General features: G+C 68.8%; 29 protein-coding genes and 1 tRNA gene (1 of these 30 running past the window's edge). 20 read left to right on the top strand and 10 right to left on the bottom strand.

Features of this window, described 5'->3' with window-relative positions:
* The 3 genes from MED15_RS13850 to MED15_RS34210 all read right to left on the bottom strand — a co-directional run.
* Nucleotides 1–109: the 5' portion of an AAA family ATPase gene (locus MED15_RS13850; protein WP_112583044.1), read on the bottom strand. The gene continues 887 nt to the left of window position 1, outside the view; the window shows 109 of its 996 coding nt (coding positions 1–109); it begins with the start codon at nt 107–109; its stop codon lies off the left edge, out of view.
* Between the two features lie 28 nt (nt 110–137).
* The gene (locus MED15_RS13845; RefSeq protein WP_244220457.1) at nt 138–2,762 is read right to left on the bottom strand and encodes a fibronectin type III domain-containing protein; all 2,625 of its coding nucleotides are present in this window, start codon (nt 2,760–2,762) and stop codon (nt 138–140) included.
* Between the two features lie 171 nt (nt 2,763–2,933).
* Nucleotides 2,934–5,843, bottom strand: a complete 2,910-nt coding sequence (locus MED15_RS34210; protein WP_244220456.1) for a tetratricopeptide repeat protein — start codon at nt 5,841–5,843, stop codon at nt 2,934–2,936.
* A 232-nt stretch (nt 5,844–6,075) separates the two neighbouring features.
* Between MED15_RS34210 and MED15_RS13830 the strand changes: the two genes are divergently transcribed.
* From MED15_RS13830 to MED15_RS13775, 12 genes are all read left to right on the top strand, one after another.
* Nucleotides 6,076–6,162 (top strand) — tRNA-Leu (locus MED15_RS13830).
* A gap of 137 nt (nt 6,163–6,299) precedes the next feature.
* On the top strand, nt 6,300–6,779 hold the full coding sequence (locus MED15_RS13825; RefSeq protein ID WP_112735847.1) for a hypothetical protein: 480 nt from the start codon (nt 6,300–6,302) through the stop codon (nt 6,777–6,779).
* Nucleotides 6,776–7,867: a tyrosine-type recombinase/integrase gene (locus MED15_RS13820; protein ID WP_112735845.1), complete on the top strand. Its 1,092-nt coding sequence runs from the start codon at nt 6,776–6,778 to the stop codon at nt 7,865–7,867. Before MED15_RS13825 ends, MED15_RS13820 begins: the two co-directional genes overlap by 4 nt.
* 382 nt (nt 7,868–8,249) lie before the next feature.
* Nucleotides 8,250–11,486, top strand: coding sequence for a class I SAM-dependent DNA methyltransferase (locus MED15_RS13815; protein ID WP_112735843.1), 3,237 nt, complete (start codon nt 8,250–8,252; stop codon nt 11,484–11,486).
* Nucleotides 11,487–11,604: 118 nt separating this feature from the next.
* Nucleotides 11,605–12,120, top strand: coding sequence for a DUF4365 domain-containing protein (locus tag MED15_RS13810; RefSeq protein ID WP_112735841.1), 516 nt, complete (start codon nt 11,605–11,607; stop codon nt 12,118–12,120).
* Between the two features lie 224 nt (nt 12,121–12,344).
* Complete coding sequence (locus MED15_RS13805) at nt 12,345–13,241, top strand: hypothetical protein (protein WP_244220455.1); 897 nt, start codon at nt 12,345–12,347, stop codon at nt 13,239–13,241.
* Between the two features lie 144 nt (nt 13,242–13,385).
* Nucleotides 13,386–16,250, top strand: coding sequence for an SNF2-related protein (locus MED15_RS13800; protein ID WP_112735839.1), 2,865 nt, complete (start codon nt 13,386–13,388; stop codon nt 16,248–16,250).
* Nucleotides 16,247–20,971 (top strand): Eco57I restriction-modification methylase domain-containing protein, encoded by a 4,725-nt coding sequence (locus MED15_RS13795; protein ID WP_112735837.1) that lies wholly within the window; start codon nt 16,247–16,249, stop codon nt 20,969–20,971. Before MED15_RS13800 ends, MED15_RS13795 begins: the two co-directional genes overlap by 4 nt.
* Nucleotides 20,968–27,348, top strand: coding sequence for a DEAD/DEAH box helicase (locus MED15_RS13790; RefSeq protein WP_112735835.1), 6,381 nt, complete (start codon nt 20,968–20,970; stop codon nt 27,346–27,348). Before MED15_RS13795 ends, MED15_RS13790 begins: the two co-directional genes overlap by 4 nt.
* The gene (locus MED15_RS13785; RefSeq protein ID WP_112735833.1) at nt 27,348–29,501 is read left to right on the top strand and encodes a UvrD-helicase domain-containing protein; all 2,154 of its coding nucleotides are present in this window, start codon (nt 27,348–27,350) and stop codon (nt 29,499–29,501) included. Before MED15_RS13790 ends, MED15_RS13785 begins: the two co-directional genes overlap by 1 nt.
* A gap of 441 nt (nt 29,502–29,942) precedes the next feature.
* On the top strand, nt 29,943–30,245 hold the full coding sequence (locus MED15_RS13780; RefSeq protein WP_112735831.1) for an AbrB/MazE/SpoVT family DNA-binding domain-containing protein: 303 nt from the start codon (nt 29,943–29,945) through the stop codon (nt 30,243–30,245).
* A complete protein-coding gene (locus MED15_RS13775; RefSeq protein WP_112735829.1) occupies nt 30,235–31,305 on the top strand; it encodes a tyrosine-type recombinase/integrase in 1,071 nt (356 codons plus the stop codon). Before MED15_RS13780 ends, MED15_RS13775 begins: the two co-directional genes overlap by 11 nt.
* A 126-nt stretch (nt 31,306–31,431) precedes the next feature.
* On the opposite strand, the gene MED15_RS13770 is transcribed toward MED15_RS13775, so the two are convergent.
* The 3 genes from MED15_RS13770 to MED15_RS13760 form a co-directional block, all read right to left on the bottom strand.
* A complete protein-coding gene (locus tag MED15_RS13770; RefSeq protein ID WP_112735827.1) occupies nt 31,432–31,845 on the bottom strand; it encodes an Imm1 family immunity protein in 414 nt (137 codons plus the stop codon).
* Nucleotides 31,842–32,198, bottom strand: coding sequence for a DddA-like double-stranded DNA deaminase toxin (locus MED15_RS13765; protein ID WP_112735825.1), 357 nt, complete (start codon nt 32,196–32,198; stop codon nt 31,842–31,844). Before MED15_RS13765 ends, MED15_RS13770 begins: the two co-directional genes overlap by 4 nt.
* 187 nt (nt 32,199–32,385) lie before the next feature.
* Nucleotides 32,386–37,503 carry a hypothetical protein gene (locus MED15_RS13760; protein ID WP_146766716.1) on the bottom strand — a complete coding sequence of 1,706 codons (5,118 nt, stop codon included), beginning with the start codon at nt 37,501–37,503 and terminating at the stop codon, nt 32,386–32,388.
* A gap of 667 nt (nt 37,504–38,170) precedes the next feature.
* Here MED15_RS13760 and MED15_RS13750 point away from each other — a divergent pair.
* On the top strand, nt 38,171–41,881 hold the full coding sequence (locus MED15_RS13750) for a hypothetical protein (RefSeq protein ID WP_146766715.1): 3,711 nt from the start codon (nt 38,171–38,173) through the stop codon (nt 41,879–41,881).
* A 295-nt stretch (nt 41,882–42,176) separates the two neighbouring features.
* On the opposite strand, the gene MED15_RS13745 is transcribed toward MED15_RS13750, so the two are convergent.
* Both MED15_RS13745 and MED15_RS13740 read right to left on the bottom strand, forming a co-directional pair.
* Nucleotides 42,177–42,722, bottom strand: coding sequence for a hypothetical protein (locus MED15_RS13745; RefSeq protein WP_112735817.1), 546 nt, complete (start codon nt 42,720–42,722; stop codon nt 42,177–42,179).
* 202 nt (nt 42,723–42,924) lie between these two features.
* Entirely contained in the window at nt 42,925–43,692 is a 768-nt protein-coding gene (locus tag MED15_RS13740; protein ID WP_146766714.1) for an abortive infection system antitoxin AbiGi family protein, read from the bottom strand.
* Nucleotides 43,693–43,899: 207 nt separating this feature from the next.
* Here MED15_RS13740 and MED15_RS13735 point away from each other — a divergent pair, with 207 nt between their 5' ends.
* From MED15_RS13735 to MED15_RS13715, 3 genes are all read left to right on the top strand, one after another.
* The gene (locus MED15_RS13735; protein ID WP_112735813.1) at nt 43,900–44,310 is read left to right on the top strand and encodes a hypothetical protein; all 411 of its coding nucleotides are present in this window, start codon (nt 43,900–43,902) and stop codon (nt 44,308–44,310) included.
* Between the two features lie 725 nt (nt 44,311–45,035).
* Entirely contained in the window at nt 45,036–46,655 is a 1,620-nt protein-coding gene (locus tag MED15_RS13730) for a pentapeptide repeat-containing protein (RefSeq protein WP_112735811.1), read from the top strand.
* Nucleotides 46,656–47,622: 967 nt separating this feature from the next.
* Complete coding sequence (locus MED15_RS13715; protein WP_112735805.1) at nt 47,623–47,919, top strand: hypothetical protein; 297 nt, start codon at nt 47,623–47,625, stop codon at nt 47,917–47,919.
* Between the two features lie 635 nt (nt 47,920–48,554).
* Here the strand turns inward: MED15_RS13715 and MED15_RS13710 are convergent.
* The gene (locus MED15_RS13710) at nt 48,555–50,036 is read right to left on the bottom strand and encodes a recombinase family protein (protein WP_208646649.1); all 1,482 of its coding nucleotides are present in this window, start codon (nt 50,034–50,036) and stop codon (nt 48,555–48,557) included.
* Nucleotides 50,037–50,729: 693 nt separating this feature from the next.
* Nucleotides 50,730–51,956: an MFS transporter gene (locus MED15_RS13705; protein ID WP_112735801.1), complete on the bottom strand. Its 1,227-nt coding sequence runs from the start codon at nt 51,954–51,956 to the stop codon at nt 50,730–50,732.
* Between the two features lie 61 nt (nt 51,957–52,017).
* Here MED15_RS13705 and MED15_RS13700 point away from each other — a divergent pair, with 61 nt between their 5' ends.
* The 4 genes from MED15_RS13700 to MED15_RS13685 all read left to right on the top strand — a co-directional run bounded on the left by MED15_RS13700 (nt 52,018) and on the right by MED15_RS13685 (nt 57,332).
* Nucleotides 52,018–52,776 carry a DeoR/GlpR family DNA-binding transcription regulator gene (locus tag MED15_RS13700; RefSeq protein WP_112583047.1) on the top strand — a complete coding sequence of 253 codons (759 nt, stop codon included), beginning with the start codon at nt 52,018–52,020 and terminating at the stop codon, nt 52,774–52,776.
* A 4-nt stretch (nt 52,777–52,780) separates the two neighbouring features.
* The gene (locus tag MED15_RS13695) at nt 52,781–53,398 is read left to right on the top strand and encodes an HAD family hydrolase (RefSeq protein WP_112735799.1); all 618 of its coding nucleotides are present in this window, start codon (nt 52,781–52,783) and stop codon (nt 53,396–53,398) included.
* A 2,466-nt stretch (nt 53,399–55,864) separates the two neighbouring features.
* Nucleotides 55,865–56,299, top strand: coding sequence for a hypothetical protein (locus MED15_RS13690; RefSeq protein ID WP_112698971.1), 435 nt, complete (start codon nt 55,865–55,867; stop codon nt 56,297–56,299).
* A 58-nt stretch (nt 56,300–56,357) separates the two neighbouring features.
* On the top strand, nt 56,358–57,332 hold the full coding sequence (locus tag MED15_RS13685; RefSeq protein WP_112735797.1) for a hypothetical protein: 975 nt from the start codon (nt 56,358–56,360) through the stop codon (nt 57,330–57,332).
* Nucleotides 57,333–57,671: the final 339 nt, after the last annotated feature.

The following is a 57,671-nucleotide window of genomic DNA, read 5'->3' as shown; positions in this document are numbered from 1 at the left end:
CCACCTGCGGCTTGCCGAGCACCACCGCGTTGACGTTCTCGGCCAGCCGGGCGGCCAGGGCGGCGAAGCCCTGCACCTCCGGCTGGGTGAGCGGCTCGTGGGTGTTCACGGTCGGTGGTGCTCCTCGCCTGGTGTCCTCAGCAGGTGGGCAGGACGTTGATGTTGTCGCCGCCCTCCAGGTTGAGCCAGGCCCACGGGATGTAGTTCTTTCCCTTGAACTCGACCTGCACCCACCAGTTGCTCTGCTTCTGGTTGTTGTAGATCCACGAGTCGACGTTCTCGCCCGACTTCTTGCAGTACGCCTTGAGCCGGGTGCCGGGCTTGGCCCAGCCGGCCTGCTGGTCGTTGTCCTGCCGGGTGACCTTGAAGACCTCGTTGCCGTTGCGGCCGTCGACTTCCTTGTTGCAGTAGGTCCGCTGGTCACCGTCGGGCCCGTTGTTGCAGGTCGCGATCCCGAACATCGGCTGGGTTGCCTGCGCCTTCTTCGCGGTGCCCTTGCCGGCGGCGTTGCTCGCCGTCACCGTGAACGTGTAGTTGGTGCCCGGCGTCAGGCCCGTCATCGTGATGCTGGAGCACGCTCCGGCCTTCGCCGGCTCGCCCGTCGTGGTGAGTGTGCAGGTGGCCTGACCGCCACCGGCGTCCACTGTGAACGTGACAGTCGCCCCGGTGGCCGTCGACGACGAGCCGGTCACCGTGACCCGTGGCTCGGCCACCGTGCGGGCGGTGGCGGTGGCCTCCGGGCCGGGCCCCGCCTCGTTGACCGCCTTCACCTTCACCGTGACGTTCTGGCCGTTGCCCAGCCCGGTGACGGTCGTGCGGGTGTCGGTCACCTCGCTGACCCGCCCGCCGACGTCCACCAGATACTTCGTCACCGGCCGACCGTTGGCTTCGGCCGGCGCCCACTGCACCGTCACCGCGCCCGGCTGGTTGGCGACGGTGCCGGCGCGCAGGTTGAGCGGCCGACCGGGCGCCGCGAAGGGCACCACAGTGTTGCTGACCGGGGAGGCTGCCGACCCCGCGCCCTTGCTGTTGACCGCCACCACCGTGAACGCGTACTGGGTGCCGAACTCCAACTCACCGGCGGGCACCACCAGCTCCGTCCTGGTCGACTCACCGGCCGGCGCGTTCGTCCCCGCCGAACTTGCCGTCACCGCGTACCTCGCGATGGTGTTGCCCTGCCCGTTCGCCGCCGGCCACTTGACGAGGACCGTGCCGTCCGGCCGTTCCTGCGCGGTGACGCTCGCCGGTGGGTCGGGCACCGCGGCGGTCGGGGTCACCGGGTTGCTGTTGCGCGGTGGGCCGTCGCCCTTGGCGTTGACGGCGTGCACCGCGAACCGGTACGTCTCGCCGTTGGTCAGACCCTTGACCTCCACCGCACGCTGGTTGGCGCCCACCTCCAGGCGCTGCCCGGCGCCCTGCACCACGTACTTGATGATCTCGGCGCCGTTGGCGGCGGCCGGGCGCCAACTCACCCGCGCCTGGGCGTTGCCGGCGGCGGCGGTGACGCTGCGCGGCGCGCTCGGCTTGCCCACCCGCGGCTTCTTCGGCGGAGGCGGCGGCGGGGGAACCGGCGGCGGGTCACCGCCGAGCACGTCGTTGGCGTACTTGTTGACCTCGCGCACCTGGTGCTTGTCGTCCACCACCCGCGCGGTCGCCGAGTCGGGGGAGTTGATGAACAGGTGGTTCTCCCGGACCTCCAGCTCCAGCGGCCCGTTGGCCCGCCCGCGGATGGTCTCGACCAGCTGACCCGCCGCGTCGAAGGAGTAGATGGTGCCGGTGGCCTCGTCGGCGCAGTAGAACCGGTTCGCCCAGGCCACCGCCGGGCTGAGCCGGTCCCCCTCACCCGGCACGGTGAACCCGCTCTCCTGCCCACCGTCACCCACCAGTAGCACCCGCCGGTCGGCGGTCACCGTGACCGGCACCCGTGGGCCGCTGGTGCGCGCGGGCAGCGCCGCCGGGCCGGACAGCGTCAGCACCGTCGGGTGCACCTCGCCGCGCTGCACCCGCACCAGCTTCCCGGCCGTCCGGTCGAGCACCGCCACCCCGTCGTCCAGGGTGGAGACGACCAGCTCGTGGCTGGCGTCGGCGACGTCGTACGACTCGACCCGCTGCGGGCTGAGCCCGGCACCCGCGGGCGCGGCCGACGCCGGCGCGGACGGCAGCTTGGCGGCGGTGATCGCCGAGACGGTGCCCTGGCTGGGCACCGCGATCCAGAGTCGACCCTTACCGTCGAAGGTGCCGCCGGTGATGCCCGGCGGATAGCGCACCGGCTCGCCGACCGGGGTGAGCGATCGCGGGTCGAGCTGCCGGACGATGCCCTGCACGGCGTCGACGACGAACGCCGCGTCCTCGTGCAGGGCGACACTCACGCCCAGGCCGGGGGTGGTCCGGGTGGTCGCGCTGAGCTGGAGGGTGGCCAGATCCAGGGAGCTGACCTGCCCGGTCTGCAGGTCCCGCAGGATCAGCAGCCGGTCGGTCTGGGTGATCTGCATCGGATGCTGCCGGGCACCGGGGATCTCGGTGCGGGTGTCCACCCGGGCGGTGACCCCGTTGACCCGGGCCAGCTCGCTGCGCGCCGCGCTCCACAGCCAGGAACTCGCGTCGTAGTTGGCCACCGCGTTGTCCGCCGCGCCCAACCCGAGGACGGTCAGCCCCATGGCGGCCAACAGCGCGGCCACCGTGCCGACGGTCACCAGCCCGCCGCGCAGCCGGGACCGGGAGCGGGGGGCCTCGGTCTGTACGGCGTCGTCGATGCTGGCCACAGCCGGCTGCCTCCCTGAGTCGTGGCAGGTGGCGCGCCTTCCGGCGACCCCTCCCCTGAGCCGGGTGCCATCATATGGCGCTGGTGGTGGCGGGGGAACCCGCACCGTCACCCCTGTGGATACCGAGAGTGTGCGTTGTGGACGTCCAGCTCAGCCCGGTTTCCGCTCGACTCAGCGCGGCGACGGTTGGCCGGAGGGCTCCCTGCTCGACGTGGCTTCGCGTTCCCGCGCGGTGCAAACCTGCCCGGAAGTCGCAAAGCTGTCAGTGGAGTAGACCGCCAACACGGTGAAGCAGTGATCCACTCGGGAGTTCAACCCGTTGACCGTGTAGCTGGTCCGGCCCGGGTCCACGGTGGCGATCACGCCCAGGGCCTGTCCGGCCCGCCCGGCGGCGACCATGAACGGCACCGCGCCGCCGGTCGGGTCCGTCCAGGTCAACGTGATCGTTGTCGAATCGTCCCGCAGCTTCAGGTCGCCCGGCGGAAGCCCGGCCGCCGTCGGTGCCGCCGCCGTCGGCGGGGTCCCGGCCGGCGGCGGATCGTCGCGGGTCAGCAGCACCGCACCCAGGCCCACCACCGCCACGACGGCCACCCCGGCCGCCACGACCGCGCCGATCAGCGCCCCCCGGTTGCGGCCCGTCGACCCACCCTCATCGGCGTACGCCGGCCGGTACGCGTCCGGTGCCGGGTGGTACTGCTGACCCGGGTACGGCGCCTGGTGCTGGCCCTGGGTCGGGTATGGCGCCTGGGGCGGCTGGTGGTGGTACTGCTGGACCGGTGGCGGCGCGGCCGGCGGCGCCAGCGCCGGGTCGGTGCCCGGTGACCAGGCCGGTTGCGCAACGGGGCTCGGCTGCGCGGCGATGGGGCTTGCCTGAGCGAGGCTCGGGTTTGTCTCGGCGGCGGTGAAGTGCGCCTGGGCGGCACCGGGGCTCGCCTGCGCGGGGGCACGGTTCGCCGGGGCGGGCTGGGCGGCGGTGGGCCAGCCCGGACCGGCCTCAACCCCGGCCGGGCCGCCGTGCGCCGGAACGGACGGCAACACCACGGTCTGGTCGGACAGCGCGCTACGGGCCCGCTGAGTCGGCACCACCGGGGCGTCGAGGATGCCCAGCCCGGAGTCGCCGTCCGCACCGGTGCCGCCCGCGTCGGTCATGCTCTGCCCGGCGGGCGTGGTCTGCCCGGCGGCGACGGCCTGCGCAGCCGCCGTGGTCTGCGGAGGTGTCGTGGTGGGGGCGGGGGAGTCGGCACCTGGATTTGGCAGGGGCTGCGGTGGGGCGCTGCTGCTCCAGGGCGGTGCGGTCAACCCCCAGGGCGGCACGGGTGGTGCGCTCACCGGAGGGGCGGAGATGGGTGGTCCGTAGGGCGGCCCCGAGACAGGCGGCCCGAAACCGGGCGGCGCGGACACCGGGTAGGTGTGCCCGGGTGGTCCGGACACGGGGTGGCCGTGGCTGGGTGGTGCGGATACGGGGTGGCCGTAGCCGGGTGGCACGGGATGGCCGTAGCCGGGCGGCGCGGAAACAGGTGGGCCCCAGCCGGGCGGTCCGGAGACGGGTGGGCCGTAGCCGGGTGGTGCGGAGACCGGGTATGGCTGGGCCGGTGGGCCGGATACCGGGTAGGGCTGGCTGGGTGGTGCGGAGATCGGATGCGGGGTCACCGGCGGTGCGCTGGTGGGTTGGGCCGGTGGGCCGCTCACCGGGTACGCCGGTCCCGGGTGGTCAACGCTCGGGGAGGGCCTGCCCGGTGATGTCGCCTCGGCGCCGGACACGTTGTGCGATTCGGTCGGCGCGGTCGGCGCGGTCGGCGCGGTCGGCGCGGTCGGCGCGGTTGGCCGGGCGGCGGCTCGGGCGGCCTCCTCGGCGAGCAGCGGCTCGATCTGGCGTACCCGGATCGTGGGGTTGTCCCAGCGAGGTGCCGGCACCGCCGGGGTCGCCGGCGGGACGGTCGACGCCGGGGCGGTCGGGGCCGCCGGCTGGGGGACCACCGGCGGGGTCGCCTGGTCGCCGACCCGCTGACGTGGTGCCACGGCCGGCCCGGACGGCGGTCGGTCTGGTGACCGCTGCCCGGCCGGCGTCGTCGGCGGGCCTTCAGCCTTCGGCCGGGGCATCGGGCCGACCGGTGGCCGGGACGGTCCGGGCGGTTGCTCATCGGGGTGTTCACCGGGTGGCATCGCACGCTCGGGTGGTTGCTCATCGGTGCGCCGAAGCGGTGGTTGCGCGTCCGTGGGGGGTTGCCCGCTGACGCCCGAGCCGAGCGACATCGCATTCGCCGGCGGTGGCGCGTCGGCGCGCGGGCGGGGCGGCGTCACGGGTCTGGGTGGGGCCGTCGGCGGGCCGGGCTGCGCTGGCGCGATAGAGGGGGCTGCCGGCTGAACGGGCGTCGCCCGAGGGGCTGGAACGGATGCCGGGGTGGCGTGGCCGGGCGACGTGGGTGTGGCTGGTGCGCGTACCGGTGGAGGGGTTTGTTGGGGTGTGGCCGGCGGTTGCGGCGCCCACTGTGAGACGGCGGACGGCGGGCCACCGGCGGAGGGCCGCATGGCGGCGAGGGTCGCCAGCGACAGGGTCGGGCCGGAGAGCGCCGACCGGGCACCGGGCTCGGTCACCGGGGCGGCCGGGGCCGGACCGGACGTCGGCGCGGGGTACTGCTCGCCCGGTGTCGGCGGGGGTGGGCCGAGGTAGTCGCGGGCTGCGCGTACCGCCGGGTGGTTCTCCCCGAGCGCGGCGGGACCGGCGGTGGCGACGCGGGTGTAGTTGCGGCGGGCCTCGTGCCGGTTGCCGAGCTCCTCCGCCACCTCAGCGAGCTCGAAGGCGAGGGCGAGCATCAGCGGGTCGGAGTGCTCCCAGCGGCGCTCGCCCGCCGCGAACGCCTCCTCCAGCACCCGGCGGGCGGCGAGGGGGTCGTCCCCCTCCCGGTGCAGCCGTGCCAGCAGGTGCGTGGTGTGCAGCACCTCGGGATGGTCGTCACCGTACGGCGGGGGAGCGGATTCGACGGCCTCCGCGAGCAGTTGCCGGGCGGCGCTGAGGTCGCCCGCGGCGCGCAGGGCGAGGGCTCGGTGCTGGGCGGCCGCCAGGGGGGAGGGATGGGACACGTGGCAATGCTGCCGTCAGAGGGCCGCCGGACGCTACCCGGACACGCCTCGGCGGTGTGTCGGTGCGGCCGTTTTGAGGAGGCTTGAGCAGCGGCGGGATCGCCGGGGGAGAGGCGCCGGAAGGCGATGTGCATGATCCACGAGCGGCGTGTACAGTAACTCCCCGTGCGGCCCGCTGTGCTGACTGCCGGATGGAAGATCATCTGGTCGGCGAGGTAGGCTGAACGTGTAGGTCCGGGTGGCGGAATGGCAGACGCGCTAGCTTGAGGTGCTAGTACCCGTATAGGGTGTGGGGGTTCAAGTCCCCCCTCGGACACCACTTCTCGTGGAGATCCACGCGAGATCAACTCCCCTCGCGTGGGGACGAGAACCGGTACGTGGCATACGTGTACCGAAACGCCGGGAGTGGTTTCTCCCTGCGCTGACACCGCTGTGTCCGCCCTGGCGGGGTCCTAGGTGAGTCCCGGCCGCCCGCGTCCCCGCCAGCCCGACGAGCAGCTCGTCGAGGCCCTCGTGCCAACCCCGCTGCCCGTCGCGGTACCGGATCCGGCACCGCTGCCGACATTGCCCACGTCCGCCGCCCCCAGTGGCGATGGCCGCCTGCTGTTCGACGTGGCGCGCCCCGACGCCGCCGGCCGCGTCACCGCTCGTGGGCTGCTGCGGGCGTTGGGCTGGACACCGGGCCTCACCCTGCATGTCGACGTCGTGACCGGCGCAATCCTGATCACCCCGGCCGCCGAAGGCGCGCACGCCGTGGGGACCCGCGAGGAACTGCCACTACCGGCCGCCGCCCGACACCTGTGCGGCATCGCTCCCGGCGAACCCGTGCTTCTGGCTGCCCTGCCCCGCCAGAACCGCATTGTCGCGCACCCCTCAAACACCATCGCGGCGGTCCTGGCCGACCTGCACGCCCGCATCCTCGGGGAGCCCTCGTGACCACGGATCCCGATCGTGTCGCCACCGCCCGGGCCCTGCTCAAGCACCTGGGCGTTACTGCCGCCGATCTCACCGACAGTAACCGGCCCGCCGTGCCGACAGTCGCCGAGTACCTTCCTACTGTTGTCGCGGCCGCGAGCCCGGCCACCCGACGCACCTACGGCAGCTCTTGGCGACGAATGGCCGCCGCCTACGGCGATCGGCGCATCGACGCAGTACGGGCCAGCGACATCGAAGCCCTCATGCGACAGGCCGCCGCCAGCGCCCGCCCTCGCCGAAACTCGCGCCATGGTCGGCACGCCGGTGAGCATCTCATCGCCGCCGCCCGCGCCTTCTACAACCGGGCCATCGCCGACGGCTACCTGACCATCGTGGACAGCCCCGCCGACAAGGTCCCCAAACCCCGCCGACTGCCCAACACCCGCCGCGCCCTCACCCCCGACGAACTGTCCGATATCAACGCCGCGGCCCGCAGCGGCGGCAAAGACATGGTGCTCGACGCCCTACTGCTGCGCCTGCACACCGAAACAGGCTGTCGACGCGGCGGCGCCCTCGCGCTATGCCTGACCGACCTGGACACCGACCATGCGCTCATCCGGCTGCGCGAGAAGGGCGGCACGCAACGCTGGCAGCCCATCACACCGATGCTCGCCAGCCGACTGAACGACCACGCCCGAGCCCGCGGCGCCGTCCTCCCGACCGATGCGCTGCTGCGCTACCGCAGCGGCCAACCTGCCACTTATCGGCGCTACGACCTGCTGTGGGCTCGCATCGGCCGGCAGTTGCCGTGGGTCGCCGTCCAAGGCATCTCCATCCATTGGCTGCGCCACACCACCCTCACCTGGGTCGAGCGGCACTTCGGCTACGCCGTCGCCCGCGCCTACGCCGGGCACACCGACAGCAGCGGACCCGCTACCACCACCTACATCAAAGCCGATCTGCACGCCGTCGCGGCCGCGCTGGCTGCCCTCACCGGTCAGCCACACCCGCTGGCTGTAGCTGAGAGCGAGCAGCGGTTCCCCGCCCAGGATGCGGAGGATGGGAGCGGCGGCATACCGCGGTGGAACCCACCGCTAGACGGGTCTTGAAGGCTGTAGCTGACGTTGGTGCTGGCGGGAAACGGGGCTATGGGCGGCCGCATGTGGCCCCTGCAGCGATGAGCCATAGCGCCGTCGGCTGTTCCAGAAGCCGTGGCGTGCGTAGCCGGTGATCGCTGAGCTGCGTGGCGAAGTCAAGATCCGGCGGCGGTGGCGGTGGCTGAGCTGGCGATCCCGGAAGCTGGCGGACGTCACCATCGAGTAGCAACGCCCGGGCAGATGTCCTGAGGTGCCAGTCAGCAAGCACCGACGAAGAAAGTTCCTGCTCATGTCTTCCTAAACGACCGTCAAAGCCGCCGACAGCAGACTTCATTGGCAAAGGACAAGGTGGAATGATCGGCAGCTTCGGCACGTCACGGGGGCGGGGGAAGTCGTGAGCAGCGAGGCTAAGGATCTAAGCGCGCTGGTCTGGTCGATCGGCGACCTGCTGCGCGGCGACTACCGGCCGTCCGAGTACGCCAGCGTGGTCGAGCCGTTCACCCTGCTGCGCCGTCTCGACCTGCTGCTACAGCCGACGAAGGACGAGGTGGTTCACCTCTTCGGTCGACTTCGTGCGGAGGGTTTCGCCGACCTCGAAGCGGTGCTGCGCGAGACCACAGGCTTGCCCTTTTACAACACGAGCCAGCTGAGTTTTCAATCGGTCGTGTCGGATCCGATGGAGGTTGCCAGGAACCTCCGGTACCACATCGCCGGGTACTCCGACCTCATCGCCGACGTGCTGCGTGCGTACGACTTCGACCGGCAGATCAGCCGCCTGGACAAGGCTCGGTTGCTGTATCCGGTGGTGTCCCGGTTCGCTGACGTCGACTTGGGGCCGCAGGCGGTGAGCGACCGCCGGATGGGTGCCGTCTTTGAGGAACTCGTGCAGGCTTTCGCCGCGGCGAACTACGACGCTGCCGGTGAGAACTTCACACCCAGGGACGTCGTGCGGGTGATGGCGGAGTTGCTGGTGCCACAGGATAAGGGCACCGGCCGGCGGACTGTCCACGACCCAGCGTGCGGTATCGGGGGAGCCCTGCTGGAGACGCGGCGGCAGATCGAGGTAAGCAATCCGTCCGCCGCCGTCGAGACCTTCGGTCAGGAGATCAACGCACGGACGTACGCGATCTGCCGGTCGAACATGCTGATGCGGGGCGACGGCGGCGGCCGGTTTGTGCACGGCAACTCGTTGAGCCAGGACGGTTTTCCCGACGAGGTGTTCGACTACCTGATCTCGGCTCCGCCGTTTGGCCTGAACTGGCGGAACGCCCAGGACGTCGTCAAGCACGAGGCCGAGATGCTCGGGTTCAGCGGCCGCTTCGGCGCGGGGCTGCCTCGCATCGGCGACGGATCGTTGCTATTCCTGCAGCACATGGTCGCGAAGATGAAGCGGCCGGAGGACGGCGGCAGCCGCGTCGGCATTCTGTTCAGTGGATCACCGCTGGACGTGGGCGGCCCAGGGTCGGGCGAGTCGGAGATCCGCCGGTGGATCCTCGAGAACGACCTGCTCGAGGGCATCGTTGCGCTACCGGAGCAGCTGCTCTATAGCACCGCAATCGAGCCGTACTACTGGATCCTGACTAATCGCAAAGACGGAGAGCGCCGCGGAAGGGTCGTGCTGTTGAACGCCCGCGACGAGTGGCAGCAGATGCGTCAGTCGCGTGGCAGGAAACGCCGATACCTAGCGCCGGACCAGATCGCCGCCGTCATCGACGCGTACCAGCATGCAGCCGCCATTGCCCGCGATCCGCAGCATCCCTGGAACGCCCGCGTGCGGCTGCTGCGAACCGAGGAGTTCGCCGTCAGTAGGGTCGTCATCGACCGCCCGCTCCGAGCCCGGTTCGACCTGACCGAGGCGAGCGCCCGTCGCCTGGTCACCGAGGCTCCGTTCCGGAAAGTGTTCGGGCGAGAGACCCTCGCCGAACCGCTGCGTCAGCTGACGGGTTCCTCTTGGGCCACGAGGAACAAGGCCCTTGGCGTACTGCGCGCAGCGGTGCGAGACGCCGGCGAGACGTGGCCGACGACGGCAGGTTTCCAGAACGCGGTGAGCCGGCTCCTGCGGGTACCGGACCCGGTCGGGGAGATTCAGAAGAACGGTCGGGACATCGAGGCGGACCCGGCATTGAGCACAACGGTCGACCTCCCGGCCCACCGCGATCCGCACGACTACCTGCGCGACGAGGCCTGGCCGACGGACCCCGACGCGTGGATCGATCCCGCCAAGACCCGGTTGGGCTACGAGATCTCGCCGACTCTCTTTTTCGTCGCCCGCATCAACGGGGACTTCGCCTCCCTCAAGCGGTTTGCGCGACGGGAGACAGCCAGGGTGCGGGTGGTAGGCGAGGGCAACGGCTGGCGGCATCTGAGCGCCAGAGACCTGCACGACGTCGAGTCTGCTGCGGCCCTGCCTGAGGCGTCGGAGTCCCGCCTGCCGATGACCGTGTGTCGCGGTAGTGATTTGGTCGGCTGGCCCGGCAACTGGCGGCTGCTCCCGCCGAACTTCGGTGAGGCCCTCACCCCGATGTTCGTGCTTCATCCGGCCAAAGGGTGCGGCCGTTTGCTGTGCGAATGGCTGAACTCGCGCCCGGAGGACTCGCCCGCCGCCTTACGGATGACCGGCCGCAAGTTGATGGACATCCAGGTCCCCGTCGACCTGTTTGACGGAGAGATCGAGGATCACCTCGAGGCGGTGCAGGAAAGTCGGCGCAGGATCCAGGCGGCAGCCTCTAACACCCTGCCGAACGTATTCAGCGGAGGCCAGACGGACGTCCATCGACTCCGCGACGAGATCCGGTCGGCTGCCTCCGAGGCCGCGCTCGTCGCCGACCTGATGCGTCCGGTCGAGGATCCGGTCGGGCGAGCCGAATGGACCTATCCGTTTCACATTGCGTCCCTCGCCCGACGGTATCGGATTAGCACCCATCCCGCGGAACAGCAGGACGGCCTCCTCAAACTCGGCGAAGGCATCGCCCGTGTGCTCGGCATCCTCGCGCTGGGGGAGTTGATCGCCGACCAGGGCGGGTTCACCGCCGCGCTGCGCGGCCAGTTGCGAACCGGCGCCACCTTCGGCACCTGGACGACGTTCATCGGCCGGTTCGCCGACAGTGCCGTCACGCCGCTGCTCGCCGACCTCGGCCGGCTCCGTGACGTGGGTGGCGTCCGGGACGTGCTCGCCGCGATCAAGCAGGTCCGCAACCGCACCCACCACTCGCACGGCGTCCGTGCTCATCATGAAATTGAGAAGGACGTGGAGACTCTCGAACCCCACGTGATCTCGGCGCTGACGACAGCTAACTGGCTCGCCGCCAACCCCTGGGACTGGGTGGAACGCTGCGAGTACCTCGACGACTCCTCGTACCGGATCGTCGGGCTGACGCTTAGGGGCAGCCACCCCAGCTGGGAACCCTTCGACCGGCCCAGCCTCTCCCCACTGCGACCGAACCGGATCTATGTCAACGGTGCCGGTGGGAACCCCGTAGACCTGTGGCCGCTGGCGGCGGTCAGCCTGTGCCCCCAATGCCATACCCGCGAGCTGTTTCTGCTCAACCAGTGCCAGGACGAGACCCTGATCCTACGAAGCCTGGAAGAGCACGAACTGGAGATTGGGCACCCGTTGACGGCACCCGCGTAGTCCCGTGTGAAAACAGGTGCAGTGACGTCGCGACTGCCTTGAGGGGTTCTCATAGACGGTAACCAGAAGTATGTTTACGCCTACGGAGCGCGTCCGGTGTGGGCCTGGGGCAAGGTGGATGAGTTACGGCAAGTACAACCATCAAGGATATTTCGGCGAGAGCTTCGTGCGTGTCCTGGCCAGCGCCGCCGGCCTGATCGCCGGTCAACAGGACGTCGACCATACCGGGGTCGACTTCTCCATAGACTTTCCGGGAATGCGGGGCACCGTCCGTTTCCCTAAGATCGAGGCCCAGGTCAAGTCCTGGTCCAGTCCTAAGGGGACCGACCTCGACTGGCTCTACCCGATGGACGTGCGTCACTACAACAACCTCGCCGGTGAGGGGTTCGCTGTGTCGCGTTACCTCTTCCTGATCATCGTTCCCGCGGATGCAGGTCGGTACGCCCAGGCGGACGAGACATCCCTGCGACTCAATCACTGCGGATACTGGGCGTCGCTGCGGACGTCGCCGTTGATCGACCACGCCGTGCAGCGCCACGTCACGGTTCCCGTGCCGAAGCGCAACGTGTTGACCGTCAAGGGTCTGCGATCGCTTCTCGAACCCCGTCCGGCGCAACGAGTGCCTGCGTCATGATGCCCTCTGTCGCCATGAGCGCTGACGAGCTGCGCGCCGCGTCAGGGTTGACACCTGAGACATTGAGCCGCTATCTGTCGTCAACCGGTTGGGCGCCGGAACAGCGCCTCGAACGGGCGACTCTGTGGTCACGACGCGAGGCCGACGGGGACTTCCAGGTGCTCGTCCCCGGCGATCGGGACCTGCGCGACTACGCGAATCGTGTCTCCGACTTCCTCACCACTGTGGCGGCCGTCGAGGAGCGTCCGATCCGTCTGCTCCTCGACGATCTACAGACCACCGGCGCGGATACGCTCTCCTTCCGGCTTCTGCCCGGCGGCCCGTCCGGGACGATTCCCCTTTTCAATGCGGTGGACGCGTTGGCGGGAGTGCGGGAGTTGGTCGTCTCGTCCACCTACGCGTTGATGAGCGAGCAGCCGATGCTGGTGCAGGGTCGCCGTCCGGAGGATGTGCTCGACTTCGCCCGCACCGTACGACTGGGCACGCCGCGCGCCGGGAGTTGGGCGATCGCGGCGCAGCTTGCCGTTCCACGCGCGGACGCGAGTGCCGATCCGCCGCTCGCGCGGCGGGTGTCGCTGCAGATGCACCGCGCGGTGCGGGCATGCTTCGCCGCCTCGGGTGAGGCCCAGCGCGACTTCGATCTTGGGCTCTTCCTGCGCCGCACAGGTGAGGGCGTGTCGGCGAACGTCTGTGAGGCCTTGGCCAAACTCGGCCGTGACGGTGTTCCCTACGACGTCAGGTTCAACTGGGCTGATCAGCTCCCGTCCTCCGTGCCGGCTCGATCGTTCCGCTTCGGTACCCGCCGGATCGAGGTGCTGCACACGGCGGCGGAGCAGCTCAAGGTGGCCGTTCCGGACGGCGAGGTCACGGTCGAGGGTCAGGTCAGCAAGCTCCGGCGGGAAACCGGTGAGGGCGGTCAGGCGACCGTACGTGGTCCGATAAGGACGGTGTACGGGTCCTCGGAACGCTCCGTTCGGGTGCTCCTGCCGGACGTGCTCTATCAGCGGCTCGTCGAGGCACACGGGCGCCGGCAGCACGTGCGGGTCACGGGAATCGCGTTGCGTGGGCGAATCGAGCGGGTTTCCCTCGTCGAAGTCCTTGGCGATAACACTCCGTCCTGACCGGTCTACCAGCGGTGATTCCACCACTCGTACGACCGTGAGCGCCCTTGATCCAGCCAGCAGGCACGGACGACGGGTCTCCTAGCCGCGGATATCTACATAGGATCTTCGGGCCGCAGCGGTTCGATGGGGAGGAGGACGATCGTGAACGATGTCCGTTCCGGGTCCGCACTCGACGTGGCACCAGGGTCGGTGGTGGTCATTCGCGACGAGGAATGGCTGGTGCAGACCGCCGAGGAAACCGCCGACGGGCTCCTCGTGCACGTCCGTGGCCTGGGTGAACTGGTGCGCGACGTCACGGCCAGCTTCTACCATTCCATCGACCCCATCGCACCGCTCGACCCGGCGGCCGCAACAGTCGTGGCGGACGGCAGCCCGCGCTATCGCAACGCTCGACTCTGGCTGGAGTCCACCTACCGCAAGACCGCCGTGCCGCTGGCCGATCGTTCGCTCACCGTCGCCACCCAGGCGCTCGCCACTCCGCTCAGTTACCAGCAGACCGCCGTGCGCAAGGCGTTGGACCCCGACAACCTGCGTCCCCGGATACTCCTGGCCGATGCGGTGGGGCTCGGCAAGACCCTGGAAATCGGCATGATCCTGTCGGAGTTGGTTCGCCGTGGCAGAGGCGAGCGCATCCTCATCGTGACCCCGCGCCACGTGCTCGAACAGATGCAACAGGAGTTGTGGTCGCGCTTCGCGCTGCCGTTCGTCCGTCTCGACTCGTCCGGCATCCAACGGGTTCGACAGAAGCTACCGGCCAACCGCAACCCGTTCACCTACTTCCGGCGAGCGATCATCTCAATCGACACGCTCAAGTCTGAGCGGTACTCGGCCAGCCTGAAGAAGCAACGCTGGGACGCGGTCGTCATCGACGAATCGCACAACCTCTCCAATTCGGCCACACAGAACAACAAGCTGGCCCGCACGCTGTCCCGCAATGCCGAGACGCTGATCCTGGCCTCGGCGACTCCGCACAACGGCCGCAAGGAGTCCTTCTCCGAGTTGGTCCGGTTGCTCGACCCGTCCGCGATCCCACCCGGTGGTGACCTGGTGGCCGCCGAGATCGAACGGTTGGTGATTCGGCGCCACCGGCACAGCGACGAGGTGGCCAGTGTCGTCGGCGCCGACTGGGCGGAACGACAGGAGCCGGAGAACGTGCTGGTGTCCGCGAACCGGGCGGAGAACCTGGTCGCCCATGAGCTTGAGGACGTGTGGCTGTGGCCGCCGGACCGTCGCACCCCCTACTCCGGGGAGAACGTGTCACTGTTCCCGTGGACGCTGGCCAAGGCATTCCTGTCGTCGCCAGCCGCGCTGGCGGAAACCATCCGGCAGCGACTCAGTCGCCTCGGGCACGACGCCGCCGCGACCAGAGAACGCGCGGCGTTGGATCGGCTCGCCAGCCTCAACGCGGCGGCGCTCGCGGAGGGCTCGGCCAAGTACGCCGAGCTGGTCCGGCAGCTCCGCGATGTCGGCGTCGCGTCAGGGTCGCCGGCGCGGGCGGTGGTGTTCGCCGAACGAGTAGCAACCCTCACCTGGTTGCACAAGCACTTGCCAGCCGACCTCGGCCTACCCGCCGAAGCCGTCGCGATCATGCATGGGGGCTTGCCCGACAAGGAGCAGCAGCAGATCGTCGACGCGTTCAAGCAGGAACATGCCCCGATCCGCGTCCTGGTCACCGGTGACGTCGCCTCGGAGGGGGTCAACCTGCATGCACAGTGCCACGAGTTGTTCCACTACGACATCCCGTGGAGCTTGATCCGCATCGAGCAACGCAATGGCCGCATCGACCGGTACGGCCAGCAGCAGCCACCCCGGATCACCGCTCTGCTGCTGGAGCCCGACGGCGGCCGGTTCGCCGGCGACATCCGCATCCTGGCGAGGCTCGTCGACAAGGAGAACGAGGCGCACCGCGCGCTCGGTGACGTCGCCTCGCTGATGGGCCAGTACGACGTGAAGGGCGAGGAGGAGGCCATCCGTGCTGTCCTCGCCGGGCAGCGTGCCCTCGACGACGTGGTGCGTACCCCGGACGAGGTGTTGGCGGGTGACGACCTGTCGGCGATGTTCTTCGGCATCGTCGACGCCGACGACGACGAAGTGCCGCTGCCGGGGACAACCGGGACAGCCGGCTCCGGGCTCTATCCCGACGAGGTTTCCTACCTCGAAGAGGCATTGCATGCCGCCTTCGTCGATCCGACCGGGCCGCCGAGCAACAACGGTGTCGCCTGGCGCCGCGACCCCGCCTTCGGCACCGCCGAGCTGACCCCGCCGCCAGACCTGGTGCAACGTCTCGACGTCCTGCCGCAGAGCTATCTCGCCGACCGGCGAGTCACCGAGAAGCTTGTGCTGGCCACCACCCTGGCTCGGGGCAGGGACCGTCTCGACCAAGCGCTTCGTGACGACACTGGCTCCAGTTGGCCGGACGCGCACTTCCTCAGCCCGCTGCATCCGGTGCTGGACTGGGCCTCGGACCGGGCCCTGGCCGGGTTGGGGCGAAACCAGGTGTTCGCGATACGTGGTGACGTCAACGACCCCACGGTGCTGCTGTTGGGCACGCTCACCAACCGGCGTGGGCAGGTCGTCTCGGCGGGATGGTTGACCGTCGAGTTCCCGTTGCCCGCGAACCTGTCGTTCGCCCCGGTGACCCCGCACCCGTCGGCCGCCGCGGCGTTCGCCACGCTGGGCCTCGACACCACGCAGGCCAATCCGGGCCCGGTCCCGGACGCCGAGGCGCTCGGCCGACTCCTCGCCCCGGCCGTGCGGCACGCCCGCGCGCAGATGCGTGAACTGTTCGCCGCGGCCGAGAAGGACGTCGCGCACCGGGTTGAGCAATGGTCGCACCGGCTCGCCCAGTGGCAGGACGAGGCAGACGCGCTCATCCAGCGACGCGACCTGAAGCAACGTCGGGTCAGCATCGCGCAGGAGCAGAGCTTGGTGGCCGACATGAACCCGGACCGGCAACTGGTGCGCCCGCTGCTGGTCGTCGTGCCGCAGACGGGAGGCACCGCATGAGCATGTCCGACGCGATCCTGGTCGGTGAGGGCTGGATCTCCGAGCACTACTTCACGACCGACGCGACGAAGGAGTCGTTCCGCGCCCGGGTGCTGGAGCGTCGTAAGGAATGGGACGCCGAGACCGACGCGCGCCGGCCCACCCCGCACAGCCGGTTCGTCGACGCTCGGCAGGAGCTGGAGGCGGACCTCGCCAAGCTGGCCGAGCTGACCGACGTCGAGGCTGACCTCGGCGCCACCGATCCGCAGACCGTTGCCGCCGCGGTCGCGTCGATCCATCACCGCATCGTCGACGTCCTGGAGCTGCGCCGGCACGGCCTCGCCGTGGACGGGGACGGGGACGGGCCGATCCTGCGCGTGTCGGCTCCCGGCATCACCGATCGGGCGCCACTGGTTGTCGTGCTCGCCCAGCCGGTCGCCACGGTCGAGGACGTCCTCGCCAAGGACGGCCCGACGCTGGCCGCGCCGGTGCGCCTGCACGACGACGGCGACGAACTCGCCTCCGCCGCGCGGCTAACCTCCGCCCTGTTCGGTGAGGACGACGCCCCCGATCTGATTCTCATCCTGGCCGGCCGATGGGCGGTGCTGGCCGAGCGGGAACGGTGGGCCGAGGGTCGTTATCTCGCCGTCGACCTGCAACTGATCTGCGAACGCAACGACACCAGACGCGGCGGCGAAATCGACCGCGCTCTGACCTGCCTGTCCGCCGCGTCGATCGCCCCGGACGCGGACGGCAACCTGTGGTGGACCGGCGTCCTCGACGAGTCGATCAAACACACCGTCGGCGTCTCGAAGGACCTCCGCGACGGCGTACGCCTGTCCATCGAGATCATCGCCAACGAGGTGGTGGTCCGACGCCGGGCCCAGGGCCTCGACCCGCTGCCCGCCGCCGAGGCGCAGCCGCTGGCCAAGCAGGCGCTGCGTTTTCTCTATCGCATCCTCTTCCTGCTCTATGCCGAGGCATCGCCCGAATTGGGCGTACTGCCGGTCGGCGCCCCCGAGTACGACCGCGGCTACAGCCTGGACCGGTTGCGGGAACTCGTCCAGGTTGAGCTGGCCACCCCGCGCGGGCGGACCGGCACGCACCTCTACGAGTCGCTTGGCGTGCTGTTCCGGCTCGTCGACAAGGGCCACCAGAGCGTCGAGCCGGCCGACGAGGAGGCATTGTCCGCCCCGGGGATGACGTTCAACCCGCTGCGCGCCGACCTGTTCGGGCCCAGCGCGACCGCGCACATCGACGCGGTCGGCCTGGGCAACGCCGCCCTACAGGAGGTCCTCACCCACCTGCTGCTGAGTAAGGAGCGGCGGGGCCGGGACCGGGGCTTCATCTCGTACGCGGAGCTGGGCATCAACCAGCTCGGCGCGGTCTACGAGGGGCTGATGTCGTACACCGGTTTCTTCGCCGAGACGGACCTGTACGAGGTCGCCAAGGCCGGCGACGGCAGCAAGGGCTCCTGGGTGGTGCCGGTGGACCGGGCAGCCGGCATCGCCCCTGCGGACTTCGTGCGGTTGCCCCACCCGGTGACCGGCGAACTGCGGCCGGTGCTGCACCGGCAGGGTTCGTTCGTGTTCCGGCTGGCCGGCCGGGAGCGCCAGCAGTCGGCGTCCTTCTACACCCCCGAGGTGCTGACGAAGTTCACCGTCGGGCAGGCACTGGAGGAGCTGCTCGACCAGAACGGCGAACGCACACCGGCGGCCGACATCCTCGGCATGACGATCTGTGAGCCGGCGCTCGGCTCCGGTGCGTTCGCCATCGAGGCGGTGCGGCAGCTCGCCGAGCAATATCTGAAGCGCCGCAAGGAGGAGCTGGCCGGCGAGGGCAAGTCCATCGACCCGGACGACTACCCGAAACGCCTGCAGGAGGTGAAGGCGTACCTCGCCCTACACAACGTCTACGGCGTCGACCTGAACGCCACCGCCGTCGAACTCGCCGAGATCACCCTGTGGCTGGACACGATGGTGCCGGGTCTGCCGGCGCCATGGTTCGGCCTGCACCTGCGGCGCGGCAACTCGCTGATCGGCGCCCGCCGAGCCGTCTATCGCCGCAGCCAGGTCGCCGACAAGTCGTGGTTGGGCGCGGTGCCGGCGGAGCTGCCGCTGACCTCGTTGGTCGACGACATGGCCGCCGGCCGGATCGGCACCGACGGCATCCACCACTTCCTGCTACCCGCCGACGGCTGGGGTTCGGCCGCCGACGCCAAGGAGGCCGTCGCGCTCGCCCCCGCGGCCGCGAAGAAGCTGAAGACCTGGCGGGGAAGCACCAAGACCAAACCCACAAAGCAAACCACTGACGCGTACGCCGAACTGGCGCACCGCGTCGAGTCACTGTGGCAGATCGCCTACCGCCGGCTGGACCTCGCCGAGCAGCAGATCCGCCGACGTATCCCGGTGTGGGAGGCGGGCGTGCTACCGGCCGGCGGGGCGGTGCAGCGCGAGGAGATCGAGGCGGCGCTCGCCGACGAGGACGGCGCTTACCGGCGGCTGCGCCGGGCGATGGACGCGTGGACGGCGCTGTGGTTCTGGCCGCTTACCGACGAGCCGGCCACCGTGAACGGCGAGGTGATCGCCCCGCCGAGCGTCGCACAGTGGGTGGCGGGGTTGCAGGCGCTGCTGGGGCGCAACCCGGAACTGCGCAAACGCAAAGCGTCCGGGCCGACCCTGACCGCCGGGTTGAGCTGGCACGAGCTCAACGAGGCCGAGCGGATGGAGATCGGGTTCGCCAACGCCAAGACTGTGGAGACGGTGCTGCGGGAGTACCCGTGGCTGGTGGTGTGCGAGCGCATCGCCGCGCGGCAGGGCTTCTTCCACTGGCAGTTGGACTTCGCCACGGTGTTCGCCAGGGGCGGCTTCGACCTCCAGGTCGGTAACCCACCGTGGGTGCGACCCCGCTCTGACGTGAACGCCCTGCTGGCTGAGGGCGATCCGTGGTGGCAGTTGGCGCTGAAGCCGAGTCAGGCGCAGGTCGCCGCCAGGCGGAGGGCGACCCTGGCGCTGCCGGGCATGACCGACCTGGTGATCGACGGCACCGCGGAGGTGTTGTCTATCGCGGCGTTCGTCGGCTCGGTCGGGCAGTACCCGCACCTGCAAGGCCTCCAGCCGGATCTGTACCGCTGCTTCATGGAGGTGATGTGGCGGCATGGCTCGCCGCGTGGCACCACCGGCATGATCCATCTGAACTCCCTGTTCACCGACGAGAAGGCAGGATCGCTCCGCTCGGAGCTGTATCGGCGCCTCCGCCGCCACTGGCACTTCGTCAACGAACTCAAGCTCTTTGAGATTCAGAACGAGAAGCACTTCGGTGTGACGGTGCACGGGTCACGACACGACCGGCCGGGCTTCACCCAGGCGAGCTGGCTCTATCACCCCGACACGGCGGTGCGTTCGCTGGCGCATGACGGCTCCGGCCCGGAGCCGGGCCTCAAGGACGACGACGGTCGCTGGGACGTGCGCCCGCACGCCTCGCGGATCACCAGGGTCACCGAGGAGACGCTGCGCGCCTGGCACGCCACGATGGAGACCGACGAGGTGCCGGTCCGGCAGACCCGGATGGTGTATGCGGTGAACCAGTCCGGCGCGGCGGTCCTCGAAAAGCTCTCCCGCGCCGGACGAATCGGCGACCTCGGCCTGCGCTTCTCGCGTGGCTGGGATGAGAGCATCGACCGCAAGAAGGGTTATTTCGAGTCGGAGTGGGGCGCGCCGGAGTCTTGGAACGACGTCATCCTGCAGGGGCCGCACCTGTTCGTGTCGACGCCGCTCTATAAAGAACCGAATCCGACTTTGATGCATCACAGGGATTGGACTACGACTGACTTCGAGGCCCTGACGGCGGACGCCATGCCGGCCACCGCCTATAAACCCCGAGGCGACCGCTACGACTACGACTGCGCCTACACCGATTGGGGCGACGAGGACTACCCAGACCCCGCCCGCGACCACTACCGCATCGCCTGGCGTCGCATGGCCGCCAACCAGGGCGAGCGCACCCTGATCCCGGCGATCATCCCGCCTGGCGCGGCCCACGTTGACGGTGTCTTCTCTGCGGCTGATCCTGGCGCGATGTCGCCGACCGCCGTCCTACAGGCTGTCCTCGGCTCGCTTGTGTCTGACTTCATGACGAGGGTCGCGCCGAAGGGCGACATCCGAGCACCTGCGATCACCCGGCTGCCGTGGGTCGCCGACCAAGGTATGACCTATGACGCGCTCGCCCTTCGTGCACTCAGGCTCAACTGCGTCGTCGAGTCCTATGCCCCGCTCTGGTCGGAAGCCTTCACCTCGACATTCGGCGAAGATGACTGGGCAGGCGGATTCGAGCACAAGCGGCGTGCTCCGCTCGGGCAGGTCGGGCCGGAGTGGACTGCGGAGACACCGTTGCGGATCGCGGCCGACCGGCGGCAGGCCCTCGTGGAGACCGACGCGCTTGTCGCGCTTGCTCTCGGCCTGACCGCCGACGAATTGTGCTCGATCTACCGAACCCAGTTCGCGGTGCTGCGCGGCTACGACCGCAACGTCTACGTCTACGACGCCAACGGCCGGCTGGTGCCCAACTCGGTGCTCACCACGTGTCGTAGGAAGGGTGACCGGATCACCGCCGAGGAGCGCACCGCCACCAACCAGGCCGGCAACACCTACACCTACGAGCTGCCGTTCATCACCCTGGATCGGGAGGCGGACATGCGCCAGGCGTACGCGGTCTTCGCGGAGCGCCTGCGGGAGCGTTCGTGACCGAGCTGCTGCCCACCGTTCAGGCGGCAAACGTCCGAGACAGCCTCGTCGACTATCTGACGACGACGTTCGCGTTGACCGACACCGACGCCCGCGACGGCCTTGACACGTTCCTGTCCGACCCGGTCACCGGCATGTTCAAGGGCCCGTACGTGCGCCTGCGGTTGCCGTTCCGGCCCGCGGAGGAGGGCTGGCGGCAACACCTCGACTGGTACGCGGGCCCGGACCCGTACGGTCATCAGGCCGCCGCGTTCGCCCGGCTGACCTCCCTGGGCGGGCGGCGTCCGCAGCCGACGCTCGTCACCACCGGCACCGGCTCGGGCAAGACCGAGGCGTTCCTGTATCCGATCCTGGACCATGTGCGCAGGGCTCGGCTGGAGGGCGTCACCGGGATCAAGGCGCTGATCCTGTACCCGATGAACGCGCTCGCCAACGACCAGGCCGGCCGCCTCACCGGGCTGCTGACCGGCCACCCGGAGTTGGCGTCGATCACCGCGGCGCTCTACACCGGGGAGAAGGGGCGGCCGCGGACGATGGTCACCGCCGACGGGTTGATCACCGATCGGGGGATCATCCGGGACACCGCGCCCGACATCCTGCTCACCAACTACAAGATGCTCGACCAGTTGCTGCTGCGCCACCAGGATCGGAAGCTGTGGGAGCAGTCCGCGACCAGCCTGCGTTACCTGGTGCTCGACGAGTTCCACACGTATGACGGCGCGCAGGGCACCGACGTGGCCATGCTGCTGCGCCGGCTCGGCTTGGCGCTGAAGAGTCACTGGCGCGCCGACGACCCGGCCGTCACCGCGGCTGCCCGGTCCCGACCGCTGGGGCTGATCACCCCGGTGGCGACGTCGGCGACCCTGGGCGACAAGGGCGATCCGGGCGCCATGCTCGGTTTCGCTGAGACCGTGTTCGGTGAGCCGTTCCCCGCCGACGCGGTGGTGACCGAGACCCGCAAGGACCTCGCCGAATGGGTCGATGACGCGGAAACCGTCGCCGCCGCCGCCGGGTTCACCGTCGCCGACGAGTTCCGGGCCGACAAGGTACGCGCGGCCGTCGAAGCGCTCGGCGCCGACCCGGATGGCGCGTCCCTCGCCCGTACCATCCTGGGTCTGCTCTGGTCCGGGGACCGTGACCGGCTCGCGGCGGCTGGGCCGGACCTGCTGCTCGCCCTGGCGAAAGCGCACCCTTTGGTGCAGGAACTCACCTACGAGACCGTCGACGCGGTCAGCGTCGACGACCTGGTCCGCAGAATCGCGGGCCAGCCCGATCGGCGCACCTCCCGCCTCGCGGCAGGCGGTTTCGACACCGACTGGTCGCAGGCAATATCGGCTGTGGTGGCGGGTCTCGGGCACATTCGGGCGGTCGCCGGACGGGACGCGCTCGCCGTCGACGTGCACCTGTGGGTGCGCGAACTGACCCGCATCGACCGTGCCGCCGACAGCACCGCCCGGTTCCGCTGGGGCGACGACGGGCCGCCCGTGGCCGGCGGCGACACCGAGGACATCCGGCCGTCGTTCCCGGCCGTCTACTGCCGGTTCTGCGGCCGGTCCGGTTGGGGTGTCGCGCTCGCGCCGGTCGGCACCGGCCTGGCCGCCGACGACGAAACCATCCGACGCAACCACGCCACCCGCGAAGGGCGCTTCCGGGCCCTGTTGTACGCGCAGGTCGAGGCCAGCGCCGCCTACGACGGGAACGCGCAGCCCGACGGGTTGGCCTGGTTCTCGGTACGGGGCCGGGAGTTGCTCGCCGCCGCCCCGTCCGACGATGACTCGGACCTGCGCGACGGGTGGATCCTGCCGGTGCTCACCACCGTCGGTCGGGACGCCGACGAGCACGCGCGCGACGACACCTGCCCGTCCTGTGCCCAGCCGGACGGCATCCGGTTCCTCGGCAGCGCCATCGCCACCCTGCTGTCGGTGTCCCTGTCCACCCTCTTCGGGTCGGCGGCTCTCGACGTACAGGAAAAGAAGGCCCTGGTTTTCACCGACTCGGTGCAGGACGCCGCGCACCGGGCGGGCTTCGTGGAGGCCCGATCGCACACCTTGACCCTTCGGGCCGCGCTCAACGCCGCGATCGCCCCCGGCACCCTCACCCTGGACGCGTTGGTCGAGGACGCGATTCGCCGCACCGGTGAGGACAACTTCCAGCGCTATCGCCTACTCGGCCCCGACTGCGTCGACCGGGAGTCGTTCGCCCCGTTCTGGACGTCGAAGACGCTGCGAGGTGTGCCCGCCCGGGTGATGTCCCGGGTCCGGAAACGGCTCGCCCTCGACGTGGCCATGGAGTTCGGGCTCAACTCGCGCACCGGCCGGACCCTCGAACTGACCGGCGCCGCCACCGTCGAGGTGGATGCCGGCCCACCGAACAGGATGGCCGCCGCGGCCCGAACCGTCCTGACCGGGTTCGCGGGGCAGGATGCACTCGGTGCGGACAACGCCGAGCCGACCGGCGAGGCGCTTGTGCGGTGGGTGCGCGGCGTACTGGACCGGATGCGGGTGCAGGGCGCCATCGACCATCCCTGGTTCACCACGTTCCGTCAGGAGGACGGGAACCGCTGGTCCATCTGGGGCGGGCGGCCCCGAGGCGATGGCATGCCCGCCTTTCCCAACACGCGGCCCGCGCCCAGCTATCCGCGCGTCGGCGGCTCCGCCAATCCGGTCCGGGACAGCGACCTGGACGCCGTCACCCCGGCCCAGTCCTGGTATGCGCGGTGGACCTCCCGGGCGCTGTCGGTCAGCCCGGCCGACGGCGGACGGCTCGCCCGGTTGCTGCTAGACCGCCTCGCCCGCGACGGTGTCCTCACCACGGTCACCAGCCAGAGTGGCGCCACTGTCTACGCGATCCCGTCGTCCGGCGTCGTGGTCGCACCGGCCCGACTCGACGACCTGACCGCCAAGCGCCACCTGCTGGCTTGCGACACCTGTCGGGCGTTGGTGCCGGGCAGCCGCACCACCGTCGACCAGCTCGACGGGGCACCGTGCATGCTGGTGCGCTGCCACGGCCGGCTGACCCGGGAGGCCCTGGCCGACAACTTCTACCGCCGGCTGTACGCCTCCCCGGACATGCGCCGAATCGTCGCCCGAGAGCACACCAGCCTGCTCGACGACGCCACCCGGCTGGGCTACGAGGAGGGCTTCAAGAGGTCGGCGACCGAGCCGAACGCGCCCAACGTGCTGGTGGCCACCCCCACCCTGGAGATGGGCATCGACATCGGCGACCTGTCCACGGTCCTGCTCTCGTCGCTGCCCCGTACCGTCGCGTCCTACCTTCAGCGGGTGGGGCGGGCCGGGCGCATCACCGGCAACGCCCTCAACCTGGCCTACCTGACCGGACGCGGCGACCAGCTACCCAAGCTCGGTGACCCACTGTCGGTCATCAACGGTGAGGTCCGCCCGCCCGCCACCTACCTGAGCGCCGAGGAAATCCTGCGCCGGCAGTTCACGGCCTTCCTCGTCGACGGCATGGCCCGCGACGACCGATACACCCACCCGAACAGTGCACAGCAGGCCATCGGGTCCAGCGACCCGGATTCGTTCCTCGGTGAACTCATCACCGTGGCCGAGGCGGGCGGCTCCGACGCGGTACGCCGCTTCACCGACACCGTTGGGTCACTGCCCTCGCCCACAGTCGATGCCCTCACCGACTGGGTCAACCCGGTGGCCGGAGTCGGCACCAGCCTGTTCGCCGGGCACGTACACGCGGCCAGCCGGCGCTGGCAGCAGACCGTCGAGACGCTGAGACGGCGCCAGACCGAGATCAACAAGGTGTTGCCTGAACTCGAGGCCAAGGCCGCGTCCCCGGCCGTCACCGATGACGACAAGCGCGCCCTGCGGTCGGCCAAGACCACCCGCAAGCTGATCGGCGGGCAACTCGGGCACCTGCGCGGCGAATACTGGATCAGCGTGCTGGAGGAACACGGCCTGCTGCCCAACTACACGCTGCTCGACGACACTGTCACCCTCGCTGTCGGGATCAGCTGGACCAACCCCGACTCCGGCGAGTTCGAGAGTGACAGCGCCCAGTTCCAGCGCGGTTCGGCGCAGGCGATCCGCGAATTCGCACCAGGTGCCACCTTCTACGCCCGCGGCTGGGAGATTGCCGTCGACGCGATCGACCTTGGCATCGACGGTGAATCCATTCGCCCCTGGGTGTTCTGCCCCGATTGTGGTTACGCGGCTGACATTGCCGCCACCGGGCGGGAACAGCAGATCACCAAATGTCCGCGGTGTGGCAGCACCGGCATCGCTGACACCGGCCAGCGTCTTGACATCGTCGAACTGTCCCACGTCTCCGCCGAGGTGCGCCGTGACGAAGTGAAAATCTCCGACCGGCGCGATCAGCGCGACCGCATCCCCTTCCAGCTCATCACGGCCGCCGACATCGACCCGGCCGGTGTCGCGGCGAAGTGGTTCGCCGAGAACACCGGGTTGGGCTGCACCTACCTGCGCACGATGGACCTGCGCTGGCTGAACGTCGGCGCACCCGGACACGGCACGTCAAGGATCATCTCGGCCGACGAACGCACCGGAGCGTTGTTCCGGGTGTGCAGCGGATGCGGCAAGCTCGACACCGACTCCGGCCGCAACCGCCCGCACGAACACCGCGCCTGGTGCCCGTACCGGAGGTCGGCCGTGGAGAACACGGTCGCCGTCGCGCTCTCCCGCACCCTGCGCACCCAGGGGTTGCTGCTGCGCCTGCCGTACGCGGTCACCCTCGGCGACGACTTCGCCGTGCCGAGCCTGGCGGCAGCGGTCCTGCTCGGGCTGCGTGAACAGATCGGTGGGCACCCCGACCACTTGAGAGTCGAGCATGTCGTCGACCCCACCTTGAGCGACGGCACCGACAATCACGACGCGCTGCTGCTGCACGACGTGGTTCCCGGTGGCACCGGATACCTGGCCGACCTGGCCGACCCGCAACAGCTGCGCGGCCTGCTCGCGCTTGCCTGGCAGCGAGTGCACGACTGCGAGTGCCGCCACGAGGAACGCCTCGCCTGCCATCGATGCCTGCTGCCGTTCACCCCGCCCGCCGCGTTGCGCCGCACCTCCCGGGCCGCCGCCGAGCGGCACCTCGCCCACCTGCTGGCCTTGGGCGAGGACGCCGACACCCCCGACGGCCCGCCATGGACGCTCATCACAACGCCGCCGCAGGACAGCCCTGAATCGCACCTGGAACAGCGGTTCCGCAAACTCATCGCGCGGCGGTTGAAGGCGATCGGGGCGGCCACCACCGAGGTGCCGAAACCCTGGGGCAATGCCCTGCGTTTCACCCTGCCCGGCGACCACCGGCAGTGGACCCTCACTCCGCAGGTAAACGTCGAGAACTCCCGTCCCGACTTCCTGCTGGAGTCCAACGACACCTCCGTGCCGGCCGTCGCCGTATTCACCGACGGCCACGCCTTCCACGCCGTCGCGACCCGCAACCGGCTCGCCGAGGACGCCGAGAAACGACAGATCCTGCGAGACACCGGGCGCATCGTCCTGGCCGTCACCGCAGCCGACCTCACTGCGGCCGAGCAGGACACCAGCACCGCCCCGGGTTGGTTCGCCGAGGCGACGGTGGCCAAACTGATCAAACAGCCGCCGTTCCAGGCCGCGCCGAGCGCGTACGAAGGGCTGCGTTCCGGCCCGATCTCCTGGCTGCTCGCCTGGGTGTCCGCGCCCAAGCCCGCGGACCTGGGGATCGTCGCGCGGGCCGTGCCGATGTTCCTCGTCGATGGTAAGTCCCGCCGCACCTGCGGCGACGGCGTCAGCCTCGCTTCAGTAGGGCGGGCCGCATTGCTCGGCGAGGGGCTGCCACCCGGCGATCGGACCGTCCTGGTACGGCAGTTCGGCGCCCTGGCCGTCGTCGTCGAACCGACAAAGTCGGCAGTGCACGCCGCGCTCGTGCTCGACGACCGGGAGCAGGCCCTCGACGCGGCACACGCCGACGCCTGGCGGCTGTGGTTGCAGCTGTCGAACGTTATGTCCCTGCGCGACTGGCCCACCGTCATCACCACCACCAGCCGGGCGGGCAGCCCTGCCGCCACCGCGACGGCCGGGCCGGAACCCGCTGGCCCCGACGGGCTGCCCGACGGCGTGGACCAAAGCTGGGCGTCCGCGTACGAGTCGGCCGCCCCGGGCACCGAACGCGATCTGATCCGACTCCTCGCCATCCACGGTGGCCTCGACGCCCCGCTGATCGGCGCGGAAGGACCGCAGGGCATCCCGATAGACATCTGCTGGCCGCAGCGGCTCATCGCCGTGGACCTGTACGACATGCCCAACGAGGACCGCGCCGACCTGAGTGCTGCCGGATGGCACGTCGTGCCGCCAGACCCGGATGCCATCGTCGCGGCACTTACCGGCACCACCGACAGCGGGGAGCACTGATGCCGACGATCATCATGACCAAATGGCCTGTCAAGATCGACGGCTCGGTCAAGGCGAAGGCGATGTCCTTCCTGCAGAAGCTCTCCGCCGACGATGCCACGCCAGGCCTGCACGTCGAACCGATAGCAGGCGCGGCCGATTCCCGTGTCCGCACCGGTCGGGTCGACCAGTTCTGGCGAGCCGTGATGTTCCGGCTCGATGGTGCGGGGGAGTGCCACTACGTCATCCACGGCGTGTGGCCCCACGACGACGCGATCACCGTCGCCGCCCGGGTCCGCCTCAAGGTCAACCCGATCAACGGCCTGCCCCAGATCGAAGAGGCGGAACCCGCTGCGCCGCCGGCTGCCGACCCTCCTGCCCCAACCCGGCCGGCGGAATCCCACCCAACTCCGGCGGAGCCGCTTATGGTTCAGCTCGGGCGGACCCGCGCGGATCTCGTCGACCGGCTCGGCGTCCCCACCGACGTCGCCGACCGGGCACTGGCCGCGCCAAATGAGGATGCCATCCTGGATCTCGCCCAACGCCACGAAGGCTGGCTGGGACTGCTCTTGGTGGACCTCGCCACCCAGGACTCAATCGACACCATCGTCGAGCGGCTGCACCTTGAAGCGCCCGAGCAGACCGGCAACGACGACGCCGACCTGCTGCGGTCGCTCCAGCAACCCGCCGCCCAGGCGCAATTCGCCTTCATCGACGGCCAGGAGGAACTCCGCAGGGTCATCGAGAACGGCGACTTCGGCTCGTGGCGGGTGTTCCTGCACCCCGAGCAGCGCCACTACGCCGTCCGTCGCTACCGGGGTCCCTTCCGGCTCTCTGGAGGCGCCGGAACCGGCAAGACGGTAGTACTCCTGCACCGGGCTCGAGCGCTGGCCCGCGAACGCCCGGACGCACGGATCGTGCTGACGACCTTCACCACGAACCTGGCAGACGCGCTGCGCGACGGTCTCGGCCAACTGGACCCGACGGTTCAGCAGGCAACCGCGTTCACGGCACCCGGCGTGTACGTGACAAGCGTCGACGCGCTGGCCGCCGCTGTCATTCGCGCCGCCGGTGACAGCATCGCCGATGCCATCCAAGCCGTCCTGGGCGACGCCCGATACGCCCCGACCGGCCGGACTCCGACCGGCCGGTGGCGCGACGTCATCGAAGCATCGGCAACCCCGCTGCCCCCGGAGATCGTCAACGAGACCTTCCTCAGCGCCGAATACGCGCAGATCGTCCTGCCCAACAAGGTCAAGAACGAGAACGAGTACCGCCGAGTACGCCGGCCCGGCCGCGGGGTCGCCCTCGACCGCGCCAAGCGGGACAGCGTCTGGGCGTTGATCGCCGCCTACCGGGCGCATTGTCGCATCGACGGCACGCTCGACTTCGCCGAGGCAGCCGCTGTCGCTGCCGCCCATTTGACAGGCAGCGGCGGCGAGGCCGACCACGTGCTCGTCGACGAAGGTCAGGACCTGTCGCCGACGCACTGGCAGATGCTGCGCGCCCTGGTCGCCGAGGGCGACGACGACCTGTTCATCGCCGAGGACTCCCACCAACGCATCTACGGCAGCCGTACCGTGCTGGGCCGGTACAGCATCAAGATCGTCGGCCGGTCGCAGAGGCTCAGTCTCAACTACCGCACCACCGCGCAGAACCTGCGCTACGCAATGGCCATGCTCGATGGCGGCGACTACGTCGACCTCGAAGAGCAGGCGGAGGTTACCGGATATCGTTCGGCGCGATCGGGGCCGGCACCAGCGGTGGAAGCGGTCGAGTCGCTCGTCGCCGAACTCGACACCATCGCTGATCGCATCCGCTCGTGGTGCGATGGTGGGGCGACACCCGAGACGATCGCGGTGCTCGTAGCCGACAAGTTCCAGCGAGAACGGGTCGTCAACGCGCTCAACGAGCGCGGCGTGCCCGCACGAGCAGTCGACCGCGACCGCCCGGGGGAAGGCCGGGTGCTGGTGATGACCATGCACAGGGCCAAGGGAATGGAGTTCGCCAAGGTTGTGCTCGCCGATGGGGGGCCCCAATCGGCTGCCGAGAAGGTCAGGCTCAAGGGTCTGGATGCCATCGAGCGGCACGAAGCCGAGCTGCGGGCCCGGTCATTGGTGTACGTAGCGGCAACGCGTGCCCGTGATGAGCTCTTGGTGGTCCAGCGCTCTTAGCGGCGAGGAGCGGAAACGGTCGCGGCAGCCGAGGTTGCCCCGACCGTCTCGCGGCAACGAAGCACATCGGCTGCGCCTGAGACTTGCGCAGTAACCGGATCTCGTTCATCCATACCTACCTGAGCCGTTCAGCCGTAGCCGACAGGGTTCATCTGCTATCGCGCGTGCTCTTGATCTCGGCGAAGGCCGGTGAAGGGCCGGTAGGAGGCGGCCGACCGGATCGCGCCTCGTCACGTACTGCCTGAATGTGATTGTTCGGTCATGACATCACCTATCAGACCGAAGGAACACCTCGTCGGTCCACTCGTACCTGATGCCCTGCCCGCGCGTCCGGGTCCAAGCCCGATGCCGATGCCCGCTCTACCTGCCCGAGTCTCGCCGTCGGCGATCACGGACGCGGCCCTGTTGCTGTGGATGGCTCTTCCGGCACGCTGTGGCCGGGTGAGCGTGCAGCAACTTCTGCGCGCGCTGGGCTGGTCCCCGTACCACCGCCTCGACATTGAGACGCGTCACGGCATGATCATCATCTGCTCGGCCAATGACGGCCTCCACCAGGTGGGCAGTCGAGGTGACCTACCCTTGCCGGCGAATGCCCGGCACATGTGCCGCATTGAGCCCGGTCAACCAGTGCTGCTCGCCGCCATCGTTGCGCACGACCTGCTCGTCGTGCATCCCGTCAGCACCGTCGTACGCCTGCTTGCCGACCTGCACACTCACCTGGCGGGAGGCGACAATGACCGCTGACCCCGCCGCCATCGCGGCCGCTCACCAGGTTTTGGCTCACCTGGGCGTCACGGTGACCGATCTGCAATCGCACCCCGCGACGCCGTCCGTTGTGCCGACGGTCGCCGAGTACCTGCCCCATGTTGTCGCCGCTGCTGGGCCCGGAGCACGCCGCACCTACGGCACCTACTGGGAACGGATGGCCGCCGCGTGGCCCGATCGGCCCTTGGACTCCGTCACCGCCAGCGACGTCGAGGCACTGAAACAGGCGATGATCGCCAGCGCAGTGTCGCGGCGCAACAGCCGCAACGGCCGGCACGCCGGCGAGCACGTCATCGCCGCCGCGCGTGCCTTCTACCGACGTGCCATCGCCGACGGGCTGATCGACGCCGCCGCCAGCCCCGCGCACCGAGTCGCTAAACCACGACGCTTACCCGGCACCCGCCGCGCGTTGACCGCACACGAGCTCGAGGAGATCAACGCGATGGCGCGCACCAGCGGAAACGACGTCATCCTCGACGCGCTGCTCCTGCGACTGCACACCGAGACCGCGTGCCGCCGCGGCGGCGCCCTGGCCCTACGGCTGATCGACCTCGACACCACCAACGGACTCGTCCGCCTCACCGAGAAAGAATCCACCATCCGCTGGCAGCCCATCACCCTCGACCTCGCCGGACACCTGCGAGAGCACGCCGACGCTCGCGGCGCGGTCCTACCGACCGATCCGCTCCTGCGCGCGCGCAACGGCCAACCGATCACCAGCCGCCGCTACGACCACATGTGGCAACGCTTAGGGGAGCGCCTGCCCTGGGTAGCCGTGCACGGCATCTCGACCCACTGGCTGCGCCATACCACCCTGACCTGGGTGGAACGACACTTCGGCTACGGCATTGCCCGCGCCTACGCCGGACACACCGACAGCCCCGGATCCTCCACCACCACCTACATCAAGGCGGATCTGCACGACGTGGCCAACGCGCTGTCGGCCATGACCGGCCAACCCCATCCGCTGGCCCGTCTGACAGATCACGCCGAGCGGTGGTCGCAGACGAACTGCGCCGTCTCACCTACAACCGAGTAAGGGATGGGGAGCCGCGTGCGGTGCTCCGGGTGAGGCGGCTCCGGGGTCACCGCACGCGGCGAGGCCCCTGCGAGCCGCGCCCTACCCCGGCTGCGGCACTTGCCTCGTGAGCCGTCCACGCTCGAGCTATTCGACAATCTCCCAGGCCAGCGCCTGGGGTCGTTGCCCGTCGTTGGTGAGGAACTGTCGTGCGGCTTGCCGGGCGGTCGCGTTGGTGACGCGGGTACGTTCGGGCCAGGCGTCGGTGGGCGTGCCGGCGTAGTCGAAGGTGAACGTGGGGCCTGGTTCAAGGTCTGGCTGGTATCCCCAAGCGCTGCTGCCGTCAACGGCGACTTGATAGACGAACGACCGTTCAGCGTGCCCGACGCAGATGTCGAGCATGACAGGGAACTCGCCTCCGCTAGGAGCGATGAGGGTAACGCAGCAAGGCAGCTGCTCAGCGTGGGCGTGACTGATCGTGTCCAGTGCGTCGTCGAGTTCGGCAACCGTGCTGACCGATGCGGCGCCGTCGCCGCGTCCCCAGGTGATGTCGATGCTCATCGCCGGATCCCTTCGCCTGTTCCGACGTACAGCTTATGGAGCCACGTGCGGTCGCCGTCGGTGAGGAACACCGTCAGGCGTGTTCCTTGCGGCAAGATCGTGGCAAGGATCTTTTCGCAGACCAGGGGTCTGATCGGGTCGTCGCAGGGGGTGTGATTGAGCACGAGCGTGACCTCTGATGGGCTGCCGGGACGGCGCAGCTCGGCGGCGGCCTGCGCCTCGGCGTGGTCCATCACGATGGCCTGAGTCAGCGGCGGCTTGAGTCCCACCCCCGCGGCGGGAAGCCTGCCCACCCTGATCTGCCGGCTGCGCAACCGACCATCTGGCTCCGCCGAGAAGTCGGGATCGCCCACGATCGCCCCGTCGGCGAGGAGAAACGCCTTGGTCTTGACCTGCGGTTCGCTGCGACGCGCCAGACTCGCGGCCGCCCGAAGAACCGCCTGCGGCGGGTCAGCGGGTGCGGGTGGTCGACGGATTCCGCCGCCACCACCGCCGTTGCCTGGAGAAACGTCAATGTAGCTGGCCGGTGGTGGGATGCGGTCAGGTCAAGCTGCTGAGGAGCTGGCCGGCCACGGCGTTGCCTCGACCGTGGAGGCGGGCGAGGACTTGCCGGCCGTTGTCTGCGGTGGGGCCGGAGCCGCGCAGCGGGTTCGGGGTGCGAGTGGAGATGGTGACCAGGAACTCGGTGACTGCGGTATCGACCCGCTCATTGGTGGGGTCGGAGGAACGTTCGCGGGCGGCGAGCCAGCCGACGGCGTCGGGGACGAACGCTGCCGCGGCCGGTTCCTGGAAGAAGCGGACGGCCGCGTAGGCGAAGTCATCTTGGCCCATGTGCGCGCCGAACCACGTCGACCACGCCGGATCGGCTGCGCGGATGGCGGCTGTCTGCTGCTCGCTGACCGGCGAGTGCCCCCACTCACCGAGGCCGGCGACGGCGAGCGCCAAGACGCCCCTGCCGGAGTGGCCTTGCCAGTTGCTGGCGGTGGTGGCGAAGTCGAGCATGTCTGCGACTAGGGTGGGGAAGGCTGCTGGCAACGGGTCCTTCGCACAGGCGATTTTCCAGACCTGGCTGAGGTAGTTGCCCACCCAGGAGGAGGCGGTGGCACCGAGGGTGAGGATCGGCTCCCAGATCGTCCGGGCCTGTGTGGCGTTGGCGCTGATCGTGATGTCAGCGAGTAGCTCGAGAGCGCCACGTTCCTCGTCGTTGGGGTAGCGGGGGGAACGATTGGCGGTCCTGGCCGGGGTCAGCCCGGAGGCGAGGAACGTCGCGAGGTCGGCGGCGAACTCGACCGCCCGGGCTCGCGTGAGCGTATCCGCCGCAGCAGCAAGGGCTGTGAAGTGCGGGCGGGAGGCGACTAGGTAGCCGAGGTCGAGGGTGCGCAATATGCGGGAGCGGTCGTCACGGGCGTCGGGGAATCTGGTCGCGAGGGTAGTGGCGAGCCAGTCCGCCAGCCGGGGAACCTCGGCGGGCAGGCTGCCGTTGGCGAAGGCGTCGACTGCGGCCTCGACGGCCGCCGCCAGCTCCGGGAGGTCGTCGATCGGGCCATGACCGGGCTCGTCGTCCTCCTGGTTCACATCGAGTCCATCGGCTTCCTCCGGGTCGATGTCGGTGTCGAAGTCGAAGTCGTCGACTTCCTCGAAGTGTGGGTCGATGTCGTGGTCCCACATCGACAGCCGCGCCCGGTGCAGCGTCAGGTGCTCGAGCCGGCGCAGGTCGCCGGCGAGGTGGGGGTGTGCGGCGGCGAGTCGCATCACGGTGGTGAGGGTGAGGCGACGCGCAACGAGCAGCAGCCGTGCGATGGCGGCGCGCACGGTGACGTCGTCGGGGGTCTCGGCCCACAGGGCGGTGAGCGCTTCGGCGCAGAAGACGTCCCATTCATCGTCGGAGGGGCTGTCGGGGTATGCGTGGGACCACGTGGCGGCCGGGTCGGTGAGGGGGCGCAGCAGCACGGTCTTGCACCACGTCTCACGGTCGGGGTGGTTCCGCAGCCAGTCGCGGGCGCACAGCACCAGCCATGCCGCGTACCCGCATCGCAGGTCATCCACCGCGCTGATCGAGCTCGGCGACTCAGCGTCCGGGGCGAGAGCGTCGAGTTGAGGCTGGACGCTGGCCCAATGCTCCTCGAGCTCGGTGTCGCTGGGGCGGACATGGTCGGTGATGTTGCGGCGCATGGTGTGGGCGAACACCATCCAGGCGCGATCGCGGTCGAGGTGGTCCCGCATCTCGCGGGCTTCTTCCTCAAGGACCGCCGGCGGGGTGTACTCGAGGTAAGTCCTTCCGTCTGTGGCGCGGACGGCCTGGTAGTTCGCGATGTCGGTCGCGGCGAGCATCACCCGCCACCGGTGCGCGTCTGTCGCGGCCCAGTGCTCTCGGGCGGTAGTGAGCTGCTCGGTGAGCCGGCCGGTGACGAATGCGCCCAGGCGCACCAAGTCCAGGAGCGGGGTCTTGCGGTGGTCCATCGTGTGCCAACTGCGGGCTCGCAGCGCTCGAGTGGGATCCATGACGAGCGGGAGCACACTGAAGGAGCGCATCTGCACGCTCATCCGGTCGTCGTCGAGCAGGTCGGCGCTGGTGACCAGGGGCGCAAGCGGGCCTTCCAGCAGTGCAGGAGTGTGGCGGGCGATGTCGGCGAGCAGCCCCCACGTCGCGACCGATCGGCTGCCGGTGAGCTGGGCGAGGAGCGTGGTGATGTCGCGGCCGGCGTCGAGGGCTTTGTAGAGGTGGGCCTCCAGGGCCATCATCGCCGCCGCCAGTATGTCCGGTACCCGGTGGCCACCGTGGCTCCAGGCCAGGACGGTGGCGTCACCGATCAGCGCGACGGGTGCGCCGTCGATGAGCAGCTCGAATGCCGGTCGCTCATGCGTGGGTTCCTGGCCGCCTGACATCGGGGTGTTGCGGGTGCGTCTCCAATGGGTGGTCGAGTGCTCGACGAGGGCGAGCACCACTTCGACGCCTTGCGGTTCGGCGTTGACGAGCATCGCGCGGAACGGCCCGCACTCGGGGATCGGATCGAAGGAGCGCGGGGCGCTGGCGATGCCGAGGCCGTCACGCAGCCGGTGGTGCGAGTACTGGCGGCCGTGATGGTCGGAGTCGACGGCTGCTCGCAGCACCAGGTCCCGGGCCAGCTGCGCGGACGCCGGCAGCAACGGCATCACGGTGTCGACGTCCAGCAAGGCTGCACGGAGTCTCGTCTGGCCGCGACGCTGGCGGCCCCCGACCTGGCCGCTGTGCTCGAGCTGGCTGTCAACAGGGGGCAGCAGCGTGTCGAGGAAGGTGGCGACGGCGTCGGGTTCGACCGCGCCGGCGGCGATGACGCACCGCCACAGCACCGGCTCGACTGTGTCGTTGAAAAAGCCTCCGCCGTCGATGTGCGCGACGATGTGCCGTCCGACCGCCAGGCCGATCACAGCAGCCTGATCGCGGGCCGGCCACGTGTCGGGAGCGTGTCGCAGCCACAGGTCGGCGATCGCGGCGACCTCCGGGGCGACCGAGGCGACCGCGGTCTCATGCTCCGCCGCCAGGACGCGCAGGACCGGAAGCCACAGCGGCCATACCGGCAGCCGCGACTGCGCGGCGGCGTACACCGCCACGTCCGGTGTGTCGGCGAGCACGGTGATCCAACCGCAGTCCGGCACGGTCGCGGAGAACCTGAACCTGCGCAGCAGCCGTGCCAACAGAGCGCTGTCGGCGGCGAGGCGCGACCACAGCTCGCCCAGAAGCCGGTCGGCGTCGTGGGCGTAGAACACCGCGTCGAGGTACAAGTCCGCCACGAGCGGCTGGTCGGCGGCGTCCAGCGCAGACCGGTCGGCCTCCCACCGGTCGACACCGTGCTCGCGGAGCACGCCGGCGGCATACAGGCGGATCGCTCGGTGCCACGACGGCAGCGCCGCCTTCTCCGCGATCACGCCGATGACGTCGTCACGGGAGCGCAGGTAATGCAACAGCGTCCAGTCGTCGAACAGGTCGTGAGTGAAGGAGACCCGGCCGTCGACCTCCGAGAGGATCCCGTCGACGCGCAGTTGGTCGACGAGCCCAACGGCGTCGACCGGGAGGTCGTCCAGGGGAGTGTGGGCCCGCAGGCGGTCGGCCTGCTCGACGGCGATCCGCCGCAGCATCGTCTGGCGGGTGGCGCCGTTCGGGCCTGCGCCGGCCAGCCGCTGCCACCACAAGCCAGCGATCGACGGCTCGTCACGGATAGCGGCAACCGTAGCCCCGGGCATCCGCAGCACCAGGTCGAGGACCTTCGGGCGTCGAAGGACGCCACGGAGCCCACCGGCGACGACCACCGCGGCCAGGTCTGGGTGCCCGCGCAACACCAGATTGACGTCGGCGTCAGACAGGTCACCCATCACGAGCGGGGTGGCCTGCGGGCCGTTGGCCTGCACCAAGTGCTCCGACACTCGGGGGAACTCCGCTTGCTGCGACGTGATCAACAATCGGATCCGGCCGCCGGTGGCGGCGGCGAGGCGTGCCAGGGCGGCCGTCGCGGCGAACGGCTCGTCGGTGTAGACCCGGTCGAGGCCGTCGACGACGAGGCGGACCTCTCCGGGGGCAAGTGTCAGGACCTCCTCCAGGCCCCAGGTCAGCCTGAGACGCGCGCCGACGCCGGCCTCGAGGTCCGCGGCCGACAGCCACACCGCATGGTGCGTGTCCAGGGCGGCCAGCCACCTCTTGGCGGCCACGGTCTTGCCGCAGCCCGACGGCCCGGACAGCACGCTGACCACCCCGGCGTTGGCGAGCACGGCGGTCACGTCCTCACGGGCCAGGACCACGTCGTCGCCGAGCCGATCCCGGACCCGGGCCGTCATGCTGGCGGTGTGCGCGGTGAGAAGGCTCCAGTCGGGGGCGACATCCGGGCGCAGCTGAAACGCGAACTGCCCGCCCAGCCGCTCAGCCAGAAGCTGCCAGGTGACTGCCCCGCCTCTGGGCCGCATTTCGGCGACCATCTCGAGCAGCGCCGTCCACAGATCCACGACCCTCCCGGCCTGCTGCGGCACGAGCGCGGCGCGGCACCACCGGATCGCGTCCACGATCGCCTGGGAGGTAGGGGTGAGGAAATCCAGACGCAGAGGCAGAAGCAAGGCCAGCAGCCGGGCGGGAGAGGAATCCACGTTGACCCCGTGCTGCTCGGCGAGCTCGGTCGGGCACTTCGCCGAGCCCCACAGCGAGCGCTTCGCCTCGTTGAACGCGCCAGGCACGCCGATCCGCGAGGCGATGCCAGCCTGGTCGGCGGCGGCCTCCTGGATCAACTCCCCGAGCTCGACCCAGGTGCCCTGCGCCGCTGACCCTGACACCAGGCCGACCCGGTCTGCAGCGGACTGGAACCTGTCGGCCAGGATGTCGCACCAGGCGGCCTGCACGAACTCCGTGTGCAGCTTGGCTCCGGTCAACATGTCGAAGGACTTCACCGACGCCGACCACCGCGGCCTGCGGGCTGCGTCACCGGTGACGACCATATCGTCGAGGAAGAAGCCCGACGCGCTGCCCTGGAACCGTACCTCTACCGGGACCGCCACCCCGGCGCCCAGCGGCATCTCGCCAGCGGCCATAGCAGCGGCGAGCCACGCACCAACATGGTCTTCGAAAGCGAAGCCGCCACCGCCCGTGATGAACGCCGTCGCCACCGACCGCCCGCCCGACGCCTCGCTGCTCGACATCGCATGAGGCTACCGGCCCACACCTCACCCGGCCGCACTCTGCGAAAGCGGGGGGAATTCAGTGGCGGGGTCGTGGCCAGGGCCACGGTGAGCGTTGATCCGGGCGGCTACGCCGAGCTGGTGGCCCTGGCCGGACAACACTCGGGTTGCGGGCGTGGGCGTTGGAGGGCTCCGGCGGCTATGGCGCCGGCCTAGCCCGGCACCTGGCCGACGTCGGTGAGCTGGTCGTCGAGCTGGACCGACCGCTGCGACCGGCCCGTTACGGCGGGGCGAAGTCTGATCCGATACGCCGAACGCGCTGCCCGCGACGCCCTGGCCCGCCCCCGGCTGCCCAGCCCAAGACTGATTCCGGACGCGCGGCACTGCAGATGCGCTTGATAGTCCGCCGGGCCGCCGTGGAAGCCAGCGCCACGGCCCAGCGGCAGCTGCACGCGATGGCGATCATCGCCCGGAGGTGGTGCGGACTCGGTTCCGCGGTCAGAGCACCCGGAACATGCTCAGCAGCGCCACCTGCGGGCGATGCCGGCAGTAGCATCAGCAGCGCGCATGTGGACACCTTGGTCGCCATGGCCACACCGCGCCCGCGATGTCAGGCCACCGCACAAAAATGCTGGGCGCGGAGGAACTAGCTGGTCCGCGAGGGCCGTGATCACGCAGGATAGGCGCCGTGCACGTCACTCGCTACCAGCCCACCGGCGCCCGTAACGACACTGGGACTCAGCCGCGATGGGCCCTGATCGATCGGGCGCTTGCGTCCTTCGCGGGCAAGTCCATCCTCGTACTGATCGCCGCGGCACTCGACTCCCCGTCATGTCGCCCCTGGGAGTACCACCTGACGTTGCTATGGGGACGAGCACTGCGGCGGCCGCCGGCCGGCGGTATCGATGCCCAGCCCGCGGACCTGGTCCGCTTGGTCGAGAGTGCGTTGCGCGCTGCACCGATCCGCGTGCCAGAGACGTCCCGGACGCCCAACGATCCTCGCCGCTTGGTTGGTTTTACTCTTGGAAGCCGCCGCTGGCGAGTTCACCCCGGCGATTTTGACCATCCCGTGGTGCTGCTTCGCCAGCTCGAACAGACCGCCCGAGCGGTGGACGAGACCGTAACGGCTCGCATGGGATTTTCCCTCAGTGACGTCCTTGAGGTCTGCCTCGCGCATGGCGACCACATCATCGAGGAGCTCGCGCCAGCCTGGCAGGCAGGCCCGGAGGCTAGCGCTGCTGCGCCTCGTGTCGGTGACGCTGACGTGTCGGCAGTCCTGCGGCTGGTCGACGCCGAGCCGTTTGGATGGATTGACCAGTGCAGTAAGCCTGCGGCCGCCCGACGGGCGCTGACCTGGCTGACCCGCGACAGGCAGCATCTGAGTATGCGCCACATTGCCGACGAGGCAACGCTCGGGCCAGTCCTGCAAGTGTCCGCTGAGCATCGGCACGTCGGGGTGCCGGCCTGCTTGGCGCTGAGCGCAGCGGTCGCCGCCACCCGGTATCTCGCGGAGATGGTTGGCGACGCCGGCGACGCCGCAGTGCAGTTGCACGCGCGCACGTGGTCGCACACCGTAGACCTGCTCTCGCGGCGACTGGTGAGCCGCGGTGGCCAGACGCCCGAACCAGCACCCGTCCGACCAGTCATTGAGGGCCCGCGGTTCCGCATCGCGGTGGTCAGCGGCGTGAGTGGTGCTGGGTTGCAAGGAGGGATCGCCTGGGGCGAGAAACTGCTGTCGCTCGACACTGCCACGACGCACAACATCGCCCAAGGCCCTAGTGGTCGCTCCGTAACCGGAGAAAGGCCTGTTGCGAAGGTCATCGTCTACGGAGGGCCGGCGAACGTCGTGGCGCAGATGGTCGGCGAAGCCGTCGTCCTCCACGTTGAGGAACTCGCCGAGATGCTCGCCGAGTGCGGTGGCGACCTCACCACCGTGGTCTGCTTCCTCGAAGACCTCGTGTTCCACCCCGGCTATACCGATGTCGCGTTCGTTGACATCTTCGACGTCTGGCGAGCGTGGAAGGAGCACGGCTCGATCGGACCGGTCACGGTGGGGGCATCGCGGCAGGGTTTGGCCGTTGCACCGGCGACAACGGACGAGACGTGGCAGAGGGCGGCGTCGTGGGAGGGCGTCGACGCCGTGCTGGCCGGGGCCGGCATCAGCGCGGAGCACATCGACTGGCCCCTCGCGCGTGGTGACCACGGTGATGGCGCCGACCTGTTCTACAAGCCGGACAGCCCGGCGATGTTGGTCAACGTCAACCCGCCTGTCGTTCTCGAAGTCGACCTCAATGACGCCGCCACGCTGCACACCCATCCCGACACGATCGTGGGATTCGCCGACAGCCTGCGCCTACACCTACGCAAGCCGGCCATCAGTAAACACGTGGGCGACGAAACCGGGCGAACACTGCGGCTGGTCCTGGTCTGGCTCCCGGACACGTCATTCGAGCACACCGACGGCGCTCTCGCCTTCGTGCGGGTCGACCCGAACTTGAGGCAGATCGCTCTGGTCATGGCAGCAGGGCTTTTCATCATGCTCGCCGACAACCCGGCATCTGCGTATGCGCTCATTGGCGAAGGGCTGGAACGCGGGCTCACCGCGCTGGCCACCGGCGACGAAGCAAGCGGGTTCGCACCGTCAGCATTCCGAATGGCGTGGCGGGCGGCGGCGCCCTTCATGACCGTGCACCGACAGGTGGAGGCACTTCCACTGGTAGCGCGCAACGACGGCCTCCCGCGATCGGCGGCGGTACACGCCCGCGCCACTCGGAGAGCCGTCACCGCCATCCTGACCCGCCGAACCCCCGACGGCGTCTTTCTCGGCCCGGACGCACTGCGGATGTGCGAAGAATTCATCCTGCCGGCCGTTCAGGAATCGCTGCACGACCTAACGTGCCAGTTCGATCGCACGGTGACGTTGGCCGTCGCCGCCCGGGTCAACGACGCCCACGCCACCGCCTACCGTAGCGCCCAGCAACTTGCCGTAGCCCTCACCGGGCCCTGGGCGCACAACTGGCACGAGATCGCCCTCACCGACGATCAGTACCAGCAGACCCACGCCTTGGAGACCCTCCTCGAGTCCCTTCTCGCCGAACCACCCGTAGGCAGCGCCGTCGCCGACGAGCTCGATGTCGCCGAGATCACCGCGCTGGCGCACCGGCTGGCGGTCACGGCAGCCGTGGCCCGCGGCTACACCGACCGGCTGCATGGCCTGCGCCTTACCATTAGCCGCGGCATGTTCGCGGTCGAACCGGATCGGTCCGACCATGACGATGTCGAGCGCGTCGAAATCGACCTCGCCGCCTACACCGACCACCGCCGCGCGGCCCGTCTCATCCCGGCCGGCAGTCAGCCGGCTGGCGCCGCCGACGACCATCAGGACGACGACCCCGGCCTCCTCAGAAACTCACCACCGGGACATCGGTACCAGGGATCCTTTACCCCAATACACGGACGGCTGCCGGTCAAACTGCAACGGGTCGATGATCGACTCCGCGATCACTGGGGCACGGGTCTCGACGGGATACGTGCCGTCCTCGGCGTGGCCGTCGACTGGGCCACCGACGCTTCCGGCGTACACGCGGTAAGCCGTGCCGAACTCGTCGATGCCGCCGCGCAATGGTCCGAGCTCAGCGTGGCGCAGATTGAGGCAGCCGTCGACCTGCTCACCCTGTCCGGTGACCACCTGCGCGAGGCGGGCCCGCTGCGATTTCTCGACATCGAGCGGCGGGTGCATCGCCTCGCTTTGCGCCCGCTCGTCGACGCCGAAGGCCAGTTGTGGATCATGCCGTGGCGGTTGCTCGACACACAGCGTCTGTTCGACGGTTACCTGCACCGGTCACGGCTGCCGTTCGCCCACCGTGACCTTCCGCCCGGCGTCGCCGACATGATGAGCGCCTATCGGCAGGAGTTGAACGCCCAGCTCGAGGAGCTCGTCCACGGCGTCGTCGCCGCGACGGGGTTGCCATGCCGCACCCATGTCGAGGTGGCCGAGCTCAAGGGTGCTGGCATCCCGGAACCGCTCGGGGAGGTGGACTTGGTGGTCGCCGATCCGGCCACAGGCAGACTGTGGGTTGGCGAGGTCAAGGACCCAATCGCGGCGTTCAGCACGGAAACTCTCCGGAACCACGTTCGTAAGTTTTACCGCGGTCCGAAGCCGTATGTGCCGCGGCTGCTCGCCAAGGCCGCACAGATCCGCGAGGCCGCGCGCGGCGTCGCCGTGCTGGTCGGCGGTCCCGACCGGGCAAGGTGGCGCGTGGTGCCGATCCTGGTGACCCGTGATGTGGAACCTGCCGCGTTCGTCGCCGAACCGCAGGTGCCTTTCGCGCTTCCGCACCAACTGCTGGACATCTTGAAAGCCGGCGTCGACCCGGCACCAGGGCCCATTCCACTATGACCGGGGCACGGTGGAGATCAGCGACCGGACCGGCCTTGACCGCATGGGCTACAGCCCGACGGACGTCGAGCTGCTGCCTCGCCGCCGAGATGCGCGAGCAGGCCACCGAGCGCCGGGATCGCCTGACTGAGCAGCCACCGCCGGAATGACTACCGGCGACGCCGGTGCCCGCCTTGGCGAAGTGGCCCGAAGATGAGGATTGGGCCGCTCTCATCGACCGGTCGAACTGACTCGTGGACAGCGAGCCAGTCGATGAGAGCGGGTGTGCCTGCGCCGTTCTGACGCCGAGGCGGCGTTACTGGTGCTCGCGGACCTTCTCGACGGACCAGCCGATGAACTGCGCGATCTCCTCAACAGATGTGCTGTTCTGGCTAATCCAATCGTCGAGCGCCTTCGCTAGCGAGGGCGGTACCCCCGGGGTGCTTACCTCCGGCAGCGGCAGGTCGTCGGTGACGCTGTCGACGTGAACCCACCGGCCGTCGGGGCACAGCCGCTTCGTGGCGGCTGTGTAGCCCTCCCACCCGTCGTCGCCTTCGGCGATCACCTCGTCGGTGCGCCAGTCCAGAATGTTCCACCCGTCGACGCCGACCTGCCCGCCATCGACGATGCGACACCCCGTCTGCTCGAGCTCCTCCAGGCGTTCGTAGCGGGCGTCGTCGATGGCCAGTTGCGCCCGCAGCAGGCGCTTGACGTGCTCGACGGCGGCATCGCCGCTGCTGCGTACCCCGCCGCCGTCCAGCGGTGACTCAGCTGCTGTGGCGGCGGCGCGGGTGTAGTTCTGCCCGGTCTGCGCCATCTCGGCGCGGATGGTTCGGGTGCGTGCGCGGTTGCGCTTGCCCATGATGTTTCCTTCTGTGAAGGCCCACGCCCCTCGCGAGGAAGGGTTTGCTGTGGAGTTCACGCTGCGTCGGTGACGGCTTGTCCTCGATCACCAGCAGCGTGGGCGCCAGCGGCTTGGAGACGGGCGGGCGTGACCGCCGCCGGTAGTCTACGAGGTACCGCGCAGGCCACGAAGCATGCCACCAGAACGCCGGCGCGCCGTGTCAGCCAGCGTCAGGGAACGGACCGATGTGCTCGTCGCTGATCTGCGCGATCGCCGCGATCATCCGCTCAAGGCCCCAATGGGGGTCAAGGATCGGCCGCGCACCCCACCCCTCGTTGATTTCGGTGAGCTCCTTTCGAAGGTGCTCATGGTTATGGGCGGGTGCCAGGACCGCGACGGTCCTGCGGGGGTACAGGGGGAAGTCGCCGATGCGGCGCCACTCTCGCTCCCACCAGAACTCTTTGCGGCTGTACTTGGTCGGGCCCATCTGCTCGAAGAACGGGGTGAGCTTGAAGATGGGCTCCTCGCTCAACTTGTCGCGGTCGACGGTCCGGCCGGTGGTGGCTCGGCGTACGGCGTCGTTGACCATGGCGTTCACCGCGTCGATCGGCCAGTCGCGGCCGGGCGTGATGTCGGAGTACCAAACGGGGTTGCAGCCGGCCCTGCGAGCAGTGGTCTTAGTGACGGCCAGGCCGTAGGGCTGGAAGTGCACGTCGCGCTTGTCGATGTCCTCCAGCATCATCCAGGTGTGCTCGAGCGGGGTCTCGGTGAAGCACACGACCTTCTGCGTCGCCGCGTACGTCAGGTTCGGCTCGTGCATCGACGCCGGCCCGAACGGTGAGCAGGCCTCGATGTATCCGTCCCCGATCATCGTCAGCAGGTTCTCCCGGGCACTGGGCCCGACATTACCGAGAGTGTCACGGGTTAGGTGGATCAAGAAGGTCGACAGGTCGGTACGTCGTTGCAGAAGGTCCTCGATACTGGCCACAGGTCCACTTTGCTATACCTCTGCCGTAGTCGGGTGGGCTGCCCCGCCGCTTCCGGCATCGCCAACCTCCACAACATCATCCTCGCCGGCTGACCACCCGCCCGGCCCGGGCAACGCCTTCACCCAGTTACGAGACGTCCCGTAGGAGCAGATGCATTCGACCTCGGACTTGTTGACGGGAATACCTGTTGTCGGCAGGCTGAGCCGGTGTGGTGGCTGGTGATCGATCACAATGACACAGACCTCTTCGACGGCGAGGAGGTAAGCCTGGACCTGTTCATCCGCTACGGAACCATGAGCGTCGGTCTTGACAGCCGGGACCCCGTCGGTGAGGGCGACGAGCTGTGGGTCTTCGAGCGCACATTCCGCCGAGCCTCGGGCTTGGCCCACGCCGCATCCAGTCCATACCGGTCGGGTCGTCGTTGGTGGCTCGATGTGACGATGGACCTCAAGGCCACCAAGCAGCTGCGTAGAAGCCCGGTTCGGCCCAGCGAGCGGGTGTTCCGCTACGAGCCCTACCGGTATGGCGACAAAGATCCCTGGCTGGTGCGTATGCACCTCAGCGATCTGTCAATGATGCGTAACCACCTGCAGAAGCTCAGTCGCTCGCGTACATGACACTTGTCCCGGCTCACGACACCCAAGCGGGCATTCCTCCCGACCCCCTTTTGCGGCCACCGCCTCAAGTACGCGACCCTCGGCGAACGCCGCAGTTATCCACACAGCTAACGGCACCCAGCCGCGGCTACCCCATCAGGTGTCCGGCACAAATCTTCGACTACAGCGGCCGAGCCAGACGCCTCGCGAGAGCAACATCGTGCCAGTCGATCGGACGCTGCCCGCCGCGACCGAGGCCGCGCTGGGGGCAACCGTCGGCACTGGATGCCGTCGAACGATGCCCAAGCGCGGCGAAGGGGCACCCACCGCGACCTGCAATCTTTCCTTCTCGCAGCCTGAGAGTCGGTGCAGTGTCCTGTGCGCTTTCGAAGAGGTCACCAGGGCGCCTACACTTGCATCAGCTTTAACGTCTTGCTGATGGTCAGCGGTGGTGGGGCATTGGTTCGTGTCGCCCCTCGGACACGGCCCATAGGCCCACGGTGTGCGCTGAGATCGGTTTCAGCGTGCACCGCTTGCGCTTCGGGGTGGTATGTCAGTCGCGCCGCGCAACCAGCCGGAGTGAGTTACAGCTCCTGAGCAGCAGACCCCTCCGCCCATGGACGGGCTTAGCTTAGGGCGTAGTTGTCGCAGGTCAAACGCTCCGCTGCTGTCGCTACGCCAAAAAGGCGTCCTATGGGTACGCAAGGCGCGCCCGGATGCAGTCGGGTCTACGCCAGGATGCTGGTATGAAACTGTGGCTGCACTCGGTGTGGATAGCGATGGCGACGCAGGCTTTCCAGCGCTGGCTGTTGTATTTGGTTGCGGCGGGCGTGCTGAGTACGGCGGTGTTGATGTGGCTGTTCCCGCGACGGGCTGGGCAAGCCGCCGTGGCCGTCGGCCGAGTTCTGATTGAGGCATGGCCCAGCATGCTGCTGGTGGCCGTGGCCGTGCTGATCGCGGCGGCGGCGCGCAGCCGCGGCACGGCCCAGCGAACGGGGCAGGGGCCGCAGTTGCCGTTGCTGGTACATGTGGCGTTGCTGCTTGGGCTGGCTATCGGAGTGGCGTTCGGGCTGGGCACGCTGTTGTGGACTGCCGTAGGTCGCCCGGCGTTGACTGGCAGCCCGTCGGCACCTGCACCCGCGCCAAACGTGTCCGGCCCACCCGGGGCCGTGACGGCGGCGAGTGGCTGGACGTTGACCAACACGTTCGACGCCATGAAGATCGTCTTGGCGGTGGTTGGAGGGGTCGGTGGCGTCGTGGCGCTGACGGTCGCATACCGCCGTCAGCATCTCGGTGAGGCTGCGGAACACCGGGAGGAATCTAAGGAACGTCGGGAGAACACCAAGCTGTTCAACGAGCGCTTCACCAAGGCCGTCGAGCTGGTCGGCTCGGACAAGGCCGCCGTACGCCTCGCCGGCGTTTACGCCGTCGCCAACCTGGCCAACGACTGGCCCGGCGGGCGTCAGATGTGCGTTGACGTACTCTGCGCCTACCTGCGTATGCCCTATACGCCACCAGTCGCCGCCAAGCCTGCCGGTGAACCCGCCGCCGCTCCGGCGGAGGACGTTACGGATTCGGTGCCCGTCGGCACGTCCGGCCGCGACCCCTATGAGGAACGGCAGGTCCGGCACACAGTCATCCGGCTCATCCGCGACCACCTGCGCCTGCCCACGACGAACCCGCACAGCTGGCAGGGCCGCGACCTCGACTTCACCGGGGCCGTCTTCGACGGTGGCGACTTCAGCCGGGTGCACTTCTCCGGCGGCATGGTGTCCTTCGCGAAGGCAACCTTCTCTGCGGGCGCAGTGTCCTTTGCGAAGGCAGTGTTCTCCGGTGGCGAGGTCACCTTCGAAGGAGCGCGCTTCTTCGGCGGCATGGTGTCCTTCGCCGAGGCGACGTTCTCCGGTGGCGAGGTCGCCTTCGAAGCTGCGAGGTTCTGTGGCAGCGAGGTGCTCTTCCAAAAAGCGGCGTTCTCGGACGGGCTGATTGGCTTCGGTCGGGCGGTGTTCTCCGATGGCGAGGTGGACTTCGCCGACGCGACGTTCTCCGGCGGCGAGGTGTTTCTCGGCCAGGCGGTGGTAAGCGGCGGCGACCTGATCTTCGTCGACACATTGTTCGACGGTTGCAAGGTGTCCTTCGACTTCACCAGATTCTCCGGCGGCAGAGTTTACTTTGAGGGCGCGTGCTTTTGCGGCACGGTGTCCTTTCAACGCGCCAGATTCGTGGGCGGCCTCGTTGATCTCAAGCGGGCGATAGGGGATGTCCGTCCGACGTTCTCGTTCAACAACAAGCTGCCGAACGGGCTTCTCCTGCCGGACCGGTGGCTGCCGCCATCGGACATGCCGCTGCCTGTGCCGACGGCATGATAAGCAGCCGCCCATGCTGCCAGACACCCAGCGTCGTAGGACTCGCGGTGGGGTGCCCGGATCGACCGGCAGGGTGGACGACTGCTAAGGGCCACCACGACGGGCCAGGGAGAATCGTCTACAGGGAGCCTGGGGTTGACTCCCGTCAACCCCGGGCTCGGTAGGGCTACCTCTGGCCGTCCCGGCTACGAGCCAGAATGGCGACCAGGTGTAGCAGGTGAGCGATGGTCCTGGCCGTTGTGGCCAGGCCATCGCGACCGGTGGCGTGCAGGATCTCTGCCGCCGTGTCGGCCGCGGTGCCACGGCTATGACTGCCCTGGTCCCTCCCCTTCTCGTCGCTGGCTGCGACGGCTACCCGGTTGATCGACTCGGGTTTCACGAAGTCGGGACGTCCCTGCAACCCGGATGCCCCGACCTCCAGGGAGCGCCCGGGGCCCGCCGGTGGACGGTCAGGTATTCAACGATCCGGGCTGCAGCGATCCCTTGCGGCCATGCCGGGTGAGCACTATCCGAGGCCTTCGGCCCCGGGCAGGTTCCCTATCTCGGCGCCTTCACGGACGGCGGCGGCGTGATCTCCTGATTGGCAGGTGGAACACGCTCGACATGTCCAGCTGATCGGTGGCCCGCAGCTTGCCGAGCAGGATCGCGTGCAGTCGTTGCCATGCGCGAGCGTCGTTCCAGTCCCGCAACCTGCGCCAGCAGGTCTTCCCAAGGCGAACCCCAACTCCTAGGGCAGGAACCTTCACGGAATCGCGGTGTGAAGCATGAACAGGATTCCGCACAACACTCTGCGGTCGTCGAGGCGCTTAGGCCCGGGGAACCGGTGCCGGCGTGGTGGTCGGGGTGGCAACAGTGGTTCGGATCTCGGCCCAGAGTTCGTCCGAGACGATCCACGGCGGCTGCTCACCCCTCCGCACGTTCAAACAGAACGATCCTCGTGTCCCGAGGACGCGCCCGCGCTAACAACATGTCGCTGGTGTTCGAGGACGCCGAACCGGGGCGGCTCATCGCCTTCGGCGACGCCAGCCACCCTGTCCTGTCATGGCTCGCCATGACGGACCTCAGCCCCGCCCACTACGCACTCATGCTCGCGCCGTACCACGGCACTTACCCCCTACCAGCCTCCTTACAGGTAACCGCAGAACTGTGCGTCGCGCAGAACGGCACGAAACGAGCGCATCTATGGCCGCGCCATCTTGCGACCCAACGACAGAACGGCACCTGCGTCAGCAGCACCGCAGGCAACCACCACCTGTTGCTGTAACTCCCGCAGGAAGCGGACACAGCCGGGCGTCCAACAGGCGCGGCGCAGGACCAGCGAACCCGCCCACGGGATCCATGTCGATTCACTCGTGCAGCAACTCCGGCGGCGCCGGCTCCGTCGGTGGCCGAGACGAACGCATTCTCATGATCACATCATTGGCAGGGCTAGCCATTCATTGAACGCTCTGCGGTAGGGCATCGAGCCAGATGACGGGATCAGGCGCGTCCGGGTCTTCCAGAATGTCGCCCACTGGGGTCCCGCTTGACTGCGGTTGTCACCTCAGCGAGAGACTCGACCAACTTCGTCGTCTTCTCGATCGCATCCTGACTGAGAGTCACGCTCGCATGCACCCCCCTTTTAGTTGACAGGCAACGTCACAGACCGCGCTGCCGGATGCTCTGGCGCTATGCGCGGTTGTTGTGAATTTCAGAGTTCGACGAAGGCGGTGAACCTGGTGCGCTCGCTACCGAAGAACGCGAGCGGCACGGGTTGCCGTCAACGCCGGTCGACCGAAAACTCACCAGGACCCCTGCGGTGGGGCTGGCTTGATGCCTGCACGTTCATTTCGGCCAGTCGATAACCGAGCCAGCTGGCTGGCAATATTGGACCATACGCGGCCCGACTTCGATTCATGCTCACGCCCGGTAATGAGCGCGCGAGGTTGAGCCAACCCTGAACGTGCCGTAATCTATGAGCATGTGCACCCGAAATGGAGCACCGATGACACGTACAAGAGTTCGAATCCCCCCTCGGACACGAACCATAACCCCACGGTGCGCGCTGAGATCCACTGCAGCGCGCACCGTTTGCGTTTCGGTCTGGTAGGTGAGCCGGAGACCGAGTTGCCGGTAGACCTCGGCTTTGTCGTCGGGGTCGGCGTCGCGCAGCACGGCGGCGATGTCGCCGAGCGCTCGGACTAGGTCAGCGATCTGGGAGCGGCTCATCCGGCGTGACTCTGTCTGCTGGGTCGTTTGAAGATCAGCTTCGGCTCGTATCCGTTCGGCCTGGGTTTGAGTGATCCAACCGGTGACTAGTGCGGGGTCTGCGCCAGCGTCGAGAGCGGCCCGGTACTGGGCGAGCTTTGCGTCGCAGGCCGCGATCGTGGCCTGCGCTGCGGCCGTCTGTGGCGTTGTGTCCGTTGGTTGGGCGTCGCACATGGCGGTGATCGTTTGGTCGAGGTGGTCCGGGGTGAACGCGGATGCCAGCCACTCGTCGAGCGGGTCGGTGAGGGCGTCCTCGCGCAGGTAGACGTTGCGGGGGTGTTCGACCTCGTTGGCCAGGGCGTATTCCTGGGGGAAGCGGCAGCGGTAGTAGGCGGCGCCGTGGTTGTACTGGCCTTGCATGCGTCGCTGACAGACGGCGCAGTAGATCATCCCCCGGAAGACGTAGGGGTTGCGGGCGCGGCGTTGGCGCTCCTGACGGTCGACGGCTCGCGCGCGACGGGTGAGTAGGGCTTGCGCTTGCTCGAAGGTCTCGTCGTCGATCAGGGGTGGGTGGGTGATCTCCTTCGAGACCACCCATTTGTCACGGGCGTTCCAACGCATGACGCCGGTGTGACCCAGTGCGACGTCGTCGACGTCGAGGAGGACTTCGTCGGTGCGTTGCTTGTTCCACACCTGCCGGCCGGTGTAGCGGGGGTTGGTGAGGATGACGCGGATGGCGCTTTTGGAACAGGCGATGCCGCTGCGGTGTCTGTTGCGGGCCCGGTCGTGTGCCGAGGGGCAGGGCGCGTGGTTGGCGGTGAGTCCTTCGGCGATGGCGAATAGTCCGTAGCCGGCGAGGAATTCGTCGAAGATCCGGCGGACGATGGGGGAGGTCTGGGCATCCAGGGTGAGCCCGCGGAGGTGTTTGCCGTCGGCGGCCTTCGCGGGGTTGGGGTGAGGGCCGAGATCACGCAGGGTGTAGCCGTATGGCGGGCGTCCGCCGAGGTATCGGCCTTCCAGGAGTGTCTGGGCGGCCATGGCGGTGCGGACGCGCAGCTTGATGCGGTTGCGTTCGCCTTTGCTCATGCCGCCGAAGACGGACATGACAAGTTCGTGTGCCTCGTTGTCGGGGTCGATGGGGCCGCCGATCTCGGGTACCCAGAGTTCGACGCCGTAGTGCGCGAAGAGTGGCACGGTGAGACCGAACTGGTTGCCGTAGAAGGCCCGGTGGGGTTCCCCCACAACAACGGCGGAGAAGCCTCGACGTGGGTTACGTAGCGCAGAGAGAAGAGTGTTGGCCTGGGTTCGGCGTTGCCAGGGCAGCGAGCGGCTCTGGTAACCCCCGTGGATGTGCCGCCGTCGACGTCGTCGACCGTCCATGAACGGCTGTCTTCGTTAGGTCGGTCAAGTTGCCTGCCTGGCGCGGATGGTGGCCTCGGGCGTGATGGCCGCTCGTGTGGGTCGCTGGGATGGCTGCGTCATGCGCCTCCGTCCGGCGGTCGACCTGCAAGCCGGCCTTCTTGCGTTGCCCGCGTCTCGACTTTGGTTACTCGCATCCGAGGCTCGGCCGTTGGGTGGGCGATGGCAGCGCCGGTGCGGTTGCGAGGCGGTTCCGAGGCGTGGTGCCTTGATGCGTCGCTGGTTGGCGCCGTAGCGGTTGGGTGGGTTGTCACGGTGAGTTCCTCCGGGAGTTGGGTGGCTTGCTGGTTTGGCGTCAGGGCATAGGGAAGCGGCCGATGCCTAAGGCATCGGCCGCTGGTCAAGTAGGGCGGGCGCTAGGAGTGCATGGCAATCGAGTAGGTGAACTTGCGGGATGTGGCGAGCTGCGCTGCTGGCATGCGTTGTTGCGCCTATGCACGGATCAACAGTGCTCCGAGAGCACTTCACTCACACGCGGAGTGCTCCGCGGTTTTGCGCAGCAGTCGACAGCGGTGGCTGTGGCTCTTCTGCCTTGGATCGAAGGATGTGGGCGGTGAGGGCGGCGACTACGCAGAAGGCTGCGGGCAGGAAGAATGTGTAGTTCAGCGGCATAAGGTGGGTGAGGGGTCCGATGATGGCGGGCCCGGCGAGCATGCCCAGGTAGCCGAGGCCGGCGACGCGGGAGACGTTCGCTCCGGCGGCGTTGGGGTTGGCGTGGCCGGCCGCGCTGAAGAGCTGCGGGATGGTGCCAGACAGTCCGATACCGAACAGCACCCATCCGGCGATAGCCAGCGGGATCGACGGTGAAAGGGCGATCATCGTGAGGGCGAGTGCGGCCAGTGCCGATCCGTAGCGGACGATGGCGACGGGGCCGAAGCGTGCGGCGACCCGGTCGGTGAGGAAGCGCCCAATCGTCATGACGGTGGCGAAGGCACCGTAGGCGAGGGCGGCGGTGGCGGCGGGCGCGTCGAGCACGTCGCGCATGGCCAGCACGCTCCAGTCGTTGGCGACACCTTCGCTGAGCATCAGCATCAAGGCGAGCGCGGCGAGCGCCCAGATGCGAGGGGGTGTGGTCCGCCAGGTGGTGGCCTTGGCGGTGGAGCGCTCCAGCACGCTGGCGGCTTCCGGCCTCGGTAACAGTGCGGGTGCGACGACTGCGGTGACGGCGAGGGCGAAGAGGCTGACCGCAGTCAGGGTAGCCGTCGTGCTCCAACCCCAGCTGAGGGCCCGGGCGCCGACCAGCGCGGCGAGAACCCCGCCGATGGAGAACACAGCGTGGAACGCGGACATGATCGGACGCTTGTACCGGGCTTCGACCTGAACAGCGTGGGTGTTCATGCTGACGTCCAGGCTGCCGTTGCCAATGCCAAATACCAGCAGTGCCACGCCCAGTGTCCACGCGTTCACGGCGAGCGCGGGCAGGACGAGCGTCGCACTGCACAGCGCCGCGCTCAGCGGCACGACCTTGCGAGCGCCGAAACGGTCGGTAAGCGGCCCGACCAGTTGCATTCCGGCGAAGGCGCCGGCGCCGAGGAGCAGCAAGAGCCAGCCGAGCACGGCGTGGCTGATTCCGGCCCGGTGTTCGACGGCGGGGATGTGGACGATCCAGATCCCCAAGACGAAGCCGTTGAGGGTGAAGTAGGCGAAGGTGGCCAGCCGGGCGGCCCGCGAGGATCTCGTCATGCCTCCGAACATAACAAACATATTACGCGTTCGAAAGCTTGCCGATCGAACGTGCGAGGTGTTCAATGAGCGCATGGCGAGCGTGGACCGACACCAACAGATCACCGATGCCGTACGGCGGGCTGGGCAGCTCAGCGTGGCGGAGCTGGCGGAGCTGACTAGCACCTCGGAGATGACGATCCGCCGAGACCTGGAGATCCTGGCCGAACAGGGCGTCCTGGAGCGTTACCGCGGTGGGGCCAGAAGCCTGTTGTTGCGCGGCGAGGAACCACCGTTTGTGCTTCGCGCACACGACGGCCTAGAGGTCAAGCAGCGCATCGCCGCAGCGGTAGCCGGCATGATCGCCGACGGCGAGGCGGTCGTGATCGACAGTGGTACTACCTGCCTCGAAGTGGCCCGCGCCCTGACCCACCGCCGCCTGACCGTCATGCCGCTGTCCCTGCACGCGGCCAACACACTGGTCGGCGCACCCCAACTGAGGCTTCTCCTGCCCGGCGGGGAGCCGCGCCCCGGTGAGCTGGCGCTCACCGGCCCCCTTGCGGAGGCGTCGCTTGCCGCGCTGCGCTTCGACACCGCGGTCATCGGCTGTTGTGGCCTGAATGCCTCGAACGGCCTAACCGCGTACGACCTGGCCGACGCTGCGATCAAGCGTGCCGTGATGGCCTCGGCCAACCGTGTCATCGCGGTCGCCGAGGCGGCCAAGTTCTCCCGCACCGCCCTCGCCTTCGTCGCGCCGACGTCCGCGCTGCACGCCGTCGTGACCGGAGACGACGCCCCTAACGACGAGGCGGACGCGCTGGAAGCCGCCGGCGTCGTCGTGCGAAGGGTGTGACCCGATGGCGGACACCGTGCTCTTCGACCTGTTCGGCGTCATCGCCCGCAAGCAGTCCTCTTCCGGCCAGGAATTGCTGGTGACGACGGCGGCTGTCTCAGCCTCCGTGTTCTGGGAGTCCTACTGGGCGCTGCGGATGCCCTACGACCGTGGTGAGGTGACCGGATTCGAGTACTGGCGGCAGGTGGCGGCCGCCCTCCGCACCACCATCGATGACAACCAGATCGCCCGCCTCATCGACGCGGACATCGCTAGCTGGAGCGCCGTCGACGACGACATGGTCACCCTTGTCGAACAGACAGCGGCATCGGGGCGGCGGGTCGCGTTGCTGTCGAACATCCCGGAAGAACTGGCAGTGCATTACGAGGAGCACCACCGCTGGTTGCAGCACTTCGACGTAGTCGCCTTCTCCTGCCGTATCGGCCACGCGAAACCCGAGCCGGACGCCTACCGGTGGTGCTGCCGGGCGCTCGACCTCGCGCCCGGACGCATCCTGTTCGTCGACGACCGCGCCGAGAACGTCCAAGCTGCCGAGGCAATCGGCATGCCCGGCCACCTGTTCATCGGCCTCACGCAGGCCCGCCAGGCCATCACCGAGCCGGACATGGCGCTGCGGAGATGATGGGGGTATACCCGACTCGCGCGGTGCACGGGGAAACGATGCTGCGTCTCTTGGACACGGTTGCTGCCCACCCTTTACGGAGTCCAGCACCCAGATCGTGCATCCTCATTTGCCGCTGACAAGGCGCGGTGATCGTGGGCGTGCTTCCCCGATCGACCGATGTGGCTGCGGGAGCCAGCGCTGTGCCAACCGCAGCACTGGGCCGGTAGCTCACGAGCGGTCAGCGGCCCGGTGCGAGCCCGGTCTAGGGGGAGCAGGTTGGGAGCAGCGGGGTGCCCTGAACAGCCTTAAACTGCGTCCAACGGCATCGAACGGCGCTCAACTGCACCCACCCCTGCCTGCGGCTCCACGTTCTCCCAGGTCAGGGCAGGTACGGCGTTCTGTTTCACACCGAAGAGGTCGCTGGTTCGATACCAGCATCGCCCACTCTCAGTACATGCAGGTCAGAAGCCCGTTGCCGGATCAATCGGTAACGGGCTTCGGCGCTGTTGCCCCTTAGATTGGGAGCAGATTGGGAGCACGGCGCTCCCGCCCATGGTCTGCCTGGTATTCCCTACGGCCCTCGGCGGGCGCTCATCGGCGTGCCCGGGCTGGAATCCGTCGATTGGCAAACTCGACTCGCGACCGGGCTTGACACCGCATCTCCTGAGGCCGCTGGCAGTTCGGGTCGTAGCTGACCATCATGGTGGCCCGGCGGGCACGCAGCCCCAGACAAGAGAACGGCGGCGAGCCAGTGAGGTTGGCTCGCCGCAGTCGACCGCCTATGGGCGGTCGGCCACCGCCAGTTCGCTCTGCTTCTCTGTCGGCGGCGGCACCCATTTCCGATCCGGCCCTGTCGCCACGATGGGGAGATGGATCATCATGCGGCCCTACAGAACTACCGCCGGCGGCACCCAGCCACAGGAAGCGCGGATCGCGGCCGGGCCCTTCGTACCACAGGGACCGGTCGGTCTTGAGCTTGCCCGGGGCTTCACGGGCTCGGCCGGCCTGGCTAGTGTTACCGAATCGCTGCTGGCGTCGTTCGCACATTGCAGTACGGAATGTGCAGCGAGCACTCGGCGCGACGCTGCCGGACGACGCCCCTGTCTCCAGCTCACTGCATCGGCTCACCGGCGACCTCGCCATCACTGACAGAGGCATCGAACACTTGGACGGCCGTCTGCTCATTCCGACCGCAGACGTTCCCGCGCCCCGTAGCGGAGCATGGAATCCGCCATGCCCGGAAGGCCTCGACAAAACCGCATGGAAGATCGTCACCCGGGAGGCCCCTGGCTTGATCGGCGTAGGGAGACGACTGTTCCCGTTTGCGAACGCCTCCAGTATCAAGACGTGGATCCCGAAGGGAATCGGCCACAACGCTTGATTTCGCCATGCAGGGATCTGCCGCTGACAAGGCGCGGCGATCGTGGACGTGCTTCCCCATCGACCGATGCTGCTGCGGTAGCCAGCGCTGGCGCCAAGCATGGGTACTGGGCCGGCATTTCACGGTCGGTCGGCGGTCGGCGGCCCGGCGCGGGCCCGGTCGGGGGAGCAGGTTGGGAGCAGCGGGGTGCCCTGAACGGCCTTGAACTGCGCCCAACGGCGTCGAACGGCGCTCAGCTGCACCCACCCCTGCCGGCGGCTCTATTGCCGCAGCTCAGAGGGGGTGCAGCGTCCTGTTTCCCGCAGAGTGCTCTGTGGTTCTGCGCATCGGTCGACAAGGTTCTATGTGGCCTGGCAGGGGAGTGTGCGCAGGTCAAGGCGGTAAGGAGCTGTTGGTGGGCCTGGCCTTGCAACTGGGAGCAGATTGGGTGCAGGTTGGCGAAGTGGTCTCCGCGCCCGAAGTGCTCACCGACGCCGGAAGGAGACGATGGCGGTGACCTGTGGTGATGCGGTGGAGCGGTGCGGCGTGACCTCCCAGTAGAGGTCGAAGTGGTCAGGCGTTGCTGCTTCCGGGATGGCTGGCGCCGGCCGGCGTCTCGGGCCGCCTCACGCCACGCCTGTAGGTGTGCTGTAGGTCGATGTGGAGCGTTGCGGGTGGCTTGCCGGAGTCCGCCGCGGTTCCGTCATTCGAGACACCGATCCCACGGGGCGTGCCCTGACCAGGCCTTTAGGGCTGGAGACCTCTTCGGCGGGCCCGAAGTCGCCTAGAGGTTACTCAGCGGTGTGGGTCGCTGGTGGTCTGTAGCAGCTGGGGCGGTCGTCGCGGTTGCGGCATGGTCGGGATTTGGGCGTCTGCGGCCCGTCTAGCTGGATTGCGAACGGCGCGTCGACCGTTGCGTCAGCGCACCAGCCAGCAGCGGCGTTGATTGAGATCGTGCCCGTCATCAGCTCAGCCCGACGAGTTGCGAGACCGCTAGCGGAGCGGCGGGAGACCGGGGCGGCAAGGGAAACCGTCGTGTGATCTGATCCCTGCCGATGACGACACCGGATACCGACGCCACCGATCCCGACGCCGCTACGGCTACGCCGTCCCAGGTACCTCGCATGATCGTGCTTATGCTGGCCAACCTGGCCCTGAGCGTCCTGCTCGCCGGTCTGATGCTGGTGTTCCAGGAGCATCTGCTGGACTACCAGGTTGCCCACCTCGATGTGCCAGCCGGCACCGACCTGGTTACCGCTCGGGAGGAGTTGCGCTCCTCGGTGTGGTCGCGGGTGCTGCCCGTGGCGCTGGTCGCGTTCGCTTACCTGGTGGTGGTCGGCGGGCTGCGGTCGGGCCGGCGTAAGGCGTACCGGCAGGTGATCTTCATTTCGGTGATCGTGCTGCTCGGCACCGGGCTGACCCTCTTTCAGCCGTTCCCCTGGTGGGTGCGGGCGGTCAACGTCGCGAAGGCGCTCGTGGTGGTCGCGCTGCTCTTCCTTGCCAGCCGCCCCGAGGTCCGCGGTTGGTTTCGGCGCGACCAGCCAACCCGACGTGGTTGATCGACTCGGGTAAGGCGCAGCCATTCCCGTCGGCCGGCGAACTGCGGAGGACGTGGCGATGACGGTTGACTGGACTCGGCTCGGGCACGCGTACGGCCGGGCGATTGACACCCCGGGGCACCTGGCCGCGCTGGAGTTCGGTGACGCCGAGGCCCGGGAGGCCGCGCTGGACCACCTCGACATGGCGGTCCTGCATCAGGGTTTCCCGGAGACAGCTACCGCGCCGGCTGTTCGGGCCGTGACCGCACTGCTCGCCGAGGGGCGAGCCCACCTGGACACCGTGGAGTCGCTTTTGGAGTTCCTCGGCGACGCGGCTATGAGCGTGATCAACCTTTCTGACGATCGCTACTTCGCGGGGATACTGCCGGACCTCGCTGATGCCGTCGCGCAGGCTTACCCGGTGGTGCTTCCGCTGGTCACGGCGTCCCCGCCGGCCCGCGCGTTGTTCCGCGCGGAGAACCTTGTGGCGATCGCCCGGATGCGGTCCCTGGCGGATCGGCGGGAGGAACTGGCGGTGCTCCTTCTGGAGTGGTCGGAACGCGGTGCCGGGCCGCAGGCGGAGTGGCTGCGCTTCCTCGGCCAGTTCGGCGTTGACCTCCGCGACCGGCTCGTCGACCCGGATCCGGCGGTCCGGCTCCGGGCCACGCTGGTTCACGAGGATGACCCGCGCGGCCGTGAGGTCATCCTGGCCGCGCTGGCTGAGCCACCACCTCTGGGAGTGCACGAGTTCGCGCTCGTCGCCGCGGCGATCCGCGTCGCCGCTGACTTCGACGAGATCGCCACGGCTGCTTGTCAGGTGGCCAGTCGGGACAGTTGGGCCGGCTTCGGCGACGGCTGGGGTGCGTTGGTGCGGTTCGCGTTCCCCGAGCCGTACGCGACGAGCCGGCCCCTTACTGAACCGCAGCGCGCGTTGGTTCGGGCGCTGGTGACCAACGACGAGCTCTGGGACTCGACGAACGGAAGTTGCGGTCTCGTCTTCAAGCAGGCCGGATTACCGCGCAGCCGGAGTGCGTGCCGCCGGCTCGTTGGGTGACCACCCTTTAAGACCAACATTCGGATCTGCCCGGCGACCCAGCCACCCCGATATGCCGCCGGCCGTGCGCGCTGCGCCTCGGCGCCCCGGCTGCGGTTGACTAACATCGGCCTCGCACTGCTCGCTGGAGACGTGCCGAAGCGGTGCCCACGGCGTCTGGGCGACGCCAGGGCCACGGGCCCGGGAATGAGGGGCAGGGTGGGAGCAGCCGGGTGTCTTGAACGGCGTTGAGCTGCATCCAATAGCGCACAACGGCGCTCAACCGCACCTCCCCCCACCTGCGGCTTCTCGTTTCTGCAGGTCAGAGTGGGCGCAGCATCCTGTTTCCCGCGGAGTGCT

This window comes from Micromonospora noduli, from assembly GCF_003264475.1.
GTDB classification, from domain to species: Bacteria; Actinomycetota; Actinomycetes; order Mycobacteriales; family Micromonosporaceae; genus Micromonospora; species Micromonospora noduli.
This window is presented reverse-complemented; position numbering and strand designations above follow the sequence as displayed.

Bases quoted from the DNA above. Each gene is read 5' to 3' on its own strand.
- MED15_RS13810 (WP_112735841.1), top strand. From the start codon at position 11,605: ATGAGTTACGGCAAGTACAACCATCAAGGATATTTCGGCGAGAGCTTC.
- MED15_RS13795 (WP_112735837.1), top strand. From the start codon at position 16,247: ATGAGCATGTCCGACGCGATCCTGGTCGGTGAGGGCTGGATCTCCGAG.
- MED15_RS13785 (WP_112735833.1), top strand. From the start codon at position 27,348: ATGCCGACGATCATCATGACCAAATGGCCTGTCAAGATCGACGGCTCG.
- MED15_RS13775 (WP_112735829.1), top strand. From the start codon at position 30,235: ATGACCGCTGACCCCGCCGCCATCGCGGCCGCTCACCAGGTTTTGGCT.
- MED15_RS13770 (WP_112735827.1), bottom strand. From the start codon at position 31,845: ATGAGCATCGACATCACCTGGGGACGCGGCGACGGCGCCGCATCGGTC.
- MED15_RS13760 (WP_146766716.1), bottom strand. From the start codon at position 37,503: ATGTCGAGCAGCGAGGCGTCGGGCGGGCGGTCGGTGGCGACGGCGTTC.
- MED15_RS13745 (WP_112735817.1), bottom strand. From the start codon at position 42,722: ATGGGCAAGCGCAACCGCGCACGCACCCGAACCATCCGCGCCGAGATG.
- MED15_RS13730 (WP_112735811.1), top strand. From the start codon at position 45,036: ATGAAACTGTGGCTGCACTCGGTGTGGATAGCGATGGCGACGCAGGCT.
- MED15_RS13715 (WP_112735805.1), top strand. From the start codon at position 47,623: ATGTCGCTGGTGTTCGAGGACGCCGAACCGGGGCGGCTCATCGCCTTC.
- MED15_RS13705 (WP_112735801.1), bottom strand. From the start codon at position 51,956: ATGTTCGGAGGCATGACGAGATCCTCGCGGGCCGCCCGGCTGGCCACC.
- MED15_RS13700 (WP_112583047.1), top strand. From the start codon at position 52,018: ATGGCGAGCGTGGACCGACACCAACAGATCACCGATGCCGTACGGCGG.
- MED15_RS13695 (WP_112735799.1), top strand. From the start codon at position 52,781: ATGGCGGACACCGTGCTCTTCGACCTGTTCGGCGTCATCGCCCGCAAG.
- MED15_RS13690 (WP_112698971.1), top strand. From the start codon at position 55,865: ATGATCGTGCTTATGCTGGCCAACCTGGCCCTGAGCGTCCTGCTCGCC.
- MED15_RS13685 (WP_112735797.1), top strand. From the start codon at position 56,358: ATGACGGTTGACTGGACTCGGCTCGGGCACGCGTACGGCCGGGCGATT.